The organism is Micromonospora sp. CB01531 (genome assembly GCF_001905095.1).
In the GTDB taxonomy this organism is placed as follows: domain Bacteria; phylum Actinomycetota; class Actinomycetes; order Mycobacteriales; family Micromonosporaceae; genus Micromonospora.
Genome location: NZ_LWLS01000080.1, coordinates 1,801 through 56,809, shown reverse-complemented (window position 1 = coordinate 56,809; position 55,009 = coordinate 1,801). Strand labels below are relative to the sequence as shown.

The following is a 55,009-nucleotide window of genomic DNA, read 5'->3' as shown; positions in this document are numbered from 1 at the left end:
CGGACGCGGACGATGTCGTACGGCGGGGTTACCGTCGTGCCGTGGTCACCGTCGATGACGTCCGGGCGCTGGCCCGGACGTTGCCCCGCACCAGCGAGCACCTGATCCGCGACCGGATCAAGTTTCGCGTCGGCGCCATCGTCTACGTCGCGTTCTCCCGCGACGAGCGGACGATGGGCTTCGGCTACCCGAAGGAGCAGCGGGACGGCCTCATCGCCGCCGAGCCGGACCTGTTCTTCCTCCCCCGCCCGTCCGACCTGCGGTTCAACTGGGTGTGCTGCCACCTCGAGCGACTCGACCACGACCAGATGACCGAGCTGGTCACCGAGTCGTGGCGGATGGTGGTGCCGAAGTTCCTCGCCCGGCAGCGGCTGGGCGACTGAGCCCGGCCGCCGCAGCCGGTCGATCAGCCGTCGGCGGCGTGGGGCCGGGCCGGTCGCGCGCCGGGCGACCAGCCGAGCACGCACACGGGCCGGCGGTGCCCATGCTGTTCTCCGGGGTGATGCTCTACCTGGCCGCCGACCTGGCGTTCCAACTGCGCACGTTGCGGACGGTGACGTGGACCCGGATCGGTGTGCTCGTCGTGCTCGCGGTCGGGCTTCCGGTCGCCCAGCACCTCCCGGCGTTCGGGGCACTCACCCTGCTGACGGCCAACTGCCTCGCCCTCGTCATCATCGAACTGGTGGCCCTGGCCGACTCGCGGCGCGCCCTGCGCCGGGCGGTGTACGAGGAGAAGACCATCCACGAGGCCGGTGAGGCCGCCTGGCGGGCCCGCTGGCACGACGAGGGCCCGGAGCAGCCGGCGCAGTGACGCCCGCAGAAGGGCCGACCGTCCGGAATGGTGAGACAGCCCGGGCCGTAGCATCTGCGCGTGATCGAGATCGGCACCGAGGTCGAACTGTTCCACCCGCCTGCCCGGGTCTGGCGAGCGTTGACCGACACGGCGTACCTCACCAAGTGGTTCGTCGAGACCGCGCCGGCGGCGGACGCCCCGGACCGGCTGCTGCTGCGGACGGCGGGGCTGCCCGGCTTCGACGCCGACGTCGAGGCGACCGTGGTCGAGCGGCAGGCGCCGGAGCGGCTTGTGCTGCACTGCCAGGAGGGCGACCGGCAGACCGTGCTGACCTGCACGATCGCCCCCACCAGCCACGGCTGCCGGCTGTCCCTTTACGAGATGCTGGAGCAGGGCGAGTGGAACGACGAACAGGGCGACCGCCGTGCCGAGCAACACGAGCAGGCGCTGGCCGTACGGCTGCCGGCAATCCTCGACTGGCTGGCGTTCCAGCAGGTCGACCTGCGCCGCGCCGAGGGCGGACTGACCGCCGAACTACCGGTGGTCCGGTTGCTAGGCGACGGCCGGGCCCGGACCAGGCGCCTGTGGGCGGTGGTCATCGGCGCGCTGACCTGCCTCGCGCTGCTGGTCGGGGCGGGGGTGTGGGCGACCCGGCGGCCGGCCGCTCAGCTACCGGACGCCACGGCGCAGTCGGCTCCGCTGGTCGTGCCCAGCGCCACCAGCCGCGCTCCCCAGCCCACCCCGACCCGCACGGCGGCCGCCGCGAGCCGGCACAGCGCCACCCCGACGCCGACCCCGACCCCGTCAGCCACGCCCAGCCGCACCCCCAGCGCGAGGACGCCGGCCGCCCCGGCCCTGACCGCCAGCTACGAGACCGTCTCCGACCGGCTGTTCGGCTACCGGGGCGCGGTGACGATCACCAATCCCGGCAGCGCGGCGAAGGAGGGCTGGACGGTGCTCGTGACGCTCGGGACGCGAGCCGAGATCGGCAACGTCAACGGGGCCGAGGGCAAGCAGAACGGGCAGGTGGTCACCTTCACCGGACCGGCCGTGCCGGCCGGGGGTTCGCGGACATTCCGGTTCGACGTCCGCGACCCGGACGCGTCGGCCACGGCGCCCAACGGCTGCACCATCGACGGCGCGGCGTGCGCAGGCCTCTAGAGGCCTGCCCGACCCGGGGCCGCCGGCCGGCGCGAACCGGCCACGGCGGCCCGCGCCGGGGCGATGCCAGTCCCGGCCGGCCGGGTGGGTCAGGTTTGCGGCAGGCCCTGGTGGTTGAGGTAGAGCACGACGCGGAACTGCTCACCGTCGTCGTGCAGCAGGAACGAGGAGGCGAGCGGCACCGGTCGGCCGCCGTCCATCCGGGATGCCTCCCAGTCGGTGCGGGCGAGGACGTACCGGTCGTCGAGGCGCTGACAGGTGACGCCGGTCAGCGCCGCGGGGCCGAGCCCGAGGTCGGCGAAGAGCTGCGCCCGACGGGGCAGCGCGGCGAGGAACCCGGCCCGGGGGACGGGCCGGGCGCCGGTGTCGTCGGCCAGGAGGAACGGGTCGGCGAAGCAGTCGTCGACAGCGGGGCTGTCCGCGGTGCCGGCGGTCGGTCCGAGCGCGGCGAGGAAGCTACGGACGCGGCTGTCGAGCGGGACGGTGGAAGCGTCGGGCAACGTGACTGGTCCTTTCCGGAGGGCGACCGCGCCGGGATGGCGGGCCGCCGGTGGAACCCGGGCGGCGCGATGGGACACACCCCCGAGAGAGCGCCACGCTACCAGTCAGAAGCGGACATAATACCACATTATTTGACAGAAATCAAGTGCCTCCTGGTCCACTCACCTCGCCGTTCAACCGATGCCCCGCAGGAACGGCGACCGACGAGGATGGGCGGGGTGAACAGAAGCGCCCCGCCACCGGGGGGAGCCGGTGACGGGGCAGGGAACGCGGCACGCTCGTAAAACCACGGGCGGCATGGAGTCCGCCCCGGCGGATCAGGCCTCGGCGAGCTGGCCGCGCAGCTTGGCCAACGCGCGGGCGAGCAGCCGGGACACATGCATCTGGGACACCCCGACGCGGGCGGCGATCTCGCTCTGGGTCAGGTTGCCGTAGAAGCGGAGGGTGAGGATCCGCTGCTCCCGCTCGTCCAGCGTGGCCAGCGCCGGCCCGAGCGAGGCGCGCAGCTCGGCCAGCTCGTACTCGCCGTCCTCGGTGCCGAGGGTGTCGCCCAGCTCGGTGGCGCTGTCGCCGTCGCCGATCGGGGTCGACAGCGAGACGGCATTGTAGGCACGGGCCCCTTCCAGGCCCTCGAGAACCTCTTCCTCGGTGAGGTCGAGGTGGGCGGCGATGTCAGCCACCGTGGGGGCCCGGTTGAGGGTGTGGGTCAGGGTGCTGTTCGCCTCGGAGATGCGCAGCCGCAGCTCCTGGAGGCGACGCGGCACGCGGATGTTCCAGGTGCGGTCGCGGAAGTGCCGCTTGATCTCGCCGAGGATGGTCGGGATGGCGAACCCGGCGAAGTCGACGCCGCGGGAGGCGTCGAACCGGTCCACCGCCTTGATGAGGCCGAGGGCCGCCGTCTGGGCCAGATCGCCGGTGGGCTCACCCCGGCCGCTGTAGCGAGCGGCGAGGTGGTTGGCCAGCGGCAGCCACGCCTCGACGACCTGGTTGCGCAGGGCCGGCCGGTCCGGGTGCTCCGCGGGTAGCGCGGCAAGGGCGGCAATCAGCTCGCTGGCCCGGGTCTCCTCGCCGCTGGTCGCCGTGCGGTGCACGTCGGTGGTCGTCGTCGGCGCGATGGTCGTCGTAGTCATACTGCCCTTCCTGTCCTGGGGAGACGGGGCTCCCAGCACCGGTCGTGTCAGTCACCCTAGACCAACGGTCGTCATCCATTCAACCGAACGGACGATGGATATAGCGTCCATAAACTGACAATCAGGCCCAAATTGACCGAACGGCGGGAGTGACGGGTGCCACGAAAACCTGCCGTCGACGAGAACCGCGGACCTGTTGCACGGAATCGCCCCGCCCCTCTACCCTCTCGGTGGGAGCGCTCCCGAGGGTCACTTCCGTCGAACTTTCCGGGCGAGTTCGCGATGGGCACCGTCAACTGTCCCACCCACCAGATCGGACGATCCCGCATGACCTCGATCCCGCGCCCGTCCCGGCGCCACCTCCTCGTGGGCGGCGTCGTCGGCGCGCTCGCCCTGGCCGCGACGGCCGTCCTGCCGTCGACCGACGCCATGGCAGCGACCGGCTGCGCCGTCACGTACACCACCAACTCCTGGCAGGGCGGGTTCACCGCCACCGCCGCCATCCAGAACCTGGGCAACCCGGTGAACGGGTGGACACTCGGCTTCACGTTCCCCAACTCCGGGCAGCGCGTCACCCAGGGCTGGTCGGCGACCTTCCAGCAGAGCGGGAGCGCGGTCACCGCGCAGAGCCTCAGCTACAACGGCGCGCTGGCCACCGGGGCGAGGACCACCATCGGATTCAACGGCAGCTGGACCACCGCGAACCCAGCGCCGACGGCGTTCACCCTCAACGGCACGACCTGCACCGGCGGGACCAGCCCGACCAGCGCGCCACCGACCACCACTCCCCCGCCCACCACGCCCCCGCCGACCACCGGCACCACCCCGGTGGCGATCAACGGGCAACTTCGGGTCTGCGGCGTCAACCTCTGCAACCAGTACGGCAGGCCGATCCAACTGCGCGGCATGAGCACCCACGGCTTGCAGTGGTTCGCCAGGTGCTACCACGACGCCTCCCTCGACGCCCTCGCCGACGACTGGCAGGCCGACCTGCTGCGCATCTCGATGTACGTGCAGGAGCAGGGCTACGAGACGAACCCGACCGGCTTCACCAACCAGGTGAACACGCTGGTGGACAAAGCGACCGCGCGCGGCATGTACGCGCTGATCGACTTCCACACCCTCACGCCCGGCGATCCGATGTACAACCTTGAGCGCGCCAAGACATTCTTCGCCGCGGTCTCGGCGCGAAACGCCAGCAAGAACAACGTGATCTACGAGATCACCAACGAACCGAACGGGGTCAGCTGGTCCACCATCCGGGCCTACGCCAAACAGGTGATCCCGATCATCCGCGCCAACGATCCGGACGCCGTCGTCATCGTCGGCACTCGGGGCTGGTCCTCGCTGGGCGTCTCCGAGGGCGGCAACTCCGACGAGGTCGCCAACAACCCGGTCCGGGCCAGCAACATCATGTACGCCTTCCACTTCTACGCCGCGTCCCACCGGGACAACTACCGGACCGAGGTGCAGCGGGCGGCCGCCCGCATCCCGCTGTTCGTGACCGAGTTCGGCACGGTCACCTACAGCGGTGACGGCGCGGTCGACACGGCCAGCAGCACCGCCTGGCTCGACCTGCTGGATCGGCTGAAGATCAGCTACGCGAACTGGACGTACTCCGACGCGAGCGAGGGCAGCGCGGCGTTCAAGCCGGGCACCTGCAACGGCGGCACGTACGCCGGCACCACGGTGCTCACCGACTCGGGGAACTTCATGCGCAACCGCATCCGTACCCCGGACAACTTCCCGACGTCCTGACCGGGGCGACCGGCGGCGGCCCCGGGCGGGCCGCCGCCGGCTGGGCCGCCAACGGTCGACAGGCCGGCGCGCGCAGAACAGCCGAACCGGCCCCGGCACCAGGCCCAGCTTCGCGGCCCGGCGCAGGGTCGCCCACTGGTGCGGGTTCGCCCGCGCCAGGTCGTTCGGTCAGCCCTGGCGGGCCTTCTGTCGCGGGTCCGCCTTGTTGAGCACGAAGACCTTGCCGCGCCGGCGCACCACGATCGAGTTGACCTTCCGCTTCAGCCCACGGAGAGAGCTACGGACCTTCATTCCGGTTCACCCCGTTCCTGCTGGATTCTCGGCCGTCCTGATCGCGTACCCGACGTCGGCGTGGCCATGCGGGCAGGGGTGGTCGGGAGACGGCCGCCGGACGCCGGGTGGGCACCCGCGGCCGTCCCGCTGTCAGGCGACCGTGCAGGGGATGCCGTCGAGGGTGAAGGAGCTGGGCTTGCCGGTGTTACCGGTGTGGTCGGTTCCGTGCCTGGCCGACGGCCCGTCGGCGGACCTCGGCGAGCATCTCGTCGACCGAGCCGGCCGGGTCGGTCACCGGGAACTGCACCGCCCGCACCACCGACTCCGGGTCGATCAGCAGCGTCAGCCGCTTGAACCGTGGCACCCCACCCGCCCGGAACGTGGGCAGCAGCAGGCCGGCGCCGAGCCGACCGTCCTCGTCGGACAGCAGCGGGTACGGCAGGCGGGCGTGCTCGGCGAAGGCGCGCAGCTGGTCCGGCCGCTGGGTGCTCGCCCCGCGTACCTCGGCGCCGGCGGCCCGGAAGAGCTCGTGCCGGTCGGCGTACGTCCGGGACTCGAGGGTGCACCCGACGGCGCCGGGGATCTCCCCCCAGGCCGGCGGAGGGCCCTGGGTCCCCGGCGCGAACGCACCCGGGAACAGGTAGAGAACGGTCCATCGGGCGGGCACGGCGGGTGGTTCCGCCCCGCCGTCGTGCCGGCGCAACGTCATGTCCGGTATCCGGCGACCCACCAGGCGGTGCACCCGGCGCACCTCGGCGGAGTCGGCGTTCGCCGTGGCGGTGAGCTCGCCGTCACCCATCACGTGCCGGGTCCCCCAGTCCTGCAGCGCGACCAGCACGGGCAGCAGCGCCTCGCCCTTGCCGGTCAACAGGTAGTCGTGGCGCGGCGGGTGGGTCGAGTACGGCCGGCGGAGCAGCACCCCCTGCTCGACCAGGCCGCCTAGCCGTTCGGTGAGCGCCCGCCGACTGACCCCCAGTTCCCGCTGCAACGCGTCGAACCGCGTGGTGCCGCCGGCGATCTCGCGGACGATCAGGAAGGTCCACCAGTCGCCGAGCACGCCGAGCGCCTGCGCGATGCCGCAGTCGGCGTCGCCGAGATCCGCGCGCCTCACACTCCACCTCCCGCTCGACCGGCCGCCTCGACTATAGTCCGTTCCAGATTGGAACTCACTGGCTCGGATCGGGGGTTGACGGCATGTCCGTCGGGCAGGGGGCCGGGGTGTTCTGGCGCTGGTGGGCGGCCGGCACGTCCAGCTCGGTGGGGTCGGCGGTCGGCGCGGTCGCGCTGCCGCTGACCGCGCTCACCGTGCTGGACGCGTCCGCGTTCGAGATGGGGTTGATCGCCGCCGCGAACTACGTCGCCTGGCTGGTGATCGGGCTGCCCGCCGGCGTGATCGTGCAGCGGCTGCCGCTGCGCGGTGCGCAGGTCGGCGCCGATCTGGCCCGGGCGCTCGCGGTCGCCTCCATCCCGCTCGCCTGGTGGTGGGAGCTGCTGACCGTCGCCCAGTTGGTCCTCGTGGCCCTGGTGGTCAGCTTCGCCAACGTGCTCTTCGACGTCGCCAACGCCACGTTCCTGCCGGCCATCGTCTCCCGGGAGCAGTTGCACGCACGCAACAGCCTCACCTCGGCTACCCACGCCGGTACCCAGCTCAGCGGGCCGTCCCTCGGCGGCCTGGCGGTACAGGCGCTCGGCGCGGTGCCGGCCGTGGTGGTCGACGCGGCCAGCTACCTGGTGTCCGCCGCGCTGCTGTGGTCCCTGCCCGCCCGCCGCGGCGACGCCCCGGACCGCTGGCCGCCGGTGCGCGCCATGATCGGCGAGGGCTGGCGGTACGTCACCCGCCACCCGGTCATGGGGCCGACTATGTGGACGGCCACCGCGGTGAACTTCGTGTGCGGAGCCCAGCTGGCGGTCTACCCGCTCTACCTGGTCCGGGAGCTGCACGCCCCGGCCGCCCTGGTCGGCGTGCTGCTCGCGGTCGAGGGGATCGGGTCGCTGGTCGGCGCGACGTTGACGCCGTGGATCACGAGACGGTGGGGCAGCGCCCGATCCCTGGTGGTCGCCTGCCTGCTCGCGGTCGGCGGCGCGTTCCTGGTGCCGGTCGGCGCCGGCTGGCCGGCGTACCTGGCGTTCGCCGCCGGCAACGTGGTCTTCGCCGGCGGCGTGGTGGTGCTCAGCGTGACCACCCGCACCTACCGGCAGACCGCCAGCCCGCCGGACCTGCTCTCCCGGGTGATGGCCACGGTCCGCTTCGTCTCCTGGGGCGCGATCCCCGTCGGCGGGCTCGCCGCCGGCGCGCTGGCCGGTCTCGCCGGAGCGCGCGCCACGCTCCTCGTGTTCGCCGCGGCCACGGCGCTGGCCCCGCTGGCCCTGCTCCTCTCCCCCGTCCGTGGGCTGCGTGACCTCACCGACCTGCGGGTCGACGACCCGGCTGAGCGGACCGTCGCGGCGGTCGGCTGACCCGGCGCAGCGTCGCCGTGGGCGCTGCTGCCACCTCGCTGCCGCGCGGCGGCCAGGACCGGGACGCACCCTTGACACCAAAAGCTAATGGCATTAGCTTTTTGGCTACAGCGAATAGCTAGCTCCGCTGGGACTCCGTGGCGTTCCTCGCCATCCCTGCCCACCCCTCCCCTCAACGAGTCAAGGAGCCCCCGATCAGCCGGATCCGAGTCGGCGCCGCCGCCTTCGCCGCCGCAGCCGTCATGTTCGTCCTCTATCCCGCCCTCCGCCCCTGGCACGACGAGTCCACCGCAGCCGGCGCCCTCGCCGCGATGTCCGCCGGCACCTGGGTGCCCGCGCACACCTTCGCCATGATCGGTTTCATCCTGGTGCCGCTCGGCCTGCTGGCCCTCGCCCAGGCCGTCGCCGGCACCCGGGCCGGCCGCACCGCCGTCACCGCGTTCGTCACCGGTGCGGTCGGCGCCGGCCTGGTGCTGCCCTACTACGGCGCCGAGGCGTTCGGCCTGCACGCGATCGCGACTCAGGCCGCGGCCAACCCGCAGATCGACATACTCGCCATGGCCGACCAGGTACGGTTCGACCCGGTGGCGGGCACCAGCTTCCTGGCGGGCCTGCTGGCGCTCGGTGTCAGCGCCGCCCTCGCCGCGGCAGCGGTCTGGCGCAGCGGCCTGATGTCCAAACTCAGCGGGGTGCCGTTCGCCCTCGGATTCCTGCTCTTCCTGCCACAGTTCTTCGCCGCGGCGGCCATCCGGATCGGGCACGGCGCGCTGGTCGGCGTCGGGCTGCTCTGGCTCGCCACGGCGCTGTGGCGGACGACCTCCACGCGCTGACCGACCGCCCGGGCCGGCCGGTCCCGCCCGCGTGGCCTGGCGGGACCTTCAGTCCGGCAGGACGGCCGCGGCGACCCGGCGGACCCGCTCCAGGTCGGTGAGCACGGCGACATTGTCGAGGTACTGGTCGACAGCGCCGACCGGCGGGCGGGCCCGCAGGTCCGGGTCGGTGACGGCGGCACACAACGCGGCGACGAACCGGTCCGCGTCCAGGACCAGGAAGGGCCGGTGGTGGAACTGCCGGACACTCGGGTCGACCGGGGCGGCCAGGCCGGTGTCGTTGGTCCAGGCCGCGACGGTCTCCAACGCCCGGACCAGTCCGGCCTGCCGCTCCGGCCAGCCGCCCGTCCCGAGGGCGGCGGCCAGCGCGTCCAGCACGGGGGCCGCTGGCGGCAGCGCGGCGAAGACGGTGCCGAGCCACTTCGCGTACGGGGGCCAGCGGCGGTGCAGCAGCAGGCCGAGGCGCATCAGGTCCCGGGCCAGCCCGCCGGTCACCACCCGACTGCCCAGCTCGTCGCCGACCTCGGCACACCGGCCGACCAGATGCTCGGCCTGGCCGATCCGGTGCCAGCCGGCCGCCAACACGTACCGCCACACGTCGTCCGGATACCAGGCCAGCCGGGCGCGAGCAGCGGTCAGCGCCCCGTCGAGCCCATCGTGGAAGACCGCCCCACCGGTCAGCTCGGCCAGCCGCTGAGTGGGCACGGCCAGCCAGTCCGCCACCCCCATCCCGGTGCACGGGTCGCAGCCGAGCCGCCCACGCAGCCACCCGCCCAGCTCGTCGACGCTCACCCCGTGCCGGTCGCCGTCGGCCCGCACCACGCCCAGCCGGACGTCCGGGCCGCCGGCGAACCGGGTCGGCCAGCCGAGGAACTCCGCCGGCAGCTCCGCGTCCAGGAGCGCACGCACCGGCGCGACGTCGGCGGGATCGGCGACGAAGAGCTGCGTACGCGGCCCCCAGTCGTGGTCGGTGGAGCGCGGGGTGTCCAGCCCGAGCAGCTCCGAGCCACCGTCGAGCAGCCCGGCGGCGTACCGGACGGCGGGCAGGCGGCGGGCCAGCAGCGGGGCGAGCACCTCGTCGTGGAAGCGCCGGCAGAGCGTCAGGCCGGGTACGAACGCCATGCCGTCAGTCTGCCGGCCACGCACCGCGCCACCCAGCGGTTATCGGTCCACCGGCCGGTCGAGGTGGATAACCTGGGGAAAGATCCCAGGGAGGCGCTGCGGTGTCGGAGACCGGTCGGGGGGCCGTACGGCGTCGCCGGCTGTTGTGGGCCGGCATCCTCGCCGTGGTCGGGCTGGCGCTGCTCCTGGTCGGCCTGATCGTCGCCAGCGGGACCCTGGCCCGGGTCGAGGTGGTGCTGGCGGTCCTCCTGCTGGTCGCAAGCTACGCGCTGCAGCGGATGGCCCGCCGGGAAACCCTGTACCGCCGCGACGGCAGCTGACGGCCGGGCGGCACCGATCACCGTCCCCCACCTCGTCACACCGCTGTGCCAGGCTGGTGCCGTGGCACACCGACCCCCGATCCTGCTGATCGACTCCCCCAGCCTCTACTTCCGCGCCTACTTCGGCATCCCCGAGTCCGCCGCGAAGACCGACGACGGCCAGCCGGTCAACGCCGTCCGCGGCTTCCTCGACATGCTGGCCCAGCTGATCCGCACCCGCCGGCCCGACCGGATGGTCTGCGCCCTCGACCACGACTGGCGCCCGGCGTGGCGGGTGGAGCTGCTGCCGTCGTACAAGGCGCACCGGGTCGCGCCGGAGGGCGGCGAGGTGGTCCCGGACACCCTCTCCCCGCAGGTGCCGATGATCCTGGAGGTGCTCGACGCGTTCGGCATCACCGCCGTCGGCGCCACCGGCTACGAGGCCGACGACGTGCTCGGCACCCTGTCGGTGACCCAGCCCGGCCCGGCGGAGGTGGTCTCCGGCGACCGGGACCTGTTCCAGCTCGTCGACGACGCCCGCCAGGTGCGGCTGCTCTACGTCGGGCGGGGCGTGGCCAAGCTGGATGACTGCGACGACGCGGCCGTCCGCGCTCGCTACGGCGTCCCCGCCGACCGGTACGCCGACTTCGCCGCCCTGCGCGGTGACCCGAGCGACGGGCTGCCCGGGGTGCCCGGGGTGGGCGAGAAGACGGCCGCCCGGCTGATCGAGCGGTACGACGGGCTGGACGGCATCCTCGCCGCCCTGGACGACCGGGGCTCCGGCTTCGCCCCCGGGCTGCGGACCAAGCTGGAGGCGGCCCGGGACTACCTGGCCGTCGCGCCGAAGGTGGTGCGGGTCGCCACGGACGTACCGCTGCCGCAGCTGGCCACCGCGCTGCCGACCGCGCCCGCGGACCCGGACCGGCTGCTGGAGCTGGCGCAGCGGTGGAACCTCGCCGGCTCGTGCCGCCGCCTGGTGGACGCCCTCGCCACCGGGGCCTGACCGGCGGCGTCGCTCCCGCCCGCCGCCGGATCCGCCGGGGACGGGAGCGGCCACGCCTGATCAGGCGGCGCCGTGGTAGGCCAGTACCCCCCGCTTGACGGCGGCGATCGCCTGCCGGGCGGTGGCCCGCACCTCGGTGGAGGCGCCGCCGGAGTCGGCGAGCTGGCCCAGCAGGTCGACCACCTGCCGGGCCCAGCGGACGAAGTCGCCGGCGGGCATCTCACCGTCGATCTGGTGCCCGCTGGCGAGGACCTTGGCGAGGGCCTCGCCGCGCGCCCACCGGTAGATCGGCCAGGCGAACCCGAGATCCGGCTCCCGGGTGACGGCGAGGCCACGGGCGGCCTCGTCCGCCTCGATGTCGCTCCACAGCTTCAGCGTCTCGTCGACCGCGTCGGCGATCGGCCCACGCGGCAGCGAGGCCCGCTCGTCCACGTCCCGGCGGGCCTCGAAGACCACCACCGACACGGCGGCGGCCAGCTCGGCCGGGGACAGGCCGTCCCACACCTTCCGGCGCAGGCACTCGGCGACCAGCAGATCGGCCTCGGTCCAAATCCGGCCGAGCATCCGGCCGGCGTCGGTGACCTCGCCGTCGGCGGAAAGGTAGCCCCGCGCGGTCAGCAGCGCCACGATCCGGTCGAAGGTACGGGCCAGCGACCCGGTCCGGCCGGCGACCCGCTGGCGCAGCTCCTCGGTGTCGCGCTCCAGGCGGCGGCTCCGCTCCGCCCAGCGGGCGTGCTCCTCCCGGTCCGGGCAGGCGTGGCAGGGGTGCCGGCGCAGCTCGGCGCGGAGCTGACTGAGCCGGTGGTCCTCGCCGACCGCCTGCTTGGAGCGCCCGCCCCGCCGGCCGCCGTGCCGGTCCAGCCCGGTGCCGCTGACCGCTGCGGCGAGATCCCGCCGCGCCGCCGGGGACCGGTGGTTGAAGTGCTTGGGCACCCGGATCCGGGCGAGCACCTCGGCCGGGGTGGTGAAGTCGCCGGGGGTGACCCGCCCGGCCCAGCGGTCCTGGGTGAGCACCAGCGGGCGCGGCTCGCCGAAGCCGCCGGTGGCCGGGTCGAGCACCACCGCGAGGCCGGCCCGCCGCCCGGACGGCACCCGGATCACATCACCCACCCGCAGCCGCTCCAGCGAGGCGATCGCGGCCGCCTTGCGCTGGGTCTGCCCCTGCCGGGCCAACGCCCGCTCGCGGTCGGCGATGGCCACCCGCAGGGCGAAGTACTCGTCGAAGTCACCGTGGTGGCAGGCCGCCTCCGCGCCGTACGACTCGATCATCTCCGTGTTGCGCTGCACCTGCCGGGCCAGGCCGACCACCGACCGGTCCGCCTGGAACTGCGCGAACGAGGACTCCAGCAGCGCCCGGGCCGGCTCCGCGCCGACGCTGCCGACCAGGTTGACCGCCATGTTGTACGACGGCCGGAAGCTGGACCGCAGCGGGTAGGTGCGGGTGGAGGCGAGGCCGGCGACGTGCCGGGGGTCGGTCTCCGGCGACCAGACCACCACCGCGTGCCCCTCGACGTCGATGCCCCGCCGGCCTGCTCGCCCGGTGAGCTGCGTGTATTCCCCCGGAGTGAGGTCGACGTGCGCCTCGCCGTTGAACTTCACCAGGCGTTCCAGCACCACGCACCGGGCCGGCATGTTGATGCCCAGCGCCAGGGTCTCGGTGGCGAAGACCGCCTTGACCAGGCCGCGGACGAACAGCTCCTCGACGACCTCCTTGAACGCGGGCAGCATGCCGGCGTGGTGGGCGGCGAGCCCGCGCTCCAGCCCGTCGAGCCACTCCCAGTAGCCGAGGACGGAGAGGTCCTCGCCGGGAATGGCGGTGACCCGCGACTCGACCAGCCGGCGGATCTCCGCCCGCTCCTCGGGGGTGGTGAGCCGTAGCCCGGCCGCGAGGCACTGCTGCACGGCGGCGTCGCACCCGGCCCGGCTGAAGATGAACAGGATCGCCGGGAGCAGCCCCTCCCGGTCGAGCCGGTCGACGATGTCGGGACGCATCGGGCCGCGCCAGCGGGGGCCGCGCCGGCCGAAGCCGGGGCCGGCGCTGCGCCCCTCCCCCAGCTCGAGGCGGCGCATCGTGTCCCGGGTGTAGCGCAGCAGCTCCGGGTGCACATCGTGCTTGCGGGCGGCGTCGGCGTCGTGGAACAGGTCGAACATCCGCTTGCCGACCAGCATGTGCTGCCAGAGCGGCACCGGCCGGTGCTCGCTGACCACCACCGCGGTCTCGCCCCGCACGGTGACCAGCCAGTCGGCGAACTCCTCGGCGTTGGAGACGGTCGCCGACAGGGAGACCAGGGTGACCGAGGCGGGCAGGTGGATGATCACCTCTTCCCACACCCCGCCGCGGAACCGGTCGGCGAGATAGTGCACCTCGTCCATCACCACGTAGGCCAGGCCCTCCAGCGTGGCCGAGCCGGCGTAGAGCATGTTGCGCAGCACCTCGGTGGTCATCACCACCACGGGCGCGTCGCCGTTGATCGCGTTGTCGCCGGTGAGCAGGCCGACCTGCTCGGCGCCGTAGCGGTCCACCAGGTCGTGGTACTTCTGGTTGGACAGCGCCTTGATCGGGGTGGTGTAGAAGCACTTGCGCCGCATGGGCGGCCCGCCGCCGTCGGCCGCCGTCGGGCCGCCCCGCAGCGCCAGGTGTACGGCGAACTCGCCGACCACCGTCTTGCCGGCGCCGGTCGGCGCGCAGACCAGCACCCCGCTGCCCCGCTCCAGCGCCTCGCACGCCTCGCGCTGAAAGTCGTCGAGGCCGAACCCCAGCTCTTGGGCGAATTCGTGCAGGGCCGGGAAGGCGGAAGCCTGCGCGGCCCGGCGGCGCGCCGCGGCGTACCGCTCGGCGGGGCTCGACATGCCTTCAAGATTAATCGGTACGGCCGACGACCACCGGCCAAGGCCGTCCGGCAGGGCGGTCGGTGCGGGTCGGTAGGGTGCACGACGTGCCGGACCATGCCGAATCCCCCCAAGCCTCGAGCGGCGCCGACGACGCCGTCCGCCCGAGCACGTCCCGCCGGCCCGTGGAGGCGGTGCTCTTCGACTTCCACGGCACGCTCGCGCAGGTGGAGGAGCCGCGCGAGTGGGTGCGGGCCGCCGCGGCGGCGTGCGGGGTGGAGCTGGATCGGGTCCGGGCCACCGCGCTGGCCGACCGGCTGCTGACCGCCGGCCGGGCCGGCGGCCCGCTGCCGGCCCGGGTACCACCCCGGCTCGCCGAGCTGTGGGCCGACCGTGATCTCTACCCGCACGCCCACCGGGGCGCGTACACCGGGCTCGCGGAGACGGTCGACGCCGGCATCGAGGGGTTCGCCGACGCGCTCTACGAGCGGGTGCTGATCCCGGACGGCTGGGTGCCGTACCCGGACACCGAGGCGGTGCTGACCACGCTGCGGGCCGCCGGGGTGAAGGTGGCGGTGGTCAGCAACATCGGGTTCGACCTCCGGCCGCTCTTCGCCGCCTGGAAGCTGGACGGCCTGATCGACGCGTTCGCCCTGTCGTACGAGGTGGGGCGTTGCAAGCCGGACCCGGGGATCTTCTGGCGGGCGTGCGGGATGCTCGGCGTCGACCCCGAGCGGGCGCTGATGGTGGGCGACACCCCCGCTGACGCGGGGGCCGTGCAGGCCGGCTGCGCCGTGCTGGTGCTGCCCTGCGCCGACGCCGGCAGTCCCAACGGGCTCGGCGCGGTACTCGACCTGGCCCTGCGTCCCGACGCATGATCCACCCCAGCTCGGGGACACGGGAGGGTCGGCGATGCCCGGGCAACGCCGGCCCGTCGACTCGGTGAGCAGCGGCCGCCGAGGGCACCCCCGGCGGCCCGGTCAGCGAAGCAGCCGCACCGCCTCCGGCACCGCGCTGATCCGCACCGGCAGGTCGAACGCCCGTTCCCCGTCCGCGTACGTGGTGATGCCGGCCGCGTCCAGCTCCACCGTGCGGGCCCGGTAGCTGCGCACGAGTGGGTGCGCGACGTGCGTGCCCTGGTAGATGCGGGGCTTGACCCGGACCAGGGTGCGCCGGTCGAACCGGCCGCCCACCACCACGTCCAGCAGCCCGTCGGTCGGATCGGCATCCGGGCAGATCCGCATGCCGCCGCCGTAGCTGGCGCAGTTGCCGACCGCGACGAGCACCCCGTCCAGCTCGTGCTCCTCGCCGTCGAGGCGCAGCCGGTAGCGGCGCGGCCGCAGCCGGGCCAGCTCGACCAGGATCGCCAGGTCGTACCGGCGGGGCCCGCGGGGCCAGCGCATCCGGTTGGCCCGCTCGTTGACGATGGCGTCGAAGCCGGCCGCCAGCACCGCCCCGTACCAGCGGATGCCGCCCTCGGCGCCGGTCAGCCGGGCCAGGTCGACGGGGTGGGTCCGGCCGTCCCGCAACGCGTCGACGATCACCTCGACGGCCGCGACCGGGTCGGCGGGGAAGCCGGTGTCGGCGGCGAAGTCGTTGCCCGTGCCGGCGGGGACCGGGCCGAACGGCACCGCCGTACCGGCGACGGCCTGCAACGCCCGGTGGACCGTGCCGTCCCCGCCGACCGCCACCAGCGCGGCGGCGCCGTCGGCGACCGCGGCGCGGCAGGCCGCCTCGGCCTCCTCCGGGGTGGCCGCCTCCAACAGCCGGACCGGCCGGCCGGCGCCTGCCAGCCGATCCACCAGCCGGGGCAGCAGGCCACGGTGCCGCCCCCGGCCGGCGGTCGGGTTGGCGAGTACGGCGACGGGGCCGGGCGGAACAAGATCGTGCGCGGTCACGGCGAGCACCGTACGGCACGACCCACCCCGCTCACCAGGGGCGACACCCGTTCTCACCGCCCGGCCACGCCCGGGAGCCACGGCGAAGCCAGGTGCGGGTAAGCGGGTCGGCGGACCCCCAAGGCGGCCGGGCAGTCAGGCCCGAGGGCGGGCCAACCCGATGCCGATCACATCGATCCGACCCCACCGTCCGGGCACGTCGAGCAGCTCCACCCGGCCGAACCGCGGTGGCACCGACGGCGACATCAGCAGATGCTCCCCGGACGGCTCCAGCCCGAGCAGGGCGCGCAACAGCAGGAAGACGGCACCGGTCGCCATCGCCTGCGGACTGTTCGCCGTCGGATAGCGCACCGGGTAGCGGGTCAGCTCGCGGGGATAACCGGCGAACGCCTCCGGCAACCGGCCCTGGAAGTACCGGGACGCGTCGACCAGGGCCTCGGCGATCCGGCCGGCCTCCCCGACGAGCCCGTACCGCCGCAGCCCCCAGGCGATCAGCGCGTTGTCGAACGGCCACACGGCGCCGACGTGGTAGCCGAGCGGGTTGTACCGCGCCTGCCCCTCGGCGAGGGTTCGCACACCCCAGCCGGAGAAGAGCCGCGGGCCGAGCAGATGCTGGGCGACCTCCCCCGCCCGCTCCGGCGGCACGATCCCGCTCCACAGCAGGTGGCCCATGTTGGACGCCAACGCGTCGACCTGCCGGCCGTCGCCATCCAGGGCGAGCGCGTAGTAACCCCGATCGGCGATCCAGAAGTCCCGGTCGAAGCGCTCCCGCAGGGCGGCCGCCTCCCGCTCCAGCTGCTCGGCGTACACCGGGTCACCCCAGAACTCCCGGGCCATCCGGGCCCCCCGCAGCTTCGCGTCGTACGCGTACCCCTGCAGCTCACAGAGTGCCACGGGCGGCGCGGCCAGCCGCCCGTCGGCGTGGCAGATCGCCTCCGGGGAGTCCTTCCAGCCCTGGTTCTCCAGCCCGGCCTGCTCGTTGCGCCGCAGGTACCGGATGTAGCCGTCGCCGAGGAGGTCGCCGTACTCGTCGATCCAGTGCAGCGCCGCGCGGGCCTCGTGCTCGTACTCCCGCACCAGGTCCGCGTCGCCGGTCCACTTCTCGCACTCGTCGAGCAGGATCACGTAGAGCGGCGTGGTGTCAGCGCTGCCGAAGTACGGGGAGTCCGGCCGCTCCTCGAAGGCCGCCAGCTCGCTGTAGCGAAACTCGCGCAGGATCTTGCCCGGCTCCTCGTCGCGGAAGTCGTCCAGCACCGAGCCCTGGTCGATGCCGAGCATCCGCAGCGTCGCGGTGGCCAGCTCCGGAGCCACCGGCAGGGCCTCGAAGCTGGTCAGGATGGCGTCCCGCCCGGTGATGGTGGCGACCCACGGCAGGCCGGCGGCGGGCATCGCCTCGTCCGGCAGGGTCAGCGGCGAATACCGCAGCGACGCCAGGTCCACCATGCTGCGCCGATAGGTGTTGGTCAGCGCGTCCCAGTCGCAGCAGAGCTGGGGCGCCCGGTCCACCCACGCCGCCAGGTCCTGGTGCCGCTCGGCGGCGCTGCGCCGGGGTCGCCGATCCAACTGCTCCCGGACGTCCCGGCCGTCGGGGCGCGGCACCAACGACCGCACCCGCAGGGTGGTCGTCCAGCCCTGCTTGGGAGCTACCCGAACCGCGTACGTCAGCCCGCGCTCGTCGATCCGCGCCGGCTCGCTGCTCGAGACCACCGTCTCGCGTTGAAACCGTTCCCGCCGGTAGCCGAGGCGCAGGCGGCGTTCCTCGATCCGCTGGTAGAACCGCCCCGGCGGGGTGCGCTCCTGATCGATGGCGCGAATCGGCGCGAAGTCGTTCGCCACGTCCAGCCGTACGGTGAAGTCCACCGGCACCCGGTCGTGGTTGAGCACGGTCAGCCGCTCCTCGAACACGCCACCGGTGATGGAGCGTTCCCGGATCACCGATGACTTGGCGTCCACGTAGTGGGTCGGGGCGCCCGGCACGAGGAAGAAGCGCAGCGTGACGTGGTCCCGTTCGGCGAGGGAGAGCGGGTGCAGGCGGTCGCCGTCCAGGGTGAGTCGCCACAGCGACAGGAACCGGGTGTCGAAGTCGAAGAAGCCGCTGGGGTTGCTGGGCGTCGCCTCGATGTCGCCGTTGTCCTCGCTGAGCACGAAGATGTTGCCGTCCATCACGCGGACCAGGTTCGACGTCATCCGCGCTCCCCACGTCCGCCCGCCACGGCCCGGGGGTGGCGTCCCCCGGCCGGCGCGGGGAAGAGGCGCTCCAGCAGGATCACGAAATGGAACCGTCCTTCGGCGGTGATGTCGTTGCGCAGCCACGCCGGGAGGGGCTTCGCCTCGCCGCGGGTCATCCGAACGAAGAAGCCCCGGTCGGTGCGGAAGACCGTGTCGGCGTCGCGCCGCTCACGGCACACCGTGACCCGGCCGTCGGCGATGGTCAGATGCCAGATGTCGACGCCATCGGGCCCGTCCAGCTCGAACCGGATCGTGCCGGTGGTGCGGCGGTGCAGCCGTTCCGGAGGCCGACGGGCGAGCTGCGCGAAGTACGCCTCGATCGGATCGGACACCACACGCCTCCCAGGAGAGGGCCGTCGCACCGGGCGGCCCGGCGGGTGGCGCGCCGTCGGCGGCGGCGACGGACGCGACCGAGGCCTGCTCCGGCGCCGCCTCAGACTATCGCCGAGGTCCGGCCCGGACGCCCGGATCGCCGGAACTGCGGGGCGGTGCCGCCGGCGTGGTGCGGGCGGGCAGGATGGCGGGATGCGCATCGTGTCCCTGCTGCCCGCCGCCACCGAGATCGGCTACGCGCTCGGCCTCGGGGACGAACTGGTCGGGGTCACCTTCGAGTGCGCGGTACCGGCCGCGTACCGGGCCGGCACGACGGTGGTGGTGGGCGGCCGGGACACCCGCGGCATGAGCCCCGGCGAGATCGACACGTACGTGCGGGCGCAGCTCGCCGCCGGAGCGAACCTCTACACCCTGCACGCGGGTGCCCTGGCCGAGCTTGACCCCGACCTGATCCTCACCCAGGACCTGTGCCGGGTCTGCGCGCTGCCCTCCGGGCGGGTGGCGGACGCCGTGGCCCACCTGGGCTGCCGGGCGGAGGTGCTGTCGCTCGACCCGTACACGCTGCCGGACGTGCTGGGCACGATGCTGGCCGTCGGCGCGGCGGCCCGGGTGCCGGACCGGGCGGAGGCGCTGGTGGACGGCCTGCGCGCGCGGCTCGCGGCGGTCGACGCGGCGGTGGCCGGCCGGCCCCGGCGGCGGGTGGCGGTGGTGGAGTGGGTGGATCCGCCGTTCGGCGGCGGGCACTGGATCCCGGACCTGGTCCGGGTGGCCGGCGGGGAACCGGTGGCCGCCCACCCGGGCGCCCGGTCGACGCCGACCACCTGGCCGGCGCTCCAGGCGGCCCGCCCGGAGGTGGTGCTGGTCGCGCCGTGCGGCTTCCACCTGGACGGGGCGGTCGCGCAGGCCGCGACGGTGGTCCGGCACTTTCCCGGCGCGGAGGTCTGGGCGCTCGACGCGGACGGGCTGATCGTGCGGGCCGGCCCGCGCCTGGTCGACGGCGCCGAGGCGATCGCCGCGATCCTGCACCCGGACGCCGTGCCGGCGCCACCGGAAGGGGCCGTCCGGCGGGTGGCCTGACGCCGCCCGCTACGCGGATCGGCCTGATGGGCGGCCGTCGCGGCCGAGCGGGGCAAGCCGGCGCCAGCGGGGCAGTTCGGTGACTACGGTGGCCAGAGCCAGTGCGGCCACCGCCACGGCGACCGGCCGCGGCCAGGCGAACCACGCCGAGACCGCGGCGGCGGCCAGTTGCAGCACCACCAGCGCGATGGTGACCACCCCGGGCACCGGCACGATCGCGTTCTTCTTGTCCCCCGGGGTGGCCAGGACGGTGGGCAGGCCGATCAGCACCAGCACCGAGGCGACCGCCAGTGCCGCCGAGTGTGGGGCGAGCGCCCACGGCGTGGCGACCCAGGCGACCAGTTCGATCAGGAAACGCAGTGCCGAGGCGAGGTCGGGGCGGCGCGGCGGGCGGTCGTCGATCACGGCGGCCAGTATCCGCCCACCCGGGCCGCCCCGGATACCCGGTTGCCGTCGGCGGCGCGGGCGGGCAGGGTGACCAGGATGTCGTCGCCGACCCGGGAGAGGCGCGAGGTGGACCTGCGACACAGCCTGACGGACGCCGCCGGCCTGGACGCCGAGACGGTGGTGCTGGTCGAGGGCGACAGCGACCGCTGCGCGATCGAGGCGGTGGCCCGCCGGCACGGCCAACTGCTGGGCGGGGTGGCGGTGGTGCCGATGGGCGGGGTGACGAACGTCCGGCACTTCGTCGAACTGTTCCGCGGACGCCGGCTGGCCGGCCTCTACGACGCGGCCGAGGAAGGGTACGTCCGGCGCGCCCTGGTGGACTGCGGGCTCGGCGCGGGCTCCCCGGCGGCGCTGGCGGACCTCGGCTTCCACGCCTGTCACGCCGACCTGGAGGACGAGCTGATCCGGGCGCTCGGCACCGGGGCGGTCGAACAACTCGTCGAGGCCGTGGGCGACCTACGCTCGTTCCGCCTGTTCCAGCGGCAGCCCGCCCAGCAGGATCGCCCGCTCACCCGCCAGCTCCACCGCTTCATCGGCACCCGGTCCGGCCGCAAGAGCCACTACGCGACCCTGCTCTCCGGCGCCCTCGACCCGGCCCGGACCCCGCCGCCGCTGGACCGCCTGCTCGCCCGGCTCTGAACCGACGACCCCGAGACGCGGAACGCCGTCCCCGGCCGTGGACGGCGTTCCGGTATACCTACGGCAAGCGATCCGGTCAGGTCATGTCGTCGTACCGGCGCTCGATCGGCGCCGGCGCGTCGATCGGTTCGGGCGTCCCGATCGGGGCGGAGGCCTCGACGCGCGTTCCGGCCTCGATCGGTTCGGTGGACAGGTCCAGCGGCGACACCTCGTCATCGGCGACGCCCGCGTACGTCTCCCGGCCCCGGCCACGCCGCTTGTCGTTGAGGAAGGCCACGCCGACCGCGACGAAGTAGAGCAGGGAGAGCGCGGCCGCCAGCAGCGTCATGCCGAACGGGCCCGGGTCGGGGGTGGCGATCGCGGCGAACGCGAACGACACGAAGATCACCACGCGCCACCAGCTCAGCAGCCGCCGGGCGCTGGCCACCCCGGTGAAGTTGAGCATTAGCAGGATCAGTGGGAACTCGAACGCCACCCCGAACAGGAGGATCATGTTCGTGACGAACGCGATGTACGCGGTGACCTCGAACTGGTTGGACAGCCCGCCCACCCCGGAGTCCATCAGGAACCCGAGGCCCTTGTCGACCACGAAGTAGGCCAGCACGGCACCGGCGGCGAACAGCGGCGCGGCGATCGACACGAAGACGTACGCCCACTTGCGTTCGTTCCGATGCAGACCCGGGGCGATGAAGGCCCAGAGCTGGTAGAGCCAGACCGGCCCGCCGATGATCAGGCCGAGCCAGAGCGCCAGCTTCAGCTTCATGAGGAAGGAGGTCGTCGGCGCCAGGGCCAACAGGTCCTGGCACTGTCCCAGTGCGTTCGTCGTGCCGGGCAGCCGGCAGTACGGCCGCTTCAGCAACTGGAAGACCGGTTCCGCCAGCCAGAAGCCGACGATCAGACCGCCGACGATCCCCAACGACGCCCGGAACAGCCGGTTCCGCAGCTCACGGATGTGCTCCATGAGCGTCATGGAGCCGTCGGAGGCCCGGTCGAAGTTGCTCGGGCCGCGCTTCTTCAACGCGAAGGCCACGGTGGAGGGCCCTCCGGTCAGTTGTCGCGGACGCGCTGCACCGGGTCGACCGGCTGCTGCGGCTGCGGCGCGTACTGCTGCTGCGGGGGCTGCTGCGGCGCGTACTGCTGCTGGGCCGGGTTCGGCGGGAGCGGCTGGTAGCCGGCCTGCGCGTCGGCCTTCTCGGCCAGGTCGCGGTCATCGTCGTGCAGGCTCTTGGTCTCCGCCTTGATGATCCGCAGCGAGCGGCCCAGCGAACGGGCCGCGTCGGGGAGCCGCTTCGCGCCGAACAGCAGGATCAGCACGACCACGAGTACGGCGATGTGCCACGGCTTGAGGGCACCCATGGGAAGCTCCAGTCGTTCAAATGTCGGTCAGGGGTGGGTCGCAGCCCATCGTACGTGGGTCGGAGGGCCTTGCCACCCTGACGGGCCTGCCGGTGCGGACCCGGTCGGTGAAGTCTCGACCAACCCGAAGTGTCCCGTCAACCACCTGCGGCGGCGTGATCGTGCGCGGAACCGCCCGGGTCCGCGCAGTTAGTGCCCGCCGGACCGACCGGCGTCGATCACTTTCCGCGCCTGGCCTTGATCAACGCCAGCCGTTCCTGGGTGACGGTCAGCCGCTCCTGGAGGCCTTCGGCGCGGCTCTGGAGTTCCTCGGCGACCGACCGCATCGCCTCCGCCTCGGCCTGGCGGCGCTGCAGGGCCACCGCCGCCCGGCGCAGCCGGGGCAGCCGCGCCAGCACCGGCCGGACCGCCAGGGCCAGCACGAGGAGCGGGAACAGCACGACCCCGAGCACGATCCACGTCACCACGGCGGTCAGCCTACTGGGTTCGGCCGGCCACCGCCGGATTGGCGCGATCCACCGGCCTCGCGTACGCGTCGAGCGCGGCGGCCGCCTGGGCGCGGACCTGCTCGGCCAGCTCAGCCGGGGCGACCACGGTGACGTCGGGGCCGAGCCCGAGCACGAACCGCCGCGCCCAGCCCAGGTCGGTGACCCGCAGCGACACCAGCCACTGCTCACCGTCGGCCTCGACCCGCTCGCACGGGTAGTACTCGGTGATCCACCGCTCGCTCCGACCGACCCGCAGGGTGATCAGCGGCAGGTCGGCCGAGGGCCGGAACACCCCGTCGCTGAGGTCGTGCGGGCGGGCCTGCGGCGGCACCACTGCCGCCTCGTCCAGCTCGGTGACCGCGTCGATCCGGTCGGCCCGGAACAGCCGGACCGCGTCGGCGCGGCGGCACCACGCCTCCACGTACGCCCGGCCGCCGACCATCAGCATTCGCAGCGGGTCGATGGTGCGCTCGGTGGTTTCGTCCCGGGCTGCGGTGTAGTAGGTGATCCGCAGCGCCCGGCCCCGCTCCACGGCCGCCCGCAGCTCACGCACCCGGGCGGTGTCGCCGGGCAGCCGCACCTCCACCGGAGCGCCGGCCAGGTCCCCGGCCGCGCTCTCGATCTTGGCAAGGGCCCGCTCCACCGCCTCCCGGTTGGCCACCCCGGGCGTCTCGGCCAGCATCCGCAGCGCCACCACCAGGGCGAGCGCCTCGTCCGGGGTGAGCCGCAGCGGCCGGTCGATGCCGGCGTCGTAGGTGATGGTCACCCGGTCGCCGTCGAACGCCATGTCGATCAGATCGCCCGGGCCGTAACCGGGCAGGCCGCACACCCAGAGCAGCTCCAGGTCCTCGCGGAGCTGCCGCTCGGTCACCCCCAGATCCCCGGCCGCCTCGGCGATTTCGATCCCGGGGCGGGCGAGCAGGTAGGGCACCAGGTTGAGCAGCCGGGCGAGCCGGTCCGCCGAGGCGCGGCCACCGCGGGCCGCCGGGCGGGTCACCGGGCACCCCCGGCCACCGCCAGCTCGTCGTGCCTGGCGGCGATCTCCTTCAACCGCTGGATGACCGCCTCGCGGACCTCCGGCGGCTCCAGCACCCGGGCGTCCGGGCCGTAGCCGACCACCTGGCCGGCCAGGTTGTCCGCGTCGGCGTACGGCAGGACCAGGCGGTCGCCGTCCGGCCCGCAGTTGATCTCCACCGCCCAGCGACGCAGCCCGGCCGCCCGCCCCGGGGCGACCAGCACCGTGGCCCGGCCGGTCCGCTCCACCGGCCCGGACCAGCGGGCCACGTGGCTGATCAGGTCCACCCCCGCGGGCGGCTCATACGCCCCGGGCTGGCCGGTCACCCGGACCGTGCCCACCACGCGGGACAGCCGGAAGCAGCGGGCCGCCTCCCGGTCCAGGTCGTGGCCGACCACATACCACCGGCCGCGCCAGCAGACCACGCCCCACGGCTGCAGTCGGCGGCGGGTCGGGGCGTCCCGGTCCGGCACCCGGTAGTCGAAGTTGACCTCCCGCCGGTCCCGGGCGGCGGCGGTCAGCGGGGCGAACGCCGGGTCGACCGTGACCATCGGCTCCAGGCCCAGGGTGGCCTGCGGGTCCACGTCGATGCCGGCGGCGCGCAGCTTCGCCAGCCCCGACGAGGCGGCGGCCGCCAGGCCGGCGTGCTGCCACAGCCGCGCCGCGATGCCGACGGCGGCGGCCTCGTCCGGTTCGAGCGGAATGTCGGGCAGGGCGTACTCGCGGGGGGCGATCCGGTAGCCGGGCTCGGCGTCGAAGACGCTGGCCGTGCCCGTCTCCAGCGGCACCCCCAGCTCGCGCAGCTCAGCCTTGTCCCGTTCGAACTTGCGCTGGAATGCCTCGTGGTCCTTGGCGTCGTCCGGGTCATGCTCGTAGCCGGGCACGGTCGCGGCGATCTGGGCGGCGGTGAGAAACCGTCGCGTCGACAACAGGCAGATCACCAGGTTGACCAGGCGTTCGGTACGGGTCCGGGACACGTGTGAACGCTAGCAGCCCGCGCGTCCCGGGCGTGCACCCACGCGGGCGCGCCGCACGGAACGCCGCACCCGAGGCGGCGGTGCCCCACCCGTCGCGGGCCGTCCCGCTCGACCGGCGCAGCGCCGGCACCGGCCATATGGTGAGCGCATGGCGGAAGCGGAAGTCAAGCGCGAGAGCGTGGGCACGGTCATCGTGGCCGGCTCGGCTAACCTCGCCATCGCGGTCGCCAAGGCCGTCGCCGGCCTGCTCTCCGGCTCGGCGGCGATGCTCTCCGAGGCCGCCCACTCGGTTGCCGACACCACCACCGAGGTGCTGCTCTACCTGGCGCTGCGTCGCGGGGCCCGGCCCGCCGACACCCGGCATCCGTTCGGCTACGGCAAGGAGAGCTACGTCTGGGCGTTCCTCGCCGCGCTGTTCACCTTCGTGGTGGGCGCCGGCTTCGCCATCACCCACGGCGTCACCACCATCCTCGTGCACCAGCACACCGGCAACTTCCTGGTGTCGTACATCGTGCTGGTGATCTCCTTCGTGGTGGAGTCGGTGTCCCTGACCCGGGCGGTCCGGCAGATCCGTCGCGAGTCCCGCCGCTGGCGGGCCACCCCCCGCCGCTACCTGCGCCTGACCGCCGACACCACCGTCAAGGCCGTCTTCATGGAGGACACCGCCGCCCTCATCGGCCTGCTCATCGCCGGCGTCGGCCTCGGGCTGTCCGAACTCACCGACGACGAACTCTACGACGGGATCGCCTCGATCCTGATCGGCGTGCTCCTGCTGGTCGTCGCCGCCATCCTGGCCCGGAGCAACATCTCGCTGCTGGTGGGCCGGGCCGTGTCGGAGCGCGTACACCGGAAGATCGAGCACGAGCTGGCCTCGCTGCCCACCGTGGACCGGGTCCACACGCTGATGACCATGGTGCTCGGCCCGGACGACATCCTCGTCGCCGCCAAGGTCGACTTCCATAACGACGCCACCGGCGCGGACATCGAGGCCGCCGCCGACGAGGCCGAGCGGCGGCTCACCGAGCACTACCCCGAGATCGGGTACGTCTTCCTCGACCCCACCCGGTCCATGCCCGGCACCGACCGCGGCCGGGCCCGGCGTACCCAGAACGAGGGCGACCAGCCCGTGGACCAGCAGACCGACACCTTCTGACGCGCGCCGGGCCACCCGGACGCGGCCCGGCCCGCCGACGGCCGATAGTTTCCTGGGCATGGTGCGATGGCGGTCCGGCATGGTCACGGCGGTACGGCGGCGGTGGGCCGGCGCGACGGAACTCGACGTCGACCTGCCCGACGGCGGCCAGATGCGTGCCCTGGCCTACCCGGCGCTGGTCGGCGACCCGGAACCCGGCGACCGGGTGCTGCTCAACGCCGGCGCCCTGCTGATGGGCCTCGGCACCGGCGGATACGCCCTGGTCGTGGCCCTGCCCGAGCGGCTCCCCGCCGACCCGCCGCAGGACGCCGACAGCCGCGACGCCGGCCACCTGGTCAAGGCCCGCTACACCCCGCTGCAACCGATCCTGCTCGGCGTCGACGAGGAGGCCTCCCCGCACCACGCGCTGCTGGCCGCCGCGGACAGCCTCGACGGGATGCCGGTGGTCACCGCCGACCTGCACTCGGCTCTGCCGGCGATCCTCGCCGGCGTCCACGCCGACGCTCCGCACGCCCGGGTGGCCTACCTGCTCACCGACGGCGGGGCGCTGCCGGCCTGGTTCTCCCGCACCCTCGCCGGGCTCGCCGACCACCTCGCCGGCACGGTCAGCGTCGGCCAGGCGTTCGGCGGCGACCTGGAGGCCAGCACCCTGCACAGCGGCCTGCTCGCCGCCCGGCACGTGCTGCACGCCGACCTCGCGATCGTCGCCCAGGGGCCGGGCAATCTGGGCACCGGCACCCGCTGGGGCTTCTCCGGGGTGGCCGTCGGCGAGGCGGTCAACGCGGTCGCCACCCTCGGCGGCCGGGCGGTCGGCTCGTTGCGCATCTCCGACGCCGACCCGCGCTCTCGGCACCGCGGCGTCTCCCACCACAGCCTCACCGCGTACGGCCGGGTGGCCCTCGCCGCCGCGGAGCTGGTCGTGCCGGACCGCCTCGACCCGGCCCTGGCCGCCGAGGTGGACCAGGCCCTCGCCCCGCTTGCCGACCGGCACCGGATCGTCACCGTGCCCACCGACGGGCTCGACGCGGCGCTGCGGGCCAGCCCGGTCGGCCTGTCGACCATGGGCCGCGGCCTGGACGCCGACCACGCCTACTTCCTGGCCGCGGCCGCCGCCGGCCGGCACGCGGCCCGCCTGCTCGGCTGAGCCGTCCGGCCGGCGGCGGACCGGCGCTCAGCTCGCGCCGTAGCCGTGGGCGACGATGTGCGCGGCGGACCGCTCGTACGCCGCCGGGTCCTGCGGCGCCCAGGTGCCCAGGCCGTCGACGTACCTGTTGTACATGCAGAACGCCGCGGCGATCAGCACCGCGTCGTGGATCTCCAGGTCGGTGGCGCCCGCCGCGCGGGCCGCTTCGACCAGCTCGGGGGTGACCGCCCGGCCGCTGCGCTGCACCGCCCCGGCAATCCGCAGCAGCGCCCGCAGCTTTTCGCTGACCGGCGCGGTGGTCACGTCCCGGCGCACCTGCTCCACCAGCGGCATCCCGGACGGCAGCTGGGCGGCGGCGAACGCCGAGTGCGACGAGCAGCAGAACGTGCACTCGTTCAGGCCGGACACGTAGGCGGCGATGAGCTCCCGTTCGCCTGCGGTCAGCGTGGGGTGCGGGGCGCGCAGCAGCTGCTCGGCGAGCGTGTTCAGCGGCTTCGCGGTCTCGGGACGGAACCGCATCGGCCCGTTGATGCCCGGGTGGGCCTTCTCGTCCAGGCCAAGATCGATATGTGCCATGCCCTCGCCTCCCACCCGAGCCGGCCGTGGCCGACTGCGAACCCGGTCCATCCGGCAACCTGCCAGCCCCGGGTGGGGACGGCAACTTCCCCCTTGCGCTGTTCCCGGCGCCGACCGGTCCGCCGCGGACCGCCCACCCCGCCGATCAGCAGCGAAGACCGCACGGTCGAAGACGCCCCGCCGGCCCGGCCGCCCCCATCCTGTCCAGGTATCCGACCCCCGGCCGCATCGACCCCGGCCTCCCCGCCCGTCACTGCAGGGGTCCGGCGCGGCCCAAGTAGCGGAATGCGAGGCGTCATGTCCCTGCGACAGCTCCCCGAACGCCAACTCCTCACCCCGGCACCCGGCCCCGGGCGCCGTCTCCGGGTCGCCCTGCTCAGCACGGCAGCCGGCGTCCTGCTCGCCGTCCTGTGGTCGTTCGAGCTGGTCGACAAGGTCATCGGCGACAACGTCGCGAACACCGTGCTCGGCCACGACGCCAAGGCCACCGCGATCACCGGCACCGCCGCCGGGCTGCTCTTCGCGTTCGTCTCCGGCTTCGCCGGCACCTTCACCGCCTGCAACATCGCCATGGCTGCCTCGGTCGGCCCGATGAGCCAGGCGTCCGGCGGCCACGCCAGCGCCGCGCCGCTGCGGTCCCTGCTCCGTCCCGTCGGCTGGCTGGCCCTCGGCATGATCGCGGTCTCCGCCGGCTACGGCGCCATCGGCGTCCTGCTCGGCGACCAGCTCCCCCAACTCTCCACCGACGTGGTCGGCGGGGTCCCGGTCCGCCTCATCCAGTCGTCCGTCGTGTTCGGCGTGATCGGCCTGGCACTGACCTACCTCGGGCTCGCCGCGCTCGGCCTGCTCCCCGACGTCTTCGCCCACCGGCCGGTCGCCCGGGTGGTGACGATGGGCGCGCTGGTCGGCGGCTTCCTCATCGGGCGCCCCTACCCGATGTTCAACAAGCTGTTCCACTGGGCGGCCGACACCGGCAACCCGCTCTACGGGGCACTCGCCTTCACCCTGCAGTCGCTGGGCAACATCCTGCTCGTCACGCTGATCTTCGCGATCGTCGTCGTGGTCAGCCGGGGACGCTTCCTGCGCTGGATGGCCGACCCCCGCCGCGCCGCCGTCGTGACCGGCGCGCTGCTCGTCGCCCTGGGCATCTTCACCGTCGTCTACTGGGACGTGCGGCTGCCCGCCCGCTTCGGCATCGGCTGGTTCCCCACCATGCCATACAACTGACCGGACCCGGGGCGGCACCCGCCCGTCACAGCCGGCGCGGCCGGACCCGGACTCAGCCGGCGAGGAAGATGAACGCCAACCAGCCGACCACGATCAGCGCCAGCGCCACACCCAGCACCCAGGTCGGCACCTTGTACTCGCCACGGCGGTTCCGCTCGATCTCAGCGCGGATCTTCTCCCGGCGCCGGTCGATCCAGTTGAGCTTCTCGGTGCCACGGTCGCGGCCGGAGGGTTCGGAAGTGTTCATCGCGACGCCAGCGTACCCGTGAGCGGGCGGCCGGTGCCCACGGCACCGGCCGCCGCCTCACATGCTCGCGATCAGCCGCTCCACCCGCTCGTCGTACGCCCGGAACGGGTCCTTGCACAGCACCGTCCGCTGCGCCTGGTCGTTCAGCTTCAGATGCACCCAGTCGACGGTGAAGTCCCGCCGCTTCTCCTGCGCATGCCGGATGAACTCACCCCGCAGCCGCGCCCGGGTGGTCTGCGGCGGCGTCTCCTTCGCCTCGAAGATCTCCGGGTCGGTGGCCACCCGGTCCACCTCGCCGCGCCGCTCCAGCAGCCCGTACAGGCCCCGCCCGCGCCGCAGGTCGTGGTACGCCAGATCCATCTGCGCCACCCGAGGGTGCGACAACGGCAGGTCGTGCTTGCGCTGGTACCGCTCGATCAGGCGCAGCTTCGTCACCCAGTCGATCTCCCGGGCCACCGGGTCCAGGTCCCCGGTCTCCACCGCCCGCAGCACCCGCGCCCAGAGATCTACCACCCGCTTCGCGGTCTGGTCCCCGCCCCGGCGCTCCACGAACTCCGTCGCCTTCGCCAGGTATTCCTGCTGGATCTCCAGCGCCGAGACCTCCTTGCCGGAGGCCAGCCGCACCTTGCGCCGGCCGGTGATGTCGTGCGACACCTCGCGGATGGCCCGGATCGGGTTCTCCAGCGTCAGGTCCCGCATCACCACCCCGGCCTCGATCATCCGCAGCACGATGTCCGCGGTGCCCACCTTCAGCAGCGTGGTCACCTCGTTCATGTTCGAGTCGCCGACGATCACGTGCAGGCGCCGGTACCGCTCCGCGTCCGCGTGCGGCTCGTCCCGGGTGTTGATGATCGGCCGGCTCCGGGTGGTCGCCGAGGAGACGCCCTCCCAGATGTGCTCGGCCCGCTGCGACAGGCAGTAGACCGCCCCGCGTGGCGTCTGCAGCACCTTCCCCGCGCCGCAGATCAACTGCCGGGTGACCAGGAACGGGATCAGCACGTCGGCGAGCCGGCCGAACTCGCCGTGCCGGGACACCAGATAGTTCTCGTGGCAGCCGTACGAGTTGCCGGCCGAGTCGGTGTTGTTCTTGAACAGGTAGATTTCACCCGCGATGCCCTCGTCGTGCAGCCGCTTCTCCGCGTCGACGAGCAGCCCCTCCAGGATCCGCTCCCCTGCCCGGTCGTGGGCCACCAGATCGGTCACCGAGTCGCATTCCGGCGTCGCGTACTCCGGGTGCGAGCCCACGTCCAGGTAGAGCCGGGCTCCGTTGCGCAGAAACACGTTGCTCGACCGGCCCCACGACACCACCCGCCGGAACAGGTACCGCGCGACCTCGTCGGGGGACAGCCGGCGCTGCCCGCGATAGGTGCAGGTGACGCCGTACTCGGTCTCGAGGCCGAAGATTCGCCGCTCCATGATGTGACATTAGCCGCCCGGGGCCCCAGATGGGCAGCGCTCAACCCGGTGGTCTCATCCGCACCGGGCCGGGCATTCCCCGCGTCCGCGAATCCCACCGCCGGGTACGGTCCCAGCCGTGAGAATCCTCGTCACCGGCGGCGCCGGCTTCATCGGATCGGCGTACGTCCGGCGGCTGCTCACCGGCGCCGAGCCGGACCTGCCGGTGGACGCCCTCACCGTGCTCGACGCCTGGACCTACGCCGCCACCGACGCCGCCGTCGACCCGGTACGCGCCGATCCCCGGCTGCGGGTCGTCCGCGGCGACATCCGCGACGCCGCCCTCGTCGACGCCACCGTCCCCGGTCACGACGTCGTCGTCCACCTCGCCGCCGAATCCCACGTCGACCGCTCCATCACCGACGCCGCCCCGTTCGTCACCACCAACGTGGTCGGCACCCAGATCCTGCTCGACGCCGCCCTGCGCCACGGGGTCGGCCGGTTCGTGCAGGTCTCCACCGACGAGGTGTACGGGTCCATCGACACCGGCTCCTGGACCGAGCAGACGCCGCTGCGGCCCAGCTCCCCCTACTCGGCCAGCAAGGCCGGCGCCGACCTGCTCGCCCTCGCCTACCACCGCACCCACGGCCTGAACGTCGTCATCACCCGCGGCGCCAACACCTACGGCCCGTACCAGTACCCCGAGAAGATCGTGCCGCTGTTCGCCACCAACCTGCTCGACGGGCACGACGTGCCGCTGTACGGCGACGGCGGCAACGTCCGCGACTGGCTGCACGTCGACGACCACTGCCACGGCATCGCGCTGGCCCAGGTCCACGGCCGGGCCGGCGGCGTCTACCACCTCGGCAGCGGCACCGAACTGACCAACCGGGAACTCACCGGCCGCCTCCTCGCCGCCTGCGGCGCCGGCTGGGACCGCGTCCGGCCGGTCGCCGACCGCCGGGGCCACGACCGCCGCTACTCGCTGGACTGCACCACCACCCGCCGCGAACTCGGCTGGGTGCCCACCGTCGACCTGGACGGCGGGCTCGCCGAGACGGTCGACTGGTACCGGGCCAACCGCGCCTGGTGGCAGCCGCTCAAGCCGCATCGCTGATCCGCCGGGTCGCACGGGCCAGGTCCGGCACGTTCACCGGGATCGCCGCCGCCTCGCCGCGCGACGTCTGCCGGCCCGGCCCGGGCGGCGTCACCCGGGCGAGCCGGGCCGCACAGAACGCGCGCCTGGCCCGGCCGTCAGTCGCCCGACTGCTCGCCCTGCTGGCCCTCCAGGTCCGCCGAGCCAGCCGACGTGGTCGGCTTCTTCGCCTCCTCGGTGGGCGAAGTCGGGGTCTGTGCGCGCCCCGGCGCCGGCGCGGTGTCCGCGCTCGCGTCGCCCTCCAGCAGCGCGGTCAACGCCGCCCCGGTCACCCGCCGGAACGTCCGCCCCACCCGGCGGCGGTCCAGCACCGCCACCTCCATCTGGTTCGCGGCGATGGTACGGGCGGCCCCGCCCTCCCCGCCGACGCTGCCGAGCGCCTTCACCGCGGCCTGGATCGCCTCGGACAGCGACATCTCCGGCCGGTGCTCGTTCTTCAGCACCCCGGTGATCGCCTCGGCCTGGCCACCCATCGCCATCCGGCCCGGCTCGTCGTTGACCGAACCGTCGTACGTCACCCGGTAGAGCGAATCGTCTTCCGGCGTGGCACCCACCTCTGCCACGCAGACCTCCACCTCGAACGGCTTCGACTGCTCGGTGAAGATGGCACCCAGCGTCTGCGCGTACGCGTTGGCCAGCGCCAGGCCGGTAACGTCCCGCCGGTCGTAGCTCAGTCCGTTCAGATCGGCCATCCGTACCCCGGCACGGCGCAGGTTCTCGAACTCGTTGTAGCGGCCCACCGCGGCGAAACCGATCCGGTCGTAGATCTCGCTGACCTTGTGCAGGGTGCTGGACAGGTTTTCCGCGACGAAGAGCACCCCGCCCTCGTAGCTCAGGACCACCGCGCTTCGGCCCCGGGCGATGCCCTTGCGGGCCAACTCGGAGCGGTCGCGCATGATCTGCTCGGGCGAGGCGTAGAACTGCATGGCCACGGCGGCGGTTCTCCTTCGGGCGCTGTGCTGCGGACTGCTGACGGGTGAGGTGGGAGCGGGGTCAGCCGCCCGGGTTCTCCATCCGGCCGGCCACGACGCTCTCCGCGATCGCCGCCGTCTCGGCCTCGGTGAGCCGGTGCGTGCCGTCCGCCGTCGCGGTCATCACCACCGGGTAGATCCGGCGGGTCAGGTCCGGGCCACCGGTCGCGGTGTCGTCGTCGGCCGCGTCGTAGAGCGCCTCGACGGCGAGCCGCACCGCGTCGTCGATCGACAGGCCTGCCCGGAACCGCTTCTTCAACGCCGACTTGGCGAACAGCGAGCCGGACCCGATCGCGTCGTAGCCGGTCTCCTCGTACGGGCCGCCGGTCACGTCGAAGCTGAAGATCCGGCCGGCCCGGGCCGGGTCGCTGGCCGCCAGGTCGAACCCGGCGAACAGCGGAATGACCGCGAGGCCCTGCATCGCCGCACCCAGGTTGCCCCGGATCATCGCGGCCAGCCGGTTGGCCTTGCCGTCGAGCGAGAGCATGGCGCCCTCGATCTTCTCGTAGTGCTCGAGTTCCACCTGGAACAGTCGCATCAGCTCGATGCCGATGCCCGCGGTGCCCGCGATGCCGACCAGCGAGTACGCGTCGGCCGGGTGCACCTTCTCGATGTCCCGCTGGGCGATCAGGTTGCCCATCGTGGCGCGCCGGTCGCCGGCCATCACCACGCCACCGGCGGCCGAGATGGCCACGATGGTCGTCGCGTGTGGCGCCATGTCGGCGGCCATGCCGGGCGGCAGCGGCCGCCGGCCGGGCAGCATCTCGGGGGCCACCTTGCTCAGAAACGCTGTGAAGGAGGACGTCCCCGCGTTGGTGAACACATCTGGTAGACGCCCGGATGGATCAAAACCCGCTGCCACGTGGTTCCTCTCAGGTACGTGATCGCCCTGGCCAGCCGCACGGGACTGTCACGGAACTGGCCAAGACCACCGTTACGGTTGAAGCAGAGTATCCCGCGCACCCATCCGGTGCGATGATCGTGGTCCAGATGTTGCGGGTCCACCGCGCCACAGATCGCGCACACCACCTTGCTCGGCCAGGAGCTCGTCGAACTCCTTATGCCCTGCCCCGTAACGCCGGCGCAGGTGGTACTCGCGATTGCCGCCGTAGAGCCGCTGCTTGGTCTCGCTGGTACGTGTGTTGTGACCGGGCTTGCAGTACGTGGCGTAGTCCGTGCTGTCGGAGCGATTGCGAGGGAAGTCAGCCACGGGCTTGACGGTTCCACAGTCGGCGCAGAAGCGGTGCCCGTCCGGGAGTTCCCGGGCAGGCTTCACCTCTCGGCTGCACCTCTCGCTCACTCGCTTGGCGTAACTGGCCTTCGACCGCTCGTTGAAGCAGGGCTTGCAATAGCTGCCGCGACCGCTGGGACGTGTGCTGCTCGCGCAGAATTGATCGAGCACCTTCCATTCCCCGCAGTCGCGGCAACGGCGCCGGCCATCTTGATCATCCAGGGGAAGCGGCATGTCCGTTTCGCCCCGATATGATCACTGGCCCCCTTTTTGTACGTAACCCCTCACGAACTCCTCTGCGTTCTCCTCGAGAACGGAGTCGATCTCGTCGAGCAGGTCGTCGACGTCCTCGGTGATCTCGGCGTGCCGCTCGGCAACCTCGGGGTTGGCCTGTGCGGTGACCTCCTCGACCTCCTCGTGCGACTTGCCGGACTGGGTCTGGCCGCCTTCTTGGGTCGCCATCGTTGCCTCCTCCACGATCCCTGCGATCAACTTACCTCGCGCGGACGACGAAAAGCCCGTCGCGCGCCGGGTTCCAGCGCGGGACGGGCTTTCCGGCATCCGGCTCAGCCGCCGGTCAGCGTCTCCAGCAGGTCCTTGGCGCTCTCGCACCGGTCGAACAGCTGCCCGACGTGCTTGCGGGTGCCCCGTTCGGGTTCCATCATCGGCACCCGGACCAGCGACTCCCGGCCCACGTCGAAGATGACCGAGTCCCAGCTCGCGGCGACCACCTCGGAGGCGTACTGGGCCAGGCAGCGGCCGCGGAAGTAGGCCCGGGTGTCCTCCGGCGGTTCGGTCATCGCGGTGCGGCTCTGCTCGTCGCTGAGCAGCGTCCGCATCGCGCCGCGGGTCACCAGCCGGTGGTAGAGCCCCTTCTCGGGCCGGACGTCGGAATACTGGAGGTCGACCAGCTGGAGCTTGTGCGCGCCCCAACCGAGCTTCTCCCGCTCCCGGTAGCCCTCCAGCAGCCGCAGCTTGGCCACCCAGTCCAGCTCGTCGGCGCAGAGGAAGGCGTCGCGGCCGAGCCGGTCGAGCACGCTCTCCCAGCGGTCGAGCACGTCGGCGGTCTGCTCGTCGACGTCGGTGCCGTACCGGTCGTCCACGAAGGACCGGACCCGCTCCAGGTACGCCCACTGGACGTCCAGGGCGGTCAGCCTGCGGCCGTCGCGCATCCGCATGAGGTGCTTGAGCGACGGGTCGTGGCTGACCGCACGCAGCTCACTGACCGGGTCGGCGATGCCGAGGTCGGGGCCGAGCGCCTTCTCCTCGATCATGGTGAGGATCAGCGCGGTGGTGCCGACCTTGAGGTACGTGGAGATCTCCGACAGGTTGGCGTCGCCGATGATGACGTGGAGCCGGCGGTACTTGTCGGCGTCCGCGTGCGGCTCGTCGCGGGTGTTGATGATCGGCCGCTTGAGGGTGGTCTCCAGCCCCACCTCGACCTCGAAGAAGTCCGCCCGCTGGGAGATCTGGAAGCCGCTCTGGCCGCCGTCCTGGCCGATGCCGACCCGGCCGGCGCCGCAGACCACCTGACGGGTGACGAAGAACGGCGTCAGGTACGCCACGATGTCGGCGAACGGGGTCTGCCGCCGCATCAGGTAGTTCTCGTGGGCGCCGTAGCTGGCGCCCTTGTTGTCGGTGTTGTTCTTGTAGAGGTGGATCGGGTGGGTGCCCGGGATGGTCGCTGCCCGCCGGGCCGCCTCGGCCATCACCCGCTCCCCCGCCTTGTCCCAGCGGACCAGGTCCAGGGGGTTGGTCACCTCGGGGGTGGAGTACTCCGGGTGGGCGTGGTCGACGTACAGCCGGGCCCCGTTGGTGAGTATGACGTTGGCCAGCCCCAGGTCCTCGTCGGCGAGCGCCTCGGCCGGGTCGTACGCGGCGCCGGAGTAGGTGAAGCCGCGGGCGTCGCGCAGCGGCGACTCCTCCTCGTAGTCCCAGCGGGCCCGGCCTCCCCGGTTGAGTTCCGGGCGCGCCCCGTAGGCGTTGACCACCTGCGAGGAGGTGACCATCGGGTTGGCCCCGGCCTGGCCGGGCACGGAGATGCCGTACTCGACCTCGGTGCCCATGATCCGTCTTACGCTCATCGACCTGCCCGCTCCGCTCGCCGTCCCGGTCCCCCCGTCACGTCGAGCGTAGTCGTCGTCACGCGGGATGGGGGCGTGGCGGCCCGGGGCGTACGGTGTGGCGACCCACGCCACCGCGTCGCTTCGCTCCGCGGCGGCGTTCGCCACGCTGCTGAGCCAACTGGTTCGCTCGCTGCGCTCGCTCACGGCGGGGCCGGACGCGGACGCGCGGAGGCCCGCGGCGCGGGCGCCACGGGCCTCCGGTCGTGCGTCGGACTACAGATACTGGCCAGTGTTGCTGGCGGTCTCTATCGACCTGCCGGCCTCGGCGCCCTTGCCGCCGGAGACGAGCGTGCGGATGTAGACGATCCGCTCGCCCTTCTTGCCGGAGATGCGCGCCCAGTCGTCCGGGTTGGTGGTGTTGGGCAGGTCCTCGTTCTCGCGGAACTCGTCGACGCAGGCGTCGAGCAGGTGCTGCAGCCGCAGCCCCTTGCGCCCGGAGGTGAGGAACTCCTTGATGGCCATCTTCTTGCCCCGGTCGACGATGTTCTGGATCATCGCGCCGGAGTTGAAGTCCTTGAAGTAGAGGACTTCCTTGTCGCCGTTGGCGTAGGTGACCTCGAGGAACCGGTTCTCCTCGGTCTCCGAGTACATCCGCAGCACCACCGCGTCGATCATCGCGGCGACGGTGGCCTGCGGGTCGCCACCGTGCTCGGCCAGGTCGTCCGCGTGCAGCGGCAGACCCGCCAGGATGTACTTGGAAAAGATGTCCTTGGCCGCCTCGGCGTCCGGCCGCTCGATCTTGATCTTCACGTCGAGCCGGCCGGGACGCAGGATCGCCGGGTCGATCATGTCTTCCCGGTTGGAGGCGCCGATGACGATGACGTTCTCCAGGCCCTCCACGCCGTCGATCTCGCTGAGCAGCTGCGGGACGATGGTGTTCTCCACGTCGGAGGAGACGCCGGAACCGCGGGTGCGGAACACGGAGTCCATCTCGTCGAAGAACACGATCACCGGGGTGCCCTCGCCGGCCTTCTCCCGCGCCCGCTGGAAGATCAACCGGATGTGCCGCTCGGTCTCGCCGACGTACTTGTTAAGCAGTTCGGGACCCTTGATGTTGAGGAAGAAGCTGGTGTGCTTCTCCTCGCCGCGCCGCTCGGCGATCTTCTTGGCCAGCGAGTTGGCCACCGCCTTGGCGATCAGGGTCTTGCCGCAGCCGGGCGGGCCGTAGAGCAGAATGCCCTTCGGCGGCCGGAGCTGGTGCTCGCGGAACAGGTCGGAGTGCAGGAACGGCAGTTCCACCGCGTCGCGGATCTGCTCGATCTGCGCCTGGAGGCCACCGATGTCCTCGTAGCCGACGTCGGGCACCTCCTCCAGGACGAGCTCCTCGACCTCGCTTTTCGGGATCCGCTCATAGGCGTACGCCGAGCGGGGCTCGATCATGAGCGAGTCGCCGGCCCTGATCGAGGTGCCGATCAGGGTCTCCGCGAGGTGCACGATCCGCTCCTCGTCGGAGTGGGAGACCACCAGCGCCCGGTCACCGGGAGCACCGTCGGGCCCGGCGAGCACCTCCTTGAGCATCACCACCTCGCCGACCCGCTCGTAGCCGAACGCGTCCACGATGTTGAGCGCGTCGTTGAGCAGGACCTCCTGGCCGCGACGCAGCTCGTCGACGTCCAGCGAGGGCGAGACGGCAACCCGAAGCTTGCGCCCGCCGGTGAAGACGTCCACCGTGCCGTCGTCGTGCTTGGCCAGGAAGACGCCGTAGCCACTCGGGGGCTGTGCGAGGCGGTCGATCTCCTCCTTGAGCGTCACGATCTGCGCGCGAGCCTCCTTGAGAGTGCTCACGAGCCGCTCGTTGTTCTCGGTCAGCCGCGCCAACTGGGCCTGGGTGGCCGCCAGCCGCTCCTCGAGCTGCCGGACGTGTCGGGGGCTTTCGGTCAACTTGCGCCGCACCAGGGCGAGTTCCTCTTGCAGGAACGCGACCTGCGTGGAGAGATCGTGGGCCTCCTTCTCCCACCGTGCGGCGCGCGAGTCCGCGTCGTCGCTGCGTGCCACGTCCCACCTCCCCGGGGGGCTCGAACGTTCTGAGCTAACACTAGCCGCTGTGAGCCCGATTCGGTCCTCCGCAACGCGCCCGTCACCGAAGCTTGATCGCCAAGGGCTGGTCGCCGGGCGGGTACGGCCGTTCGGGTACCGTCGGGGCGTGGGACGGGAGAACATGGGGGGTGCACCGGTGGCAGAGGTCGCGACGGACCAGCTTCAGGTCTGGGTGGACCAGGATCTCTGCACGGGCGACGGGCTGTGCGTCCAGTACGCGCCCGAGGTCTTCGAGTTCGACCTGGACGGCCTGGCGTACGTCAAGGGTTCCGACGGCGAGCTGCGGCTGGCCCCGGGGGCCCGGGTGGACGTGCCGGAGCACCTGCGCCTCGAGGTGATCGACTCGGCGAAGGAATGCCCGGGCGAGTGCATCCACGTGGTGCGCGCCGGCGACGGTGTCGAGATGGCCGGGCCGGACGCCGAGGACTGACCCCCGGTTCGGGGCGGTGCGGGCCGGGGACGGACGTCCCCGGCCCGCCGCCGTCTCTACAGCAGGGGGCGGCCGACGACCGAGGCGACCATCCGGGCGAACTCCTCCAGCCGGGCGATCTGCCCGGCGCCGCCGTCGTCGAGGGTCTTGCCGAACCGTAGCGCGTCGTGCCGGGGCGCGCCGGTGATCTCGTCGCCGGGCGGCGCCTCGTCCAGCGAGCTGAGCAGCAGGTAGACGTCGATGCTGTCGACCCGGATCGCGCCGTTGTCGGTGCGGGTGAGCCGCCGCCGGCAGCCCACCTCGGTGATCGTGGAGACCGGCACCACCCGCAGCGAGGAGGTCATCGATCCGGGCGGCCCCTCGCCGGGCGGCACGTCCTCGCCGTGCCAGAGGACCAGGCGGCTGCCGTCACAGACGACCACCTCCTGCCACACCCCGTTGACCTCGTTGACGAAGCGTTCCAGGGTGAAGCCGAGCACGGAGGCACCGCGCAGCACCCCGCCGAGGGCCTCCAGGGCGATGTCGGGGTCGCGCAGGTACGCCCGGGTGGCCGACTCCAGATCGGCGTAGGGCGACCAGTCGGGAAAGACGGCGGGCAGGTCGCCGTTGCCGTAGCCGGGGCTGCTCATGCCGCCGCCTCCCGCCGGCTGGCGACGAGAGAGTGGGCCGCGCCGAGCCCGACGATCCGCTCGCTGCGCTCGCTCGTCCCGCTGCCGCGCCGCCGCCGGTCCCGCCCGCCCGGACGGGCCCGGCGTCCGCCGCCCGCCGTTCGCTCGCTCATGCCACCGTCTCCGCCCGTTCGGTGTCGTCCCCGCCGGGACACATGATCCGCTCGCTCATGCCCGTCCGTGCCGCCGGGGGGTCACGCCTCGCCCGGCTCCTGCTCCGGCCCGGCCGCCGCCTGCCGGGCCGCCTCCGCCTCGCGCAGGGCCTGCCGGCGCTGGACGTACGCCTCGGTGCCCTTGCTGGGCTTGCGGCGCCGTGGCGGGGCGGTGACCCCGGGGGCGAGCTTGCGCGCGGAGACCAGGAACGCGGTGTGCGCGATCATGCGGTGGTCGGGACGCACGGCCAGCCCTTCGGCGTGCCAGTCCCGGACCAGGGACTCCCAGGCGCGCGGCTCGGTCCAGCCGCCACGCTCGCGCAGCGCCTCGACCAGCTCGGACAGCTGCGGGGTGGTGGCCACGTACCCGATGAGGACGCCGCCGGGGACGAGCGCCCGCTCGACCATGTCGAGCATCTCCCACGGGGTGAGCATGTCCAGGATGATCCGGTCGAAGCCGGTCTCCGGGCACTCGGCGACGTCGCCGACGTGCAGCCGCCAGGCCGGGTGCGGGCCGTTGAAGAACGCCTCGACGTTCCGCTCGGCGATCTTGGCGAAATCCTCCCGCAGCTCGAACGAGTGCAGCTCACCCTCGGTACCGACCGCGCGCAGCAGCGAGCAGGACAGCGCGCCGGAGCCGGCGCCGGCCTCGAGGACCTTCGCACCGGGGAAGATGTCGCCCATCATGACGATCTGCGCCGCGTCCTTCGGGTAGATCACCTGGGCGCCGCGCGGCATGGACAGCACGTAGTCCGACAGCAGCGGCCGCAGCGCCAGGAACGCGGTGCCGCCGCCCGCGGTGGTGACGACACTGCCGTCGGGCAGGCCGATCAGCGTGTCGTGCTTGAGGATCCCCCGGTGGGTGTGGAACTCCTTGCCGGGCTCCAGCGTCACGGTGTGCATCCGACCCTTCGGGTCGGTCAGCTGCACCCGGTCACCGGGCCGGAACGGCCCCCGGTGCACGGGAGGCAGCGCCGCGGCGGCGGGGTCGGCCGGGACGGCGGAGGAATGTGCGGTCACGTGTTCGTCTTCCGTTTGGGTTCCAGGAGCTGAGCCAGATCCGCGATGTGCAGAATGCCGACGACATCTTCGCCTGCCGTCACCACGTACTGTGCGCCCGGGTGCGTGCGCACGATCTCCATCACGCGTTCGCCGTCCGCGCCCACCGGCAGGGCGGGCAGGGAGTCCAGGTCGCGGGCGACCGCGTCCACCGCCAGCCAGGGCTGCCGTTCCGGCGGTACGGCGGCGGCCCGGGCCGGGTCGACCAGGGCGACCGGCCGGCCGGTGGAGTCGACGACGGTGAGTGCCGCGTCGGGAACCGGTCCCTCGGCGCGGCGGCGGTGCGCCTCCGCCAGGGGGGTGCCGCTGGGCACGGGCAGCACCGGGCGGGCCAGCCGGGACAGGTCGACCAGCGGCAGGCGCCGGCTGATCCGGGCCATCCGGATGGACTGCCCGGCGCCGCGCCACAGGGTGACGGCGACCAGCAGCATCAGCGGCAGGGCCAGCGGCGCGATCGCCCGGCGCAGGGTGAGCAGGACGACCACGGTAAGGGTGGCGACGGCCACGGCCCGCCCGACCCAGCCGGCCACCTCGGTGCCGCGGTGCCGGTCCCGGGTGAGCGCCCAGACGGCGGCGCGCAGCGCCCGCCCGCCGTCCAGCGGCAGCCCGGGCAGGCTGTTGAACACCGCGATGATCACGTTGCTCACCGCCAATTGGAAGGCAAGCTGGTGGGCGAGGGTGCCGGCGGGCAGCGCGAGGGTGGCCGCCACGGCGGCGGCGCCGAGCACCGCGGAGACAGCCGGGCCGGCGAGGGAGACCAGCAGGTCGACCCGGGGGCTGGGGGCGTCCCGGTCCATCTCGGTGTACCCGCCGAGCAGTTCCAGGGTGATCCCGCGCACACCGATGCCGTACCGGCGGGCGGTCAGGGCGTGCCCGAGCTCGTGCAGCAGCACCGAACCGAGCAGGGAGACCACGAAGCCGAGGCCGACCAGCCAGCCGCCGAGGTGACCCACCTCGAGCTGCCGGCGGGCCAGGCTGGCGTACAGGACGGTGACGACCAGGGTGAGCAGGAGCATCGAGGCGTCCACGCGCAGCGGCACCCCGAACACCCGACCGATGGTCAGCCCGGGCCGGCGCGGTGGTCGGGACCTATGCTCCACCGGGTCGATGCTACGCGGACGCCGATCATGCCCCGGTGCGGCGACGTCGGCCCTGTCACACCGGTGCCCTAACCTTCCGGGCATGACGGCGGAACCGGTGATCGACACGCACGACTCCCCGACCGCGGCGGTGCCGCCATCCACGGTGCGGGCGTCGCTGTCGCCGTCGCGGGCGGCGGATTTCAAGACCTGCCCGCTGCTCTACCGGTTCCGCAGCATCGACCGGCTGCCCGAGCGTCCCACCGTCGAGCAGGCCCGGGGCACGCTGGTGCACGCGGTGCTGGAGCGGCTGTTCGACCTGCCGGCGGCGGCGCGTACCCCGCAGTCGGCCGGTGACCTGGTCGCCCCGCAGTGGGACCGGCTGGTCACCGAGCAGCCGGAGTTGGCGACGCTGTTCGCCGCGGACGACACGGCGGGGGCGGCGGAGTTCCTCCGCTCGGCCGCGGCGCTGCTGCAGGGCTACTTCGCGGTGGAGGACCCGCGCCGGCTGGAGCCGGCCGAACGGGAGGCGTTGATCTCCGCGGTGGTCGACGAGGAGCTGCTGATCCGCGGCTACCTGGACCGGCTCGACGTGGCCCCCGACGGCGCGCTGCGGGTGGTCGACTACAAGACCGGCGGGGCACCGCGGGAGGCGTTCGAGGCGCGGGCGCTGTTCCAGCTCAAGTTCTACGCCCTGGTGCTGTGGCGGACCCGCGGCGTGGTGCCACGCGTGCTGCGGCTGCTCTACCTCAAGGACGCCGAGGTGTGCGACTACACCCCGGACGCGGAGGAGCTGCTCCGGTTCGAACGCACGGTGGTGGCGCTCTGGCAGGCGATCGAGCAGGCCACCGCGCGGCAGGATTTCCGCCCCCGGCCGAGCCGGCTCTGCGACTGGTGCAGCCACCAGGCGCTCTGCCCCAGCTTCGGCGGGACCCCGCCGCCGTTCCCGGCCGCCGGCGCGGGTGACCCGCTGACCGACGCCCGGTCCCGGCCGGCCGCCCCCGGCGCGGACGAGTGACCCTCCTTCTCGCGGAGGAGGCCGGGTTCGGCATCGGCGACGAGGGGACGCGCCGGGCGGCGGCTAGCGTCGTGGCATGACCAACCGGGTGCGGGCCTGGGCCCGCCGTCGACCGCTGGCCGTCGACGCCGGCACGGCGGTCGCCCTGGTGCTGCTCTCTACGGTGTTGCTGCTGCTGGCGCCGCCCGAGCTGCGGCCCGCGCAGCTGTGGACGGCGCTGGGCTGGAGCGCGGTGGGCGCGGTCCCGGTGGCGCTGCGCCGGGTCGCGCCGTGGCCGGCGGTGGCCGCGGCGGTGGCCACCCTGGCCGTGCCGGTGCTGCTGCGGCAGGCGCCGGCCACCCAGAGCCTGACCTTCATCGTGCTCACCTACACGATGGCCGCGCGCCAGCGGCCGCGCCCGGCCACCCTGGCCGCGCTGCTGCTGTGGGTGCCGGTGGTGCTGGCCAACCTCGCCGCGCCGCTGAAGGGCGTGCTCGACATGGGCCCGGCGTACCTGGTCCTCAACAACCTGCTCACCGCGTCGGTGGCGTACGCGGTGGGCCGGGCGGTGCAGGCGCGCCGGCAGTCCACCCGAATGCTGCGCGAACGGGCCCGGGTCGCCGAGGCGAACCAGCGGTCCCTCGCCGAGCAGGCCGTCGCCGACGAGCGGCGCCGGATCGCCCGGGAGCTGCACGACGTGGTCGCCCACCAGGTCAGCGTGATGGGGGTGCTGGCCACCGGGGCCCGCCGGGTGCTGCGCCGGGACCCGGACGCCGCGGACGAGGCGATGGCCACGGTCGAGGAGACCGGTCGGGCCACCCTGCGGGAGCTGCGCCGGCTGCTGGACGTGCTGCGCACCGACGCCGAACCGGCCGCCGAGCTGACCCCGCAGCCGGGCCTGACCGGCATCGAGGCCCTCGTCGAGCAGGTCCGGGAGGCGGGCCTGCCGGTGACGCTGCGGATCGACGGCACGCCGGGGCCGATGGAGGAGGGCGTGGCGCTGACCGTCTACCGGATCGTGCAGGAGGCCCTGACCAACGCGCTCAAGCATGCCGGCCGGGCCACCGCGCTGGTCCAGCTCACCGTCGCCGACGGCGTCCTGGCGGTGGAGGTCACCGACACCGGCCGGGGCCCGGCGCCGGCGGCCGACCGGATCGGGCACGGGCTGGTCGGCATGCGGGAACGGGTCGCCCTCTACGGTGGGATCCTGCGGACCGGTCCGCGACCCGGCGGCGGCTTCCGGGTGTACGCGCGGATCCCGCTCGAGTCCGCCGGGGCGGTACCGGCATGACCGTTCCCGGCCCGGCCGGCACGACGAGGGATGACGGATGACCGACAGCACGGCGCAGCCACGACCGGTGCGGATCCTGCTCGCCGACGACCAGCCGCTGTTGCGTACCGGCTTCCGGATGGTGCTCGGCACCGAGGACGACCTGGACATCGTGGCCGAGGCCGGCGACGGGCTGGAGGCGGTGGAGCTGTCCCGCCGGCTGCTGCCCGACGTGGTGCTGATGGACATCCGGATGCCGCGGATGGACGGGGTGGCGGCAACCCGGGCGATCGTGGACGCCCGGCTGCCGGTGCGCGTGCTCATCCTCACCACCTTCGACCTGGACGAGTACGTGGTCGGCGCGTTGCGGGCCGGGGCGAGCGGCTTCCTGGCCAAGGACGTACCGGCGGAGGATCTGGTCACCGCGATCCGGACGGTGGCCGCCGGGGAGGCGGTGGTGGCCCCCCGGATCCTGCGGCGGCTGCTGGACCGCTTCGCCGACGTGCTGCCCGACCCGGCGGCCGCCCCGCCGAAGGCCCTCAACTCGCTGACCGAGCGCGAGCGGGAGGTGCTGGTGCAGGTGGCCCGCGGGTTGTCCAACGCGGAGATCGCCCGGGCCCTGTCGGTCAGTGAAACCACCATCAAGACCCACGTCGGGCACGTGCTGACCAAACTGGGGCTGCGGGACCGGGTGCAGGCGGTGGTGCTGGCGTACGAGACGGGGCTGGTGCGCCCCGGCGGCTGAGTGTTCCGACCGGGTGGCGACCGTCACCTACCGTGACCATCGTCCGGCCGGCAGGGTTGACCGTGACGTGGCGTCAGGTCCGATCGTCGGCGCCGCCACCGGATCAGGGGTGACCCTGAGCCGGCCTCGGGGGCGACCCTCAGCGGGATTTCCGGCACCGGCTCCCCCCGGGGGCGGACGGATCCGCCACCGGCGGCACCGAGGATGGAACTGCCGCACCGACCAGCGGGGGCGGTGCGGATCGGCAGGCAGACGGAAGAGGTAGATGACGTGACCGCGATGGTAGGCCGGCAGGCGCAGGCCGCGGCCCGGGCCAGCGACGTGTGGAAGGTGTACGGCAGCGGCGAGGCGCAGGTCATCGCGCTGCGGGGGGTGAGCGCCGAGTTCGAGCGGGGCCAGTTCACCGCGATCATGGGCCCGTCCGGCTCCGGCAAGTCGACGCTGATGCACTGCCTGGCCGGCCTGGACTCGGTGACCCGAGGCACGGTCGCGATCGGCGACACGACGGTGACCGGCCTCAACGACGCCGGGCTGACGAAGCTGCGCCGCGACAAGGTGGGCTTCATCTTCCAGCAGTTCAACCTGCTGCCCACGCTCACCGCGCAGGAGAACATCCTGCTGCCGATGTCGATCGCCGGCCGCAAGCCGGACCCGGCCTGGTACCAGACGGTGATCGACACGGTCGGCCTGCGGGACCGACTCGGGCACCGGCCGGCGCAGCTCTCCGGCGGCCAGCAGCAGCGGGTGGCGTGCGCCCGGGCGCTGGTCGCCCGCCCCGAGGTGATCTTCGCCGACGAGCCGACCGGCAACCTGGACTCCCGCTCCGGCGCCGAGGTGCTGAACTTCCTGCGCAACTCGGTCCGCGAGCACGGCCAGACCATCGTGATGGTCACCCACGACCCGACCGCCGCCGCGTACGCCGACCGGGTGGTGTTCCTCGCCGACGGGCAGATCGTCTCGGAGCTGATCGAGCCGACCGCCGACACCGTGCTGGACACGATGAAGAAGCTCGACACCCCGGCCGAGGTGAACGGCTGATGATCCGGGCGACGCTGAAGAGCCTGCTGGCCCGGAAGCTGCGGCTGTTCCTCTCCGGCCTGGCGGTCGTGCTCGGGGTGATGTTCGTCTCCGGCGCGTTCGTGCTGACCGACACCCTCGGCCGCACCTTCGACGCGATCTTCGCCGACGCGTACGAGGGAGTCGACGTCAACGTCGCGGCCAAGCCGAAGATCGCGGTGTCGGAGATGGAGGGCGAGCAGACGGCGGCGCCGTTGCCGGCGGCGACGGTGGACAAGGTCCGCGCGGTGCCCGGGGTGGCCACGGCCACCGGCGTGGTCGCCGCCGACGGGGCCCGCCTGATCGGCAGCAACGGCAAGGCGGTCGCCTCGTTCGGCCCGCCGCAGCTGGGCGAGAACTGGACCGGCGAGTCCGAGCAGCTGCGACTGCGCGAGGGGCACGAGCCGCGCGCCGACGACGAGATCGTCATCAACCAGGGGCTGGCGACCGCGGGCAAGGTGAAGCTCGGCGACCGGGTCGGGGTGCTCACTCCCCTGGAGCCGAAGCAGGACTTCACCATCGTCGGGATCTTCGGTTACAGCGGCGGCCGCGACTCGATCGGCGGCAGCAACGAGATCATGTTCACCACCCCGACGGCGCAGCGGCTGATGCTGGGCGAGCCGAACGCGTTCAACAGCGTGACGGTCAAGGCCGCCGGCGGGGTCACCGACGAGTCGCTGCGCGACGCGGTGGCCGCCGCCGTGGGTGACGGATACGTGGTCAAGACCGGCGAGCAGCTGTCCAGCGAGGCCGCGCAGGGCTTCAAGGAGGCGCTGTCCTTCTTCAACCGGATCCTGCTCGGCTTCGCGGCGGTGGCGCTGCTGGTCGGCACGTTCCTGATCCTCAACACCTTCTCGATCATCGTCGCGCAGCGGACCCGGGAGCTGGCCCTGATGCGGGCCGTCGGGGCGAGCCGCCGGCAAGTCATCGGCTCGGTGGTGCTGGAGGCCATCGCGGTGGGCCTGATCGCCTCGGTGTTCGGCCTGGCCGCCGGCATCGGCATCGGCGCGCTGCTGGCGTGGGCGTTCGGCAACCTGGCCGGCGGGCTCACCCTGGCCGGGATCGGCGTACCGGCGGCGGCGGTGATCGGCGCGTTCGCCGTCGGCCTGGTGATCACCGTGGTGGCGGCGCTGCTGCCGGCGCTGCGCGCGTCCCGGATCCCGCCGATCGCGGCGATGCAGGACGTGGCCACCCCCGACCGGCCGCTGACCCGGATCACGGTGGCCGGCGCGCTGGTCACCGCGGTCGGCGCCGCGCTGCTCTTCCTCGGGCTCAACGGCAACGCCGGCGGCAATACCCTGGCCACCATCCTGGGCGGCGTGCTCTTCGCCTTCATCGGCGTGGCGCTGCTGACCCCGTTGATCAGCCGCCCGGTGGTCTCCCTGCTGGGCGCGATCTTCGCCTGGTCGGTGCCGGGAAAGCTGGGGCGGCTCAACTCCGGGCGCAACCCCCGCCGTACCGCGATCACGGCCGCCGCGCTGATGGTCGGCATCGCCCTGGTCACCGGGGTCACGGTGATCCTCGACTCGGCGAAGGGCAGCATCAGCGCCCTGGCGAAGGACACCATCAAGGCCGAGCTGGTGATCGCCGGATCGCAGAGCGGCCCACGGCCGCCGAGCTTCGACCCGGCGGTGCTGGACAAGGCGGCCGCGCTGCCCGGCGTGCAGCTGGTCGACGGCGAGTACGGCGACATGGCCATGGTCAACGGCCAACGGACCTGGGTGGCCGCGTCCAGCAACGTGGCCGCGCTGGAGCGCATCTTCGGGGCGAAGGCCGCCGCCGGTGACATCAGCCGGCTGGGCCCGGACCAGATGCTGTTCAGCTCCGACACCGCCAAGTCCCGCGGCGTCTCGGTCGGCTCGACCGTGAACGTGCAGCTGTCCCGCGGCGAGGCCCGCAGTTACACGGTCAGCGGCATCTACCAGAGCTCACAGTTCACCAACCCGGTGGTGCTGCCGCCGCAGGCGGCCCGCGACTTCGCCATCCCGCAGCCGATCCAGGGCTTCCTGCAACTCGCCCCAGGCACCCGGGTGGCCGACGTCCAGCCGCAGGTGGAACGGCTGCTCGCGGACTCCCCCGAGGTGTCGGTGGCCGACCGGGACGCGTTCATCAAGCAGCAGACCGGCTCGCTCGACGGGCTGCTCCAGATGATCCAGATCCTGCTGGCGCTGGCCATCGTGATCGCGGTGCTCGGCATCGTGAACACCCTGGCGCTGTCCGTACTGGAACGCACCCGGGAGCTGGGGCTGCTGCGGGCGATCGGGCTGCGCCGAGCGCAGACCATGCGCATGATCACCGTCGAGGCGGTGGTGATCTCGGTGTTCGGCGCGCTGCTGGGCGTCGTCGTCGGCAGCGGTCTCGGCGCCGCCGTGGTCCGGGCGCTGAAGGACGAGGGGATCAACGACCTGATCCTGCCCTGGGGGCAGATCGGCGTCATGCTCGGCCTGGCCGCGATCATCGGGGTGGTAGCCGCGGTCCTGCCGGCGATCCGGGCCGCCCGGATCAACGTGCTGGGCGCCATCGCCCACGAGTGAGCCCACCGGAGGGCCCCCTGCGCGGCAGGGGGCCCTCCGGCCGGGTCCGGATCAGACCGGCGGTTCACCGAGCAGCGCCGCGAGCAGCTCCAGGTCCGCCCCGCTCAGACTCTCCAACAGGTGTACGCCGTCGGTCGGCGGCAGCGGCACCTCCGCCGGCACGGCCAGCACGGCCGCCCCGGCGGCCAGCGCGCTGGCCACCCCGGTCGCGGAGTCCTCGATCGCCACGCACCGCGCGATCGGCACGCCGAGCAGCCGCGCAGCGGCCAGATACGGCTCGGGGTGCGGCTTGACCGAGTCCACCTCGTCACCGCAGACCACCGCGTCGAAGCTGTCCCGGCCGAGGGTGTCCATGGCCACCTCGACCAACGGCCGAACGCTGGAGGTGACCAGTGCGGTGGGGATCCCCGCCGCGCGGACCGCGCGCAGCAGCGCCAGCGCGCCCGGCCGCCACTGCAGCCCGGTGCGGAACAGCTCCAGGATCCGCGCGTTGATCCACTCGGCGCTGGCCTGCGGGTCCCGCTCCGGCTGGCCGAGGTCGTCGTGCAGGATTCGCATCGACGCGGCCATGCTGGTGCCGATCATGCTCTTGCGGGCGGTGTCGGAGAGGGTCCCCCCGTACACCGCCGCGAGTTCCTGCAACGCGACGTCCCACAGCTTCTCGCTGTCGACCAGGGTGCCGTCCATGTCGAAAAGCACGGCGGCGGGGTGCTTGCTGCTCAGCGGGGGCCTCCTCGGGTCGGACGGCGGCTGGCCTCGATTCTGCCAACCGGACGTCCGGAGCAGCGATCCCGGGCCGGCCGGGGTGATCCGGATGACGCGGGCCGGAGCCACCGGCGCCGCCTTCTCCCCCACCGTTGCCTCCCCGGCTCCCGTCACTGTGCGGTGCGCAGTACCCCGACCAGGCGCGGATGATGCTCACCGTCGCGCAAGCCGGGCCGGTCGGGGCGGACCGGCCGCAGGCGGGCAGGGTAAACGGCCACAGATACAGTCCCCCGTGTGACTGATCCGGTGGCCCACGCGAACATCGTCTACTGGCGACGGAGCATCTGGAACGGCCGGCGCTGCTTGCCGGTGCTGATGACCCTCGACCAGGGCTGGCTACGCGCCCGGGATCGCTCCGGCGCGGACCTGTTCGCCGTACCAGCCGCGCAGGTGAGCGGCCGGCTGACCCGGCTCGGCACCCTGCTGCTCACCGTCGACGGCCGGCGGTACGCCCTGGTGGGGCGCGGCTCGGACATCTCGCCGAAGCCGAGCCCGGAGCAGCGGCGCGGCTGCGCCGACTTCTGGGCCGGCCGCCCAGCCCCGGCGTCCGAGGGGCCGGGCTTCCTCGACCTGGCCTTCAACGAGGCCGCCGCCTGGCAGACCCGGACCTGGCGGGACGCCCTGGCCGCCGGCGGGGCGGCCGTCCGCTGACCCGAGGATCGCCGCGGCCGGGGTTCACCGGGGAGTAGCCCTGGTCGTCCTGGTTCCAGCCGTCGCCCCGGGCTGGCCGGGCTGCTGGCCGCCGCGGGGCTGACCGACGTCCGGTGCGCGACGCTGACCCGGGCCGACCCGGCGGACTGATGGGCCGGCCCGGCGGCGGGGCGTCGGCAGCGTCGGCCTGGTGGTGCAGCGGCAGCCGGCCGCGGCGCGGAAGCGAATCCGGCGGGAGTACGACCGGCTCAGCGCCGCCTACCGGGACGCCGACGGGCCTTGCGGCCGCCCACCGCCACGCTGCTCGGCACCGCCAAGGTCGGCTGAGCCGGCCCTAGGCTGGCGTCCGGGGCGGGCGATCGGCTCCGACGTCCCGGGTGAACGGCGCCGTCGGTGCCGGCCGAGAGGAGACACCATGAAGTACCTGATCATGCTCTACGGCAGCCAGCAGGACTACGACACCCTGGCCGGGCGGCCGGGCGACCGGCCGCCGATGAGCCCCGAGCAGATCGCGGCGATGCACGCCCACATGGTGAGCATCCACAAGGAGCTGGCCGAGTCCGGGGAACTGGTCGACGCGCAGGGGCTGACCGCCCCGGTGCACGCCCGTCGGGTCCGGCTGCGCGGGGGTGCTCCCGTGGTCACCGACGGCCCGTACGCGGAGACGCAGGAGGTGCTCGCCGGCTACACCCTGGTCGAGTGCGCCAGCTTCGACCGGGCCACCGAGATCGCCGCCCGGTTCGTCAACCCGGACGCCGAGGGCGAGTACGTCGACGTGCGCCCGATCGTGGACGGCTTCGAGGACCTCCAGGGCTGACCGGTGTCCGACGCCGGCGTCGAGGACCTGCTGCGCTCCCTGGCGCCGCAGGTCCTCGGCGCGCTCGTCCGCCGGTACGGGCACTTCGACACCGCCGAGGACGCCACCCAGGAGGCGTTGCTCGCCGCCGCCACCCGCTGGCCCGGCTCCGGTCTGCCCGACGACCCGAAGGCGTGGCTGATCACGGTCGCGTCCCGCCGGCTGACCGACCTGCTCCGCGCCGAACAGGCCCGGCGCCGCCGCGAGGACACTGCCGCCCGCCAGGTCCCGGCCGACCGGTGGCTGGCACCGCCCGCCGACCGGCCGCCGGACGACGCCGATGACTCGCTGATCCTGCTCTTCCTGTGCTGCCACCCGTCGCTGCCGCCGGCCGGGCAGATCGCGCTCACCCTGCGGGCGGTCGGCGGGCTCAGCACCGCCGAGGTGGCCCGGGCGTTTCTGGTGCCGGAGGCCACCATGACCCGGCGGATCACCCGGGCCAAGCAGCGCATCCGGGACAGCGGGCTGCCGTTCGCCCTGCCCGCCGGGCAGGAGCGGGTCGCCCGGCTCGACGCCGTGCTGCACGTGCTCTACCTGATCTTCAACGAGGGGTACACGAGCACCGCCGGCGAGCAGCTGCACCGGACCGATCTGCGCGCCGAGGCGATCCGGCTGGCCCGGCTGCTGCACCGCCTCACCGACGACCCGGAGGCGACCGGGCTGCTGGCGTTGATGTTGCTCACCGACGCGCGTACCCCGGCGCGCACCGGACCGGACGGCACGCTGGTGCCGATGGCCGAGCAGGATCGGCGCCGCTGGCGTGGTGAGCAGATCGCCGAGGGGACCCGGCTGGTCGGCGCGGCGCTGCCCCGGGGCGCGGTCGGGGCGTATCAGCTCCAGGCGGCGATCGCCGCGCTGCACGACGAGGCGCCCAGCGTCGCGGCCACCGACTGGCCGCAGATCGTCGCCCTGTACGAGATGCTGCTGGCCCTGCACGACAACCCGGTGGTCCGGCTCAACCACGCGGTCGCGGTGGCCATGGCCCGCGGGCCGCGGGCCGGGCTGGCGCTGCTCGACGCGCTCGACGCCGATCGCCGGGTCGCCGAGGATCCCCGCCGGTACGCCGCCCGCGCGCACCTGCTCGAACTGGCCGGGGAGTCGGACGCGGCGCGGCAGGCGTACCTGGCGGCGGCCCGCCGCTCGATGAACCTGGCCCAGCAGCGCTACCTGCACGCCCGCGCGGCCCGGCTGGGCTGACCGAAGGTCGCCGCACACCGGGGCCGGTTCGACCCGAGTTGCCGGCGGGCGGATCCCGCGCCGCTAGGTCGGCGGGCATCCGCCGACCTAGGGATGTGGCCCGAACTCAGTCCAGGCCGCGCATGATGTGTGGCTCCCCGTCGTCGTCGCCGAAGCAGCGGTGCAGCACCTGGGCCTGGGCCCACAGATCGAGGCTGCTCGGCGGTTCCTCGGGAGAGTCTGCTGGCACGCCGACGATCGTGGGCGTGGCCGGCCGGACCTTGACTGGCGTGTCATCGGCCATCGTCGTCCCCTTCCCTCGTCACCTTATCCTCGCCACGGTCTCTCGGCGCCCGCATCTTTCGGCCTGTTCAGTTGTCCGAGCGGTCCAGGTTTGCGCATACCCCCGGCCGGCCGCTCGACACCGGGACCCGGGGACCGGCCCGGCCAGCCTCCGCACCTGCGCTGGAGGGCGGTTGGAGCCGCAGTCGACGCGGCGGCGCGGGCCGCGTGGACCCGGGGCGCGGCGGCCAGGATACGTCCGCCTCTCATCCGCCGTTCACGGAAATTGATCTAGACCGTTACTTCAATGCTGATCTATATAGATGCAGTCACTTCCATCCGGATGGAGCATCATGAACCGCACCCTGCGCGCGATGGCCACCAGCCTCGTCGCGACCGTGGCCGCCACCCTCGGCCTCACCCAGCCCGCCTGGGCCGCCAGCTACTCGGCCCCCTCACCACCGCGGTGGCCAGCCTCTCGGTCGCCACCGAGGTTCGCACCGGCTACAGCCGCGACCTGTTCCCCCACTGGATCGACGCCGACGGCAACGGCTGCAACACCCGCAACGAGGTCCTCATCGCCGAGGCCACCACCAAGCCGACCAAGGGTTCAGGCTGCTCCCTGTCCGGCGGCCGCTGGTACTCCTACTACGACAACGCCTACTGGACCCTCACCAGCGACCTCGACATCGACCACATGGTCCCCCTGGCCGAGGCCTGGGACTCCGGCGCCCGCAACTGGACCACCAGCCGCCGCCAGGCGTACGCCAACGACCTCGGCGACTCCCGCGCCCTGGCGGCCGTCACCGACAACGTCAACCAGGCCAAGGGTGATCAGGACCCGGCCACCTGGATGCCCCCGTACGCCTCGGCCCGCTGCCGCTACATCAACGAGTGGGTCGCCGTGAAGATCCGCTGGCGGCTGACCGTCGACAGCGCGGAGAAGAGCGCCCTGACCAGCTGGGCGAACAGCTGCCCCAGCAGCACCATCTCGGTCACCTACGCGTACTGACCGCGTCGCCTGACGGGCCGGCCCACCCACGGGCCGGCCCGTCAGGCGGTCCAACCGAGCCACGCGCCACCAGCCGAGACCACCGCCAGCCAGACCAGCATCGCCGCCAGCGGCACCAACGGCACGAACACCGGCCGCCGGCGCAGCAGCCGGATCCCCACCGCCAGGAGCACCGCCCAGACCACCAGCAGCCCGGCGAGCGCCCAACCCGGCACCACCAGGCCGCTGGCCGCGTACCAGAACCCGACGGCCAGGTGTGCGGCCAGCCCGAACCACCCGACCACCCGTGTCATCCGCACCCGCCCATGGTGCGGCCCCGGCGCGTGGCCTCGGGTCCGTCATTCGGCCAGGAACGCCTCCACCGACGCCGCGAAGGCCGCCGGATCGTCGACCCAGGGAAAGTGGCCGCTGTCCGGCTGGACCACCAGCTCGTGGCTGCCGAAGAGCGCGGCGAGCTGCCGCACCGCGGCCGCGGTCGGCCAGATGTCGTGCTCACCGGCCAGGAGCAGGGTGGGAGCGGTGAACGCCGCCAGCCGCGCGGGCAGCGCCGGGTCGGGTGTGAACCCCGCGTAGAACCCGTCCGTGGCGGCCGGGGCGAACTGGGCGGGTTCGGCCGCGGCCTGCGCCTGGGCCGCGGGACTCCACCTGCCGTACAACAGCGGGGCCGCCTCCCACCGGTACCGCTGCTGCTCCTCCGGCGTCGTCGCCTCGGCGTGCAACGCCGCCACCGCATTGGCGTGCCACGGCTCGTGCGCCCGCGCGGCGAGCACCCGGTCGACGTCGAGGTCCGACGGCAACCCGACCACCCGCAACGACGGAGCGACCAGCACCATGTGATTAAGCCGCCCGGGATGCCGGGCGGCGTAGAGCAGGCAGATCCCGCCGCTCGCGGAATGCCCGAACAGGTCCATCCGGTCGAGGCCCAGGTGCTGTCGCAGAGCCTCGAGGTCGTCGACGAGGCGGTCGACCCGATAGGTGTCCGGGTCGGCGGGCACACCGGACGCGCCGGTGCCCCGGTTGTCCAGCAGGATCAGGGTACGACCGCGGCCGAGCCCGCCCAGCTCGCCCAGATACTCCACCGCCTGCCCCGGGCCACCGGGAATGCACACCACCGGAGGGCCGGAGCCGACGACTCGATACGCCAGTTCGTTGCCGTCCCAGGACCTGAAACTCTCCATTCCGGCGATCCTGCCAGTCGCGCGATCGGGCGGCGCACCTCTGGCCAGGCCAGCGTCGGAGTGGCAGCCGGCTGCGCCACCTCCGGGCCATCGGCGACCGCCTCACCGCCAGAATCGCGTCCGTGGCCGCGCTGGTCCACCGTCGACGGCTGGCGGCACGCCGGACCTGGTCACAGTGTCGCCCAGCACATCCAGTGCCGGGCCTGCCCTCATCCATGCACCTCCGGGCTTCCCTCGAATGCCGGCGCGTCTGGGTGCCTCCCGCCTTGCGGATGCTGTGGTTCCTGCAGCGCGGCATGCCAGGTCGCCGGGGCCCTTCACGATGCCGGCGCTGCGATTAGGTGATGATCCGGCCGCCACTGATGTCGAGGGTCACGCCGGTGATCCACGCCGCCTGGTTGGAGAGCAGGAACGCGGCGGCCGCGGCGATGTCGTCCGGCTGGCCAATGCGCCCCAGCGGGAAGGCCTTGGTCAACTGCGCGCGCTGCGCGTCGGTCATGGTGGCGGCCATCTTCTCGTTGAGCACAGCGGAGGGCGCCAGACAGTTGACCCGGATGCCGCGCGGGCCCATCTCAGCCGCCAAGTGCTTGGACAGCATCACCACGCCGGCCTTCGCAGCAGCATAGGCGGCCGCCGCCTGGCCGGGCTGGCGGCCCGCGGACGAGGACATCGTGACGATGGCTCCGCCGCCACGCTCGATCATCCCGGGCAGGACGGCGCGGACAGTGAGGAACGTCGAGGTAAGATCACCCTCAATCACCCGCCGCCACTCGTCCGGTTCGACCTGTTCGGTCGGGCGGGGACGGCCGTTCCCGCCGGCGAAGGCGGCCAGCAGCTCGACAGGGCCGAACTGCTCGCTCAGCTGCGCGTACGCGCGTGCCAGTTCGTCGGCGTCGGTGGTGTCCGCTGGGGCGGGAGCCGCCGTGCCGCCGTCAGCCCGGATTTGGGCGACGACGGTGTCGATCGCTGCCCGGTCCCGGCCGCCGACGCCGACCAGCGCGCCGTGTGAGGCGAGTCGGCGGGCGGTGGCTGCGCCGATGCCCCGGGAGCCGCCGGTGACCATGGCGACCTTGCCGGCCAAGCCGTCGATGGGGTCCGCCGTGTGGATCGCTGAGAGGCTCATCGTCACTGCCTTTCGACGGTGTCGTCGGGGGCTGCGGTCGGCCACCTGGTGAGGGTCAGGGCGATGGCGAGCACCCATACCAGGCCACCGAACCGGCC

General features: G+C 73.1%; 58 protein-coding genes. 25 read left to right on the top strand and 33 right to left on the bottom strand.

Features of this window, described 5'->3' with window-relative positions; translation table 11 throughout:
• The first annotated feature begins 41 nt into the window (after nt 1-41).
• Genes A6A27_RS23385 through A6A27_RS23375 form a run of 3 tightly spaced genes read left to right on the top strand, consistent with a single transcriptional unit; the run spans nt 42 to nt 1,954 of the window.
• Complete coding sequence (locus A6A27_RS23385) at nt 42-383, top strand: MmcQ/YjbR family DNA-binding protein (RefSeq protein WP_073836787.1); 342 nt, start codon at nt 42-44, stop codon at nt 381-383.
• A complete protein-coding gene (locus tag A6A27_RS23380) occupies nt 275-811 on the top strand; it encodes a low temperature requirement protein A (RefSeq protein WP_338013303.1) in 537 nt (178 codons plus the stop codon). Before A6A27_RS23385 ends, A6A27_RS23380 begins: the two co-directional genes overlap by 109 nt.
• 60 nt (nt 812-871) lie before the next feature.
• The gene (locus A6A27_RS23375; RefSeq protein ID WP_073836785.1) at nt 872-1,954 is read left to right on the top strand and encodes an SRPBCC domain-containing protein; all 1,083 of its coding nucleotides are present in this window, start codon (nt 872-874) and stop codon (nt 1,952-1,954) included.
• 89 nt (nt 1,955-2,043) lie between these two features.
• Here the strand turns inward: A6A27_RS23375 and A6A27_RS23370 are convergent, their stop codons facing one another.
• Nucleotides 2,044-2,454 (bottom strand): hypothetical protein, encoded by a 411-nt coding sequence (locus A6A27_RS23370; RefSeq protein WP_073836784.1) that lies wholly within the window; start codon nt 2,452-2,454, stop codon nt 2,044-2,046.
• A 318-nt stretch (nt 2,455-2,772) separates the two neighbouring features.
• Complete coding sequence (locus tag A6A27_RS23365; protein WP_073836783.1) at nt 2,773-3,585, bottom strand: SigB/SigF/SigG family RNA polymerase sigma factor; 813 nt, start codon at nt 3,583-3,585, stop codon at nt 2,773-2,775.
• 327 nt (nt 3,586-3,912) lie between these two features.
• Here A6A27_RS23365 and A6A27_RS23360 point away from each other — a divergent pair, with 327 nt between their 5' ends.
• Nucleotides 3,913-5,343, top strand: a complete 1,431-nt coding sequence (locus tag A6A27_RS23360; protein ID WP_073836782.1) for a cellulase family glycosylhydrolase — start codon at nt 3,913-3,915, stop codon at nt 5,341-5,343.
• 168 nt (nt 5,344-5,511) lie between these two features.
• On the opposite strand, the gene A6A27_RS23355 is transcribed toward A6A27_RS23360, so the two are convergent.
• Nucleotides 5,512-5,634 carry a 50S ribosomal protein L36 gene (locus tag A6A27_RS23355; RefSeq protein ID WP_073836781.1) on the bottom strand — a complete coding sequence of 41 codons (123 nt, stop codon included), beginning with the start codon at nt 5,632-5,634 and terminating at the stop codon, nt 5,512-5,514.
• A gap of 187 nt (nt 5,635-5,821) precedes the next feature.
• The gene (locus A6A27_RS23350) at nt 5,822-6,727 is read right to left on the bottom strand and encodes a winged helix-turn-helix transcriptional regulator (RefSeq protein ID WP_073836780.1); all 906 of its coding nucleotides are present in this window, start codon (nt 6,725-6,727) and stop codon (nt 5,822-5,824) included.
• Between the two features lie 83 nt (nt 6,728-6,810).
• Between A6A27_RS23350 and A6A27_RS23345 the strand changes: the two genes are divergently transcribed.
• Nucleotides 6,811-8,073: an MFS transporter gene (locus tag A6A27_RS23345; protein WP_073836779.1), complete on the top strand. Its 1,263-nt coding sequence runs from the start codon at nt 6,811-6,813 to the stop codon at nt 8,071-8,073.
• A gap of 137 nt (nt 8,074-8,210) precedes the next feature.
• Nucleotides 8,211-8,903, top strand: coding sequence for a hypothetical protein (locus A6A27_RS23340; protein ID WP_083672790.1), 693 nt, complete (start codon nt 8,211-8,213; stop codon nt 8,901-8,903).
• Between the two features lie 48 nt (nt 8,904-8,951).
• Here A6A27_RS23340 and A6A27_RS23335 read toward each other — a convergent pair whose 3' ends face one another.
• Nucleotides 8,952-10,025, bottom strand: a complete 1,074-nt coding sequence (locus A6A27_RS23335) for a DUF4037 domain-containing protein (protein ID WP_073836778.1) — start codon at nt 10,023-10,025, stop codon at nt 8,952-8,954.
• A 101-nt stretch (nt 10,026-10,126) separates the two neighbouring features.
• On the opposite strand from A6A27_RS23335, the gene A6A27_RS23330 reads away from it, so the two are divergent.
• Together A6A27_RS23330 and A6A27_RS23325 are read left to right on the top strand one after the other, a co-directional pair.
• On the top strand, nt 10,127-10,345 hold the full coding sequence (locus A6A27_RS23330; protein WP_073836777.1) for a hypothetical protein: 219 nt from the start codon (nt 10,127-10,129) through the stop codon (nt 10,343-10,345).
• 61 nt (nt 10,346-10,406) lie between these two features.
• Nucleotides 10,407-11,327, top strand: coding sequence for a 5'-3' exonuclease (locus A6A27_RS23325; RefSeq protein ID WP_073836776.1), 921 nt, complete (start codon nt 10,407-10,409; stop codon nt 11,325-11,327).
• Between the two features lie 60 nt (nt 11,328-11,387).
• Here A6A27_RS23325 and A6A27_RS23320 read toward each other — a convergent pair whose 3' ends face one another.
• Nucleotides 11,388-14,177 carry a DEAD/DEAH box helicase gene (locus tag A6A27_RS23320; RefSeq protein WP_073836775.1) on the bottom strand — a complete coding sequence of 930 codons (2,790 nt, stop codon included), beginning with the start codon at nt 14,175-14,177 and terminating at the stop codon, nt 11,388-11,390.
• Nucleotides 14,178-14,254: 77 nt separating this feature from the next.
• On the opposite strand from A6A27_RS23320, the gene A6A27_RS23315 reads away from it, so the two are divergent.
• The gene (locus A6A27_RS23315) at nt 14,255-15,034 is read left to right on the top strand and encodes an HAD family hydrolase (protein WP_443189994.1); all 780 of its coding nucleotides are present in this window, start codon (nt 14,255-14,257) and stop codon (nt 15,032-15,034) included.
• A gap of 102 nt (nt 15,035-15,136) precedes the next feature.
• Here the strand turns inward: A6A27_RS23315 and A6A27_RS23310 are convergent, their stop codons facing one another.
• The 3 genes from A6A27_RS23310 to A6A27_RS23300 all read right to left on the bottom strand — a co-directional run bounded on the left by A6A27_RS23310 (nt 15,137) and on the right by A6A27_RS23300 (nt 18,615).
• A complete protein-coding gene (locus A6A27_RS23310) occupies nt 15,137-16,063 on the bottom strand; it encodes a diacylglycerol kinase (protein WP_073836774.1) in 927 nt (308 codons plus the stop codon).
• Between the two features lie 126 nt (nt 16,064-16,189).
• Nucleotides 16,190-18,241 (bottom strand): amylo-alpha-1,6-glucosidase, encoded by a 2,052-nt coding sequence (locus A6A27_RS23305; RefSeq protein ID WP_073836773.1) that lies wholly within the window; start codon nt 18,239-18,241, stop codon nt 16,190-16,192.
• Nucleotides 18,238-18,615: an SCP2 sterol-binding domain-containing protein gene (locus A6A27_RS23300; protein WP_158074034.1), complete on the bottom strand. Its 378-nt coding sequence runs from the start codon at nt 18,613-18,615 to the stop codon at nt 18,238-18,240. Before A6A27_RS23300 ends, A6A27_RS23305 begins: the two co-directional genes overlap by 4 nt.
• Nucleotides 18,616-18,808: 193 nt before the next feature.
• Here A6A27_RS23300 and A6A27_RS23295 point away from each other — a divergent pair, with 193 nt between their 5' ends.
• Entirely contained in the window at nt 18,809-19,693 is an 885-nt protein-coding gene (locus tag A6A27_RS23295; RefSeq protein WP_073836771.1) for an ABC transporter substrate-binding protein, read from the top strand.
• Between the two features lie 9 nt (nt 19,694-19,702).
• Here A6A27_RS23295 and A6A27_RS23290 read toward each other — a convergent pair whose 3' ends face one another.
• Nucleotides 19,703-20,098, bottom strand: coding sequence for a hypothetical protein (locus A6A27_RS23290; protein ID WP_198940420.1), 396 nt, complete (start codon nt 20,096-20,098; stop codon nt 19,703-19,705).
• Nucleotides 20,099-20,176: 78 nt separating this feature from the next.
• Between A6A27_RS23290 and A6A27_RS23285 the strand changes: the two genes are divergently transcribed.
• The gene (locus tag A6A27_RS23285) at nt 20,177-20,779 is read left to right on the top strand and encodes an ATP-dependent endonuclease (protein ID WP_241825412.1); all 603 of its coding nucleotides are present in this window, start codon (nt 20,177-20,179) and stop codon (nt 20,777-20,779) included.
• 76 nt (nt 20,780-20,855) lie between these two features.
• On the opposite strand, the gene tatC is transcribed toward A6A27_RS23285, so the two are convergent.
• From tatC to A6A27_RS23260, 5 genes are all read right to left on the bottom strand, one after another.
• Entirely contained in the window at nt 20,856-21,809 is a 954-nt protein-coding gene (gene tatC / locus A6A27_RS23280; RefSeq protein WP_073836769.1) for a twin-arginine translocase subunit TatC, read from the bottom strand.
• A gap of 17 nt (nt 21,810-21,826) precedes the next feature.
• Nucleotides 21,827-22,135: a Sec-independent protein translocase subunit TatA gene (gene tatA / locus A6A27_RS23275; protein ID WP_073836768.1), complete on the bottom strand. Its 309-nt coding sequence runs from the start codon at nt 22,133-22,135 to the stop codon at nt 21,827-21,829.
• Nucleotides 22,136-22,353: 218 nt separating this feature from the next.
• Entirely contained in the window at nt 22,354-22,602 is a 249-nt protein-coding gene (locus tag A6A27_RS45110; protein WP_073836767.1) for a hypothetical protein, read from the bottom strand.
• A gap of 10 nt (nt 22,603-22,612) precedes the next feature.
• Nucleotides 22,613-23,620: a helix-turn-helix transcriptional regulator gene (locus A6A27_RS23265; RefSeq protein WP_073836766.1), complete on the bottom strand. Its 1,008-nt coding sequence runs from the start codon at nt 23,618-23,620 to the stop codon at nt 22,613-22,615.
• Entirely contained in the window at nt 23,617-24,615 is a 999-nt protein-coding gene (locus A6A27_RS23260) for a helix-turn-helix transcriptional regulator (protein WP_073836765.1), read from the bottom strand. Before A6A27_RS23260 ends, A6A27_RS23265 begins: the two co-directional genes overlap by 4 nt.
• A 148-nt stretch (nt 24,616-24,763) precedes the next feature.
• Between A6A27_RS23260 and A6A27_RS23255 the strand changes: the two genes are divergently transcribed.
• Entirely contained in the window at nt 24,764-25,768 is a 1,005-nt protein-coding gene (locus A6A27_RS23255) for a cation diffusion facilitator family transporter (protein ID WP_073836764.1), read from the top strand.
• Nucleotides 25,769-25,826: 58 nt separating this feature from the next.
• Nucleotides 25,827-26,912 carry a DUF3866 family protein gene (locus tag A6A27_RS23250; protein ID WP_073836763.1) on the top strand — a complete coding sequence of 362 codons (1,086 nt, stop codon included), beginning with the start codon at nt 25,827-25,829 and terminating at the stop codon, nt 26,910-26,912.
• A gap of 27 nt (nt 26,913-26,939) precedes the next feature.
• On the opposite strand, the gene A6A27_RS23245 is transcribed toward A6A27_RS23250, so the two are convergent.
• Nucleotides 26,940-27,488: a carboxymuconolactone decarboxylase family protein gene (locus A6A27_RS23245; RefSeq protein ID WP_073836804.1), complete on the bottom strand. Its 549-nt coding sequence runs from the start codon at nt 27,486-27,488 to the stop codon at nt 26,940-26,942.
• 297 nt (nt 27,489-27,785) lie between these two features.
• Between A6A27_RS23245 and A6A27_RS23240 the strand changes: the two genes are divergently transcribed.
• Nucleotides 27,786-28,715: a hypothetical protein gene (locus A6A27_RS23240; RefSeq protein WP_073836762.1), complete on the top strand. Its 930-nt coding sequence runs from the start codon at nt 27,786-27,788 to the stop codon at nt 28,713-28,715.
• A gap of 52 nt (nt 28,716-28,767) precedes the next feature.
• Here the strand turns inward: A6A27_RS23240 and A6A27_RS23235 are convergent, their stop codons facing one another.
• Together A6A27_RS23235 and pafA are read right to left on the bottom strand one after the other, a co-directional pair.
• Nucleotides 28,768-28,962, bottom strand: a complete 195-nt coding sequence (locus A6A27_RS23235; protein WP_073836761.1) for a hypothetical protein — start codon at nt 28,960-28,962, stop codon at nt 28,768-28,770.
• Nucleotides 28,963-29,019: 57 nt separating this feature from the next.
• Nucleotides 29,020-30,378 carry a Pup--protein ligase gene (gene pafA, locus A6A27_RS23230; protein WP_073836760.1) on the bottom strand — a complete coding sequence of 453 codons (1,359 nt, stop codon included), beginning with the start codon at nt 30,376-30,378 and terminating at the stop codon, nt 29,020-29,022.
• A 118-nt stretch (nt 30,379-30,496) separates the two neighbouring features.
• On the opposite strand from pafA, the gene rfbB reads away from it, so the two are divergent.
• Nucleotides 30,497-31,474: a dTDP-glucose 4,6-dehydratase gene (rfbB, locus tag A6A27_RS23225; RefSeq protein ID WP_073836759.1), complete on the top strand. Its 978-nt coding sequence runs from the start codon at nt 30,497-30,499 to the stop codon at nt 31,472-31,474.
• 137 nt (nt 31,475-31,611) lie between these two features.
• On the opposite strand, the gene prcA is transcribed toward rfbB, so the two are convergent.
• From prcA to arc, 6 genes are all read right to left on the bottom strand, one after another.
• The gene (prcA, locus tag A6A27_RS23220; RefSeq protein ID WP_073836758.1) at nt 31,612-32,445 is read right to left on the bottom strand and encodes a proteasome subunit alpha; all 834 of its coding nucleotides are present in this window, start codon (nt 32,443-32,445) and stop codon (nt 31,612-31,614) included.
• Between the two features lie 61 nt (nt 32,446-32,506).
• On the bottom strand, nt 32,507-33,346 hold the full coding sequence (gene prcB, locus A6A27_RS23215; RefSeq protein ID WP_198940419.1) for a proteasome subunit beta: 840 nt from the start codon (nt 33,344-33,346) through the stop codon (nt 32,507-32,509).
• Entirely contained in the window at nt 33,265-33,489 is a 225-nt protein-coding gene (locus A6A27_RS46150) for an endonuclease domain-containing protein (protein WP_241825417.1), read from the bottom strand. The genes prcB and A6A27_RS46150 overlap by 82 nt, the downstream gene beginning before the upstream one ends.
• Before the next feature lie 481 nt (nt 33,490-33,970).
• Nucleotides 33,971-34,177 carry a ubiquitin-like protein Pup gene (locus A6A27_RS23205; protein ID WP_073836803.1) on the bottom strand — a complete coding sequence of 69 codons (207 nt, stop codon included), beginning with the start codon at nt 34,175-34,177 and terminating at the stop codon, nt 33,971-33,973.
• 104 nt (nt 34,178-34,281) lie between these two features.
• Nucleotides 34,282-35,799 (bottom strand): depupylase/deamidase Dop, encoded by a 1,518-nt coding sequence (dop, locus tag A6A27_RS23200; RefSeq protein ID WP_073836756.1) that lies wholly within the window; start codon nt 35,797-35,799, stop codon nt 34,282-34,284.
• Nucleotides 35,800-36,054: 255 nt separating this feature from the next.
• Nucleotides 36,055-37,836, bottom strand: a complete 1,782-nt coding sequence (arc, locus tag A6A27_RS23195) for a proteasome ATPase (protein WP_073836755.1) — start codon at nt 37,834-37,836, stop codon at nt 36,055-36,057.
• Nucleotides 37,837-38,014: 178 nt separating this feature from the next.
• Between arc and A6A27_RS23190 the strand changes: the two genes are divergently transcribed.
• Nucleotides 38,015-38,308 (top strand): ferredoxin, encoded by a 294-nt coding sequence (locus A6A27_RS23190; RefSeq protein WP_073836802.1) that lies wholly within the window; start codon nt 38,015-38,017, stop codon nt 38,306-38,308.
• Nucleotides 38,309-38,364: 56 nt separating this feature from the next.
• Here the strand turns inward: A6A27_RS23190 and A6A27_RS23185 are convergent, their stop codons facing one another.
• The 4 genes from A6A27_RS23185 to A6A27_RS23175 all read right to left on the bottom strand — a co-directional run bounded on the left by A6A27_RS23185 (nt 38,365) and on the right by A6A27_RS23175 (nt 41,296).
• Nucleotides 38,365-38,937: a hypothetical protein gene (locus A6A27_RS23185; RefSeq protein WP_073836754.1), complete on the bottom strand. Its 573-nt coding sequence runs from the start codon at nt 38,935-38,937 to the stop codon at nt 38,365-38,367.
• Nucleotides 38,934-39,089, bottom strand: coding sequence for a hypothetical protein (locus A6A27_RS44360; RefSeq protein WP_158074033.1), 156 nt, complete (start codon nt 39,087-39,089; stop codon nt 38,934-38,936). Before A6A27_RS44360 ends, A6A27_RS23185 begins: the two co-directional genes overlap by 4 nt.
• 81 nt (nt 39,090-39,170) lie before the next feature.
• Nucleotides 39,171-40,148 (bottom strand): tRNA (adenine-N1)-methyltransferase, encoded by a 978-nt coding sequence (locus tag A6A27_RS23180; RefSeq protein WP_073836753.1) that lies wholly within the window; start codon nt 40,146-40,148, stop codon nt 39,171-39,173.
• Complete coding sequence (locus A6A27_RS23175) at nt 40,145-41,296, bottom strand: M50 family metallopeptidase (RefSeq protein WP_443189995.1); 1,152 nt, start codon at nt 41,294-41,296, stop codon at nt 40,145-40,147. Before A6A27_RS23175 ends, A6A27_RS23180 begins: the two co-directional genes overlap by 4 nt.
• 73 nt (nt 41,297-41,369) lie before the next feature.
• Here A6A27_RS23175 and A6A27_RS23170 point away from each other — a divergent pair, with 73 nt between their 5' ends.
• From A6A27_RS23170 to A6A27_RS23150, 5 genes are all read left to right on the top strand, one after another.
• Nucleotides 41,370-42,284: a RecB family exonuclease gene (locus A6A27_RS23170; RefSeq protein ID WP_073836751.1), complete on the top strand. Its 915-nt coding sequence runs from the start codon at nt 41,370-41,372 to the stop codon at nt 42,282-42,284.
• A gap of 76 nt (nt 42,285-42,360) precedes the next feature.
• Nucleotides 42,361-43,554: a sensor histidine kinase gene (locus tag A6A27_RS23165; protein ID WP_073836750.1), complete on the top strand. Its 1,194-nt coding sequence runs from the start codon at nt 42,361-42,363 to the stop codon at nt 43,552-43,554.
• Nucleotides 43,555-43,591: 37 nt separating this feature from the next.
• Nucleotides 43,592-44,278, top strand: a complete 687-nt coding sequence (locus tag A6A27_RS23160) for a response regulator (protein ID WP_073836749.1) — start codon at nt 43,592-43,594, stop codon at nt 44,276-44,278.
• Between the two features lie 270 nt (nt 44,279-44,548).
• Nucleotides 44,549-45,316, top strand: a complete 768-nt coding sequence (locus A6A27_RS23155; RefSeq protein WP_073836801.1) for an ABC transporter ATP-binding protein — start codon at nt 44,549-44,551, stop codon at nt 45,314-45,316.
• Nucleotides 45,316-47,868 (top strand): ABC transporter permease, encoded by a 2,553-nt coding sequence (locus tag A6A27_RS23150; protein WP_073836748.1) that lies wholly within the window; start codon nt 45,316-45,318, stop codon nt 47,866-47,868. The genes A6A27_RS23155 and A6A27_RS23150 overlap by 1 nt, the downstream gene beginning before the upstream one ends.
• Before the next feature lie 51 nt (nt 47,869-47,919).
• Here the strand turns inward: A6A27_RS23150 and A6A27_RS23145 are convergent, their stop codons facing one another.
• Nucleotides 47,920-48,567: an HAD family hydrolase gene (locus A6A27_RS23145; protein ID WP_073836800.1), complete on the bottom strand. Its 648-nt coding sequence runs from the start codon at nt 48,565-48,567 to the stop codon at nt 47,920-47,922.
• Nucleotides 48,568-48,867: 300 nt separating this feature from the next.
• On the opposite strand from A6A27_RS23145, the gene A6A27_RS23140 reads away from it, so the two are divergent.
• The 3 genes from A6A27_RS23140 to A6A27_RS23130 all read left to right on the top strand — a co-directional run bounded on the left by A6A27_RS23140 (nt 48,868) and on the right by A6A27_RS23130 (nt 51,337).
• The gene (locus tag A6A27_RS23140) at nt 48,868-49,284 is read left to right on the top strand and encodes a hypothetical protein (RefSeq protein ID WP_143194123.1); all 417 of its coding nucleotides are present in this window, start codon (nt 48,868-48,870) and stop codon (nt 49,282-49,284) included.
• A 415-nt stretch (nt 49,285-49,699) separates the two neighbouring features.
• Nucleotides 49,700-50,101: a YciI family protein gene (locus tag A6A27_RS23135; protein ID WP_073836746.1), complete on the top strand. Its 402-nt coding sequence runs from the start codon at nt 49,700-49,702 to the stop codon at nt 50,099-50,101.
• Nucleotides 50,102-50,104: 3 nt separating this feature from the next.
• Nucleotides 50,105-51,337, top strand: a complete 1,233-nt coding sequence (locus tag A6A27_RS23130) for an RNA polymerase sigma factor (protein ID WP_073836745.1) — start codon at nt 50,105-50,107, stop codon at nt 51,335-51,337.
• A 106-nt stretch (nt 51,338-51,443) separates the two neighbouring features.
• Here the strand turns inward: A6A27_RS23130 and A6A27_RS45105 are convergent, their stop codons facing one another.
• The gene (locus A6A27_RS45105) at nt 51,444-51,620 is read right to left on the bottom strand and encodes a hypothetical protein (protein ID WP_198940418.1); all 177 of its coding nucleotides are present in this window, start codon (nt 51,618-51,620) and stop codon (nt 51,444-51,446) included.
• Between the two features lie 444 nt (nt 51,621-52,064).
• Here A6A27_RS45105 and A6A27_RS23125 point away from each other — a divergent pair, with 444 nt between their 5' ends.
• A complete protein-coding gene (locus A6A27_RS23125) occupies nt 52,065-52,610 on the top strand; it encodes an HNH endonuclease family protein (protein ID WP_241825411.1) in 546 nt (181 codons plus the stop codon).
• A 41-nt stretch (nt 52,611-52,651) separates the two neighbouring features.
• Here A6A27_RS23125 and A6A27_RS23120 read toward each other — a convergent pair whose 3' ends face one another.
• The 3 genes from A6A27_RS23120 to A6A27_RS23110 all read right to left on the bottom strand — a co-directional run bounded on the left by A6A27_RS23120 (nt 52,652) and on the right by A6A27_RS23110 (nt 54,911).
• Nucleotides 52,652-52,909, bottom strand: coding sequence for a hypothetical protein (locus A6A27_RS23120; protein WP_143194122.1), 258 nt, complete (start codon nt 52,907-52,909; stop codon nt 52,652-52,654).
• Between the two features lie 39 nt (nt 52,910-52,948).
• Nucleotides 52,949-53,788 carry an alpha/beta fold hydrolase gene (locus A6A27_RS23115; RefSeq protein WP_083672787.1) on the bottom strand — a complete coding sequence of 280 codons (840 nt, stop codon included), beginning with the start codon at nt 53,786-53,788 and terminating at the stop codon, nt 52,949-52,951.
• Nucleotides 53,789-54,125: 337 nt separating this feature from the next.
• On the bottom strand, nt 54,126-54,911 hold the full coding sequence (locus tag A6A27_RS23110) for an SDR family NAD(P)-dependent oxidoreductase (protein WP_073836797.1): 786 nt from the start codon (nt 54,909-54,911) through the stop codon (nt 54,126-54,128).
• Between the last annotated feature and the right edge of the window lie 98 nt (nt 54,912-55,009).

Bases quoted from the DNA above. Each gene is read 5' to 3' on its own strand.
- A6A27_RS23115 (WP_083672787.1), bottom strand. From the start codon at position 53,788: ATGGAGAGTTTCAGGTCCTGGGACGGCAACGAACTGGCGTATCGAGTC.
- A6A27_RS23240 (WP_073836762.1), top strand. From the start codon at position 27,786: ATGTCCCTGCGACAGCTCCCCGAACGCCAACTCCTCACCCCGGCACCC.
- A6A27_RS23285 (WP_241825412.1), top strand. From the start codon at position 20,177: ATGTCGTCGCCGACCCGGGAGAGGCGCGAGGTGGACCTGCGACACAGC.
- A6A27_RS23235 (WP_073836761.1), bottom strand. From the start codon at position 28,962: ATGAACACTTCCGAACCCTCCGGCCGCGACCGTGGCACCGAGAAGCTC.
- A6A27_RS23320 (WP_073836775.1), bottom strand. From the start codon at position 14,177: ATGTCGAGCCCCGCCGAGCGGTACGCCGCGGCGCGCCGCCGGGCCGCG.
- A6A27_RS23255 (WP_073836764.1), top strand. From the start codon at position 24,764: ATGGCGGAAGCGGAAGTCAAGCGCGAGAGCGTGGGCACGGTCATCGTG.
- A6A27_RS45105 (WP_198940418.1), bottom strand. From the start codon at position 51,620: ATGGCCGATGACACGCCAGTCAAGGTCCGGCCGGCCACGCCCACGATC.
- A6A27_RS23360 (WP_073836782.1), top strand. From the start codon at position 3,913: ATGACCTCGATCCCGCGCCCGTCCCGGCGCCACCTCCTCGTGGGCGGC.
- dop (WP_073836756.1), bottom strand. From the start codon at position 35,799: ATGAGCGTAAGACGGATCATGGGCACCGAGGTCGAGTACGGCATCTCC.
- A6A27_RS23135 (WP_073836746.1), top strand. From the start codon at position 49,700: ATGAAGTACCTGATCATGCTCTACGGCAGCCAGCAGGACTACGACACC.
- A6A27_RS23335 (WP_073836778.1), bottom strand. From the start codon at position 10,025: ATGGCGTTCGTACCCGGCCTGACGCTCTGCCGGCGCTTCCACGACGAG.
- A6A27_RS23150 (WP_073836748.1), top strand. From the start codon at position 45,316: ATGATCCGGGCGACGCTGAAGAGCCTGCTGGCCCGGAAGCTGCGGCTG.
- A6A27_RS23245 (WP_073836804.1), bottom strand. From the start codon at position 27,488: ATGGCACATATCGATCTTGGCCTGGACGAGAAGGCCCACCCGGGCATC.
- A6A27_RS23160 (WP_073836749.1), top strand. From the start codon at position 43,592: ATGACCGACAGCACGGCGCAGCCACGACCGGTGCGGATCCTGCTCGCC.
- A6A27_RS23345 (WP_073836779.1), top strand. From the start codon at position 6,811: ATGTCCGTCGGGCAGGGGGCCGGGGTGTTCTGGCGCTGGTGGGCGGCC.
- A6A27_RS23250 (WP_073836763.1), top strand. From the start codon at position 25,827: ATGGTGCGATGGCGGTCCGGCATGGTCACGGCGGTACGGCGGCGGTGG.
- A6A27_RS23355 (WP_073836781.1), bottom strand. From the start codon at position 5,634: ATGAAGGTCCGTAGCTCTCTCCGTGGGCTGAAGCGGAAGGTCAACTCG.
- A6A27_RS23110 (WP_073836797.1), bottom strand. From the start codon at position 54,911: ATGAGCCTCTCAGCGATCCACACGGCGGACCCCATCGACGGCTTGGCC.
- tatA (WP_073836768.1), bottom strand. From the start codon at position 22,135: ATGGGTGCCCTCAAGCCGTGGCACATCGCCGTACTCGTGGTCGTGCTG.
- A6A27_RS44360 (WP_158074033.1), bottom strand. From the start codon at position 39,089: ATGAGCGAGCGAACGGCGGGCGGCGGACGCCGGGCCCGTCCGGGCGGG.
- A6A27_RS23365 (WP_073836783.1), bottom strand. From the start codon at position 3,585: ATGACTACGACGACCATCGCGCCGACGACGACCACCGACGTGCACCGC.
- A6A27_RS23305 (WP_073836773.1), bottom strand. From the start codon at position 18,241: ATGACGTCGAACCTGGTCCGCGTGATGGACGGCAACATCTTCGTGCTC.
- A6A27_RS23165 (WP_073836750.1), top strand. From the start codon at position 42,361: ATGACCAACCGGGTGCGGGCCTGGGCCCGCCGTCGACCGCTGGCCGTC.
- A6A27_RS23295 (WP_073836771.1), top strand. From the start codon at position 18,809: ATGCGCATCGTGTCCCTGCTGCCCGCCGCCACCGAGATCGGCTACGCG.
- pafA (WP_073836760.1), bottom strand. From the start codon at position 30,378: ATGGAGCGGCGAATCTTCGGCCTCGAGACCGAGTACGGCGTCACCTGC.
- A6A27_RS23205 (WP_073836803.1), bottom strand. From the start codon at position 34,177: ATGGCGACCCAAGAAGGCGGCCAGACCCAGTCCGGCAAGTCGCACGAG.
- A6A27_RS23170 (WP_073836751.1), top strand. From the start codon at position 41,370: ATGACGGCGGAACCGGTGATCGACACGCACGACTCCCCGACCGCGGCG.
- A6A27_RS23185 (WP_073836754.1), bottom strand. From the start codon at position 38,937: ATGAGCAGCCCCGGCTACGGCAACGGCGACCTGCCCGCCGTCTTTCCC.